Genomic DNA, 56,133 nt, shown 5'->3' with positions numbered 1-56,133 from the left:
AGGTAGACCACCGACGGCCGGTCCCGGAACCGCAGCCGGTCCACCGCGCCCAGGACCAGCGCCCAGTAGCCCGACCGGATCGGCGGGTCATCGGGACGCTCGGAGTAGACCCGGGCGTGCCGCCGGCCGAAGGCGTACGCCAGGTTCGCCGTTGCCTTTTGGAACTCCTCCGGTGTCTGGCCGCGGACCATGCGGATGGTCAGCACGTCGAGCGCCTGATCCGAGCGGACCCGCAGCAGCTCCGGCAGGACCGTGCGATGGTCGTACACCTTGGCCAGGCCGCAGAGGGTCATGGCCTCGCGCCAGGCCCGCCGGTAGACGAACAACTGACGAAACCGGCCGAGGATCGGACCGGCGCACCAGGTCCACCACGACGACTCGTGCCGCCACCGCCACAGCGCCGATATTGCGGCGGCCAGGACCACGGGCACGATCACGCCGGATCGGCCGAACTCTCGGTAGAGGCTCACCCCGGCCACGACCAGGCCGACGGCGACTGGGTGGCGAAGGCACCACCACAGGCCCCGCCACAGCCACCGCAGCACCAGGCCGAGCGCGATCAGCCAGACCGGCAGCTCCAGCCGGCGCGGGCGGATCACCATTAGGTCCCCGGCGGTGGTCATCACGACCGCGCCCCGCGGCCGGCGGATCATCGCGCACCCGCCACTGTGGGCCGCCGCAGGACGGCAGGCATACGCTTGGACATGTCACTACCTCTCTCGACAGAGCAGGGGAAAGAGACAGAGGGCGGGGCTGCCGTCCGCCAAGACCTGACAGCCCCGCCCCCACCAGATGCGGCTACTGCGCCGCCTTCGTGGCCACGCCCGCCGGGGCACGCATCCCGGTCGCCCGCAGCGAATACGCCATCCGACCGTTGTTGCCCACGTACGGCGTGACGGTCATGCCCTCGAACTCGACGGCCTCGAACAGGCCACCCGTCGGCGGCACAGGCTGGTAGTCCGCCGAGATCTTCACCGTCGTCTCCCGCGACCGCTTGCCCAGCTCCGGATCCAGGTCCATCACCCGGACCTGCCACACCCGCTGGCCGGTCAGCTTGTCTTTCGCCGGGCTGCGCCGGCCGGTCTTCTCGTCGTAGTCCTCGACCTCGCCCAGGGACTCGGGCACCAAGGCGCACCCCGCCGGGAACACGTCCTCACACCGCACCGCGAACCTCGTACCGCCGCGCAGAGCCATCGCTCAACCTCCAACTTGTTAACTTGTCTGCCAAGTTGCGTTCCAAGGTAGACGGCACTTGGCAGACAAGTCAACAACCACACGATGATTGATTGGCCGACCTGCAGGGGCCGCGCGCCCTACCAGTACGCCGACGTAGAAGCGTCGCTGAGCACCACCCGCCGTACCGCGACCGCAGCTCTGAGAACCCTCATTTTCGGACCAGCCAGTTGGCTGCCCAGCCCAGGGGACGCCTGGTCACTGAAGGGGTCGCACGGCTCTGACAACGACCGTTTTCAGCCCTGAGCGGCGGGCCGACCTGAGGCAGGCTTAAACGATCAGCCTGAGGTTCAGCCGAGGGCAGGGGTAAACAGTGATGGCCCCTCCGGAGCGAGCGGAGGGGCCATCAACCCGCCGGCCGCCTGATCCATTGACACAGCCACGCGGGGGTCTTTGAGCAGCTCAGAGTGGTCTTGAACCTCCAAGCTTGCCTCTGCGAGTATTCCATACCGCGAATGTTGAGTCTAGATAGATTAGAACCACAACGTTCCGGACTTGCGACGAGAACAAGAGTCACTAAATCTGCCGGCGATCTGACCCTTCGACTCCTGTCGACCGAACCGCATCCTCCGAATATAAATGATCGAATCTTAACCCTCGAAAGAAATCGCCCTATGGCTAGACCAGGGTCTACATCTGAATTCCATCACTATAATTCAGCCAGATTTAAATCCAATGCCGCAGGCCCCTCTCGCACACCTCTAGCGCTGTGAGCAGCGCAAACGTCGTTCGGACGATCCGCACAACGCTTTCAGTGAACGCGTTGGCGACGGCTTAGGCCGTTCCCGACTGTCGCTTCGCGGACACTATCCACCCTCAAGACGCGGGTTAGTCCTGAGTGGGCGAGACACTTTACGGGCAGCATGAATGTGGCTACTATGATCGGCAGCAGTGTCGTTCTTGAATGGGGTCGACGGGAGCGAGCCGTCATCTCAGAACGTCTGCACATGGAGGTCAAGCCGGCCGCCTGATTCAACACCACTCAAGGAGAAGTTCTGTGGTTCAGTTCAATGTGTCCCTGCGGGCACCACAGGTTGTGGTGATCCAGATCCTCGTCACGATCCTGTTGATCGTTGGGGTCGCGCCGCAACTGGTCTAGCGGGGATCCCAGCAGAGGGCGGAGCCTCCAGGGCTCCGCCCTCTGCTGATGGTCGAAAGGGATAAGCAGGACATACTCGGGGTACCAGGCCCGCATGGCAGCTGAGGAGCAGGCGAGTGCCGTTGACGAGGCCCATACCAGGCCGGACGGTTCGGACGACTCGACCGTTGAGGCACTGGGCGAGCTGAGTAAGGCCCTGGAGACGATCCACCGCGTGCGCGGACATCTCTACTCGGCGCATCAACTGGTCGGCGGCGCGGACCTGACTCTTGATCGGGTCGTCAGGCTCCTGCGCCACGCCGAACACGACGAGGTCGCTGATCGGGTCGAGCACGAGCTGTTGGGGCGCAACGTACTACCCGGCCGGTGGACGTTCCAGATCGTGGAGGAGTTCGACGACGGCTACTACGCCGCGTTCCAGGAGATCGAGCGGGAAGCGCGGGAGAAGCTAGCCGGCGGACGGCGGCACATCTTCGAGGCGGAAATGAAGGAGCGGCGGCGTACCCACGGGATGCCGGGGCACGAAGCTACGCCGTAGTGCTGCCGTCGAAGCCGTCCGGGATCATCGAGGCCAGGGCGTTGGCTCTGGCCTCGATGATTCTCATCCGTCCCTGGTACTCAGCCGGTTCCCGGTGTGCAGCCTGGCTGGTCACCTGGCCGGGCCACTTGCGGTAGAGCAGGCCGTATTCGCGGGTGAAGTAGCCCGCAGTGACCGCGTTGGCGGCGAGCAGGAGGCCGGTGTCCTCGGAGGCTGGCAGGGCCATCCAGCCACCCAGGGCGAAGACGAGATCCCGGCGCAAGCAGAGGGTCGCGGGGTGCACCGATGCCCGGTAGTCGTTGGCCTGCCAGAACGACAGAACCGAGCCGCGGTCGATGACCCCGCCGGCCGGGTCCTTGTCCCATCCGGCGGTCGACCCGTCGGGCAGCAGATCGAGTACCCGCGAGGTGGTCCAGCCGATCTGCGGGTGCGCGTCGAACGCGGCGATGTCCCGGGCGAGCGCACCGGGGGTCAACTGGTCGTCGGCGTCCAGCACCTTGATGAGTTCCCCGGAGACTCGGGCGAGCGCGAGGGTACGGGCAACACCAGGCCCACCGGGACGGCCGGTGCCCAGACTGATTCGGGGATCGTCGGGCATCGCGTCGACCAGGGCGCCGGTCTGCCCGTCCTCTTGGACGAGCCATTCCCAGTCCCAGCCATCAGGCATCTCCTGCTTGGCCAACGACTCGTAGGCGCCAGGCAGGTGCTCGATGCTGGGCGCGTGGACCGGGGTGATGACCGAGACGAGCTGCGTCAAGTTTTCCACCGCTGGAGTTTGTGGGAGTAGACAAGCTCGGTGCGGTCGCCCGGCATCACCACGTCGGCGACCTCGACGACCCGGCCTGTGGTGTCGGTCGAGGTCTTCCGCACGGTGAGCACGGAGACGCCCGGGTCGATGTCCAACAGCTCGGCCTCATCCGGCGACGGCGGACGCGCCCGGATCTCGTCGTCGATCCGGTCCAACTCGACGCCCAGCGTGTAGAGCTGATGTTGCGTGCCGCCCGGCCACGGTTCCTTGCCTGCGTCGAGAAGGTCCGGGTTCGCGGCCACCAGGTCGTACGGCAGGTAGGAGTACGACACGGTCAGTGGCGCGTTCTCGTGCCGAGAGGACGTCCAGTAGACCCGGCGCAGCAGCGACGTGCCCGGCTCGACCTGCAAGGCCGCCGCCATCTCTGCATCAGCCTCCACCCGCGAATATTCGGCGTGGAACTTCAGGTCATCGACGGTCAGGCCGGTGTCGTGCTCGGTGGCGCCAGTTTTCAGCCGCTCGTCCTCGTCGAGCAGGACGCGATCCTTCTCCCACTGGTACCGCTCGGTGTTGCGACGGCGTACCCGCTGGCGGGGTGCCCGCACGTAGGTGCCGCGCCCCTGCTCCGCGCGGACCAGACCCCATTCCCGGAGCTGCCGGATAGCGTTGCGGACGCTCGTGCGCGACAGGCCCGAGGTGTCGGCCAACTCGGTCTCGCTGGGCATCAGAGTGCCAGGGGCAAGTTCGCCGCTCACGATCTTCGCCCGCAACTCTTCCGCGAGTTGCAGGTAGCGAGGGCGCCAGTCCCGGCCTTGCACACCGGTCACCGTACCCCCTAGACGTTCCAACGTCTGCCAGGTGGTCCCGCCGGCGGGCCGCTCAGGAACCGGCGGTACGGCTACCGCTGCTCGCGGTGGCCGCGCAGGGCGCAGGCCAGGAGTACGAGGAACGGCTGAGCCCCGACGGGTGTCGGCGTTCACTGCGTTTCTCCGGCCCGCTCGCCGCCTTCTGCCGGTGTCAGCATCTCCAGTTGGGCGTATACCAGCTCGTCGATGAGCCGGTCCACCTGCGCGGGCGACAGGAGTACGGTCTGCGTCGCGCCGTATCGGGTCGCGTCGAGCTTCACGGCCAGGTCCCGGCGAGCGAACCGGTCGACGACCAGTTGGACGGTGACCCATCCGGTCCGCTCCCGCCCAATGGTGGAGAGAAGCCCGCGGTGCATCGGGTCGTTCGGTCCGCAGCCTCGACACCAGACCGGGCACACGAACGGCGCGATCGACGACGGCGACCGGCCCTCTGGAATGGCGGCGCCCTCACTCATCGCCGGCCCCCTGCTGCCCGGTGGCCTGTGCCAGCGATCCGCGAAGGTGCTCTACCAGTTGGGCTGCCTGCGGCACGGACAACTCCGCCCAGGCGTTTCCGGCCCTGCACGTCACGTGAACACCGACCATGGGACTGCCCAGTGCGTCACTGATGAGGTACGTGACGACGAGTCCTCCCGACCGACTGTCGCCAGACCGCTGCATCGGGCCGCGATGACGGCGGGCCATGTGCGTCATCACGGGCGGCACCAGGTAACCGCAGCGATCCGGGGCGCACCAGTCCGGGTGGCTTGTGACGGGAGCCGGCTTGTTCGGACGACTCATCGCGGCCACCGCCCGCCGTTGCCTCGGAAGAGCTGGGCTCGCGTCATCAGGGGTGCGTACCGGAGCGCAGGCAGTTCGCGGGTGACACCGGTCGACCACCGCGGCGAGGAGGTAGTAGATCCCGCGCGTGGACTCGACTGAACGTTGCTGGTGATACGCCGGGCAGATGGGCGCCTCTGAGGCCACCAGGACGAGAACCAACGGTGTCGACGATGAGAGCCGGACATCGCACCTCCACAGGTAGGCGGGGACCGGTGGCCAGCCACGGGGGAATGCGGCAGGCCACCGGCCCGGATGAAGGCGCGGCGCACCGTCCGACTCCGGACGGGTCGGGTATCGCCGAGCCAACTTGTACGCGCGGCTACCGCAACCGGTCCGACAGGACGCCGCGCATCAGGTGCGACCAGGGCCAGCGCGAGAACACCCCTGACGCGAGCCGTCACCTCAGCCGCACAAAAGAAACGTATCTACAAGTGGACGAGTTGTCCAGACGTCGAAACAGGTCACTTGGTTGGCAGTTGTCAAGACAAGTGCCAGGTACGGTGAGCCTGTGCCCACCCCGCACTACGGAACGCCCCGCTACCGCGTCATCGCCAACGAGCTGAAAGAGCGCATCGAAAGCGGCGTCATCCCGCCGGGTGCTCTCTTACCAGCCGAGAGCGTCCTCACCGCCGAGTTTCGGGTAAGCCGCGGCACGATTCGCCAAGCCGTAGCTGTGTTGCGCGAGGCGGGCTTGGTCGCTACCGAACACGGCCGCGGCACTTACGCAAGCCCTCGGCCACAGGGAAGCCGAGTAGCCAGGCCCTCCCGATCCGAGACCGGACACCGGGAAATCGCCGCAGACCCGGAACTTGCAGCCCTTTTCGCTGTAGAGGTTGGTGCAGCCCTACTCGAACAGCAGAGCATCAGCCGAACACATGAAGCCGTCGTTGCGGTCGTCAGAACCTACAGATTGCCTCGGCCGAGCCAGTAGAACCGTTCGCAGCTTCTATACGTCCTCAAGGTGGCACGCAACGGGCCGCGGGCGCCGCCGTCTGGGCGTGCGCCGGATGCCCGGCGGCTGGCGCGGAGAGCGGGCGCCGGGAGGGACCGCTGCAGAAGGACAGATCGTTGACCGGTGAACGGTGAGCCGACGGCCCGCCTGTGCGCGCAGCCACAAGTTCGCGGCGCAGGGAAGCGCACGCCGGCCGCGTCGGCGACCGGGCGACGGTCGCAGGGATGCGGTTAGGTCGCCGCCGGCGGGGCGCTCTGGCTCGGGGATGTTCAAGATCCGTCGGCGCGTTACATTCCGTGGGTGGTCAAGCGAGCCATCCGCTCACCATTGCCCCGGAGAAGCCGAGCAGACCGCCGCCCGACCCGCCAGCGTCGGTACGAGCCGTCAAGGTCCGCTTGACATGGCAGGCCGGGCGGCGGCCCGCTTCCAAGAGGGCGGGCCGATGACGGCGGGATGGAACTACGGCTCTCAAACGGCAACTGAAGGCGTCGGGTTAGCTGTCTGTCGCAACGGTGGTCCGGTCGTCGGGTGTCTCTGCGCGAGGTCGTGACTGGTGGCAGGGCCTCAATTAGGGTGCCCGTAGAGATTCGCGGAGAAGGGACCCTAGTGAGTCAGGGCATCAAAATCGGGGACCACCGACTGCCAACCGACGGTCAGGGCAAGATTCGGGCCGACGATGTCTGGCACCCCAGGATGCAGATCCGCTCGCGCCAGCGGGTCCGCGATCTCGCCGAGGTCTACACGCACGACCGCGAGGTCAACGCGATGCTCGATCTGGTGGCCGACATGTTCCCCAGCGCCGACGACCCGGAAAACATCGACCGGACCTTCTTGGAACCAGCCTGCGGCCACGGCAACTTCCTGGTCGAGGTCCTCCGACGCAAACTCGCGCATGTCACTACCGACCGCTACGGAACAGAGGAGGACTTCGAGTACCGAATTCTGCGGTGCTTCACTTCGACTTACGGCATCGACATCTTCGAGGCCAACGTGGTCGAAGCGCGCGATCGGATGCGCGGAGTCCTGGAAAACCACCTCGCCGGCCAGCCCGTCAGCATCGAACTCCTCGCAGCGGTGGACGCCGTGCTTGACACGAACATTCAGTGCGCAGACACCTTGGCCGATGCCCAAAAGATTCAACTAGTCGAGTACCAGTCTGTCGGCGACGGTTGCTTCCTGCGGGAGTGGTCGCTGCTACAGGAGAACGGCCAGCTGGATTTGTTTTCAGAAGCGTCTATAGAGCCCGTTCGGGACGCCCTCCCAATCAACTACACCGAGCTGGCAAAACACCCCGGGCCGGTCCACCGAGGGTCCGACAGCGAGCAGGGGAGCCACGATGCGTAAAGCGAGCACCGAACGGCACATCCCTGACATCCTGGACTGCCTAGCACAGCTGTCGAATAACGAAGTCCCTACACCACCCAGACTGGCCCGGGCCACGCTCGACATCCTCCCCGCCGAGGTGTGGGGCAAGCCCGACTATGTGTGGCTGGACCCGGTGTGCAAGTCCGGGATCTTCCTGCGCGAGATCGCCGTTCGCCTCCTCGAAGGCCTGTCGGATCAGATCCCCAACTTCGACATGCGCCGCGAACACATCTATCGAGAGATGCTATGGGGCACCGCCACCACCGAAATGACCGGGATGATCTCGCGTCGCTCGCTCTACTACTCACGCGATGCCTCGGGCGCAGCGTCGGTAATCAGATTTGGCAGCGCTGATGGGAATTTGCCCTTTATCCGGAGCAACCACACCCGCCCGAAACAAAAAAACAGAACGGCCGATGGGAGCTGCAGCATCTGCGGCGCCCCGCTTGAACTTGAACGCGGCGAGGGCCGCGAAAACTACGCTTACTCCTTCATCCACGGGACGTATCCGACCGAGGAGATGAGAAGAATGAAGTTCGATGTAATTGTTGGAAACCCGCCATATCAGATTGGGACAGAGGGTAGCAACCGAGACCGGCCTCTCTACCAATATTTTGTTGACCAGGCCATCGCCCTGAACCCACGCTACATCGCAATGATTACACCCTCGCGGTGGTTCGCAGGAGGTCTGGGCCTCGCAGAGTTCCGCAACGATCGCCTGAATGACCGTCGGATGCGCATGCTCGTCGACTACCCACGACTCTACGACGCTTTCCCCGGGGTCAAGATCCGCGGTGGCGTCTCGTACTTCCTCTGGGAACGGGAGTACAACGGCCCCTGCCGGGTGCAGACCATGTGGAATGGAAACCCCATCGGCGAGCCGGTTGAGCGCTGCCTAAACGAATGGGACGTGCTGGTACGCCGCAACGAGGCGGTCGGCATCCTGCGGAAGGTACAGGGCGCGGGCGGGGCGAGCCTCGCTTCCAAGGTTTCCTCACGTCTCCCATTCGGGTTTCAGACCAACGTGCATGGGGCGTCAACGCCAACCGGCCTCAAGAATCCCGTCGAGTTCTACGGCAGCAGGCGGCAGTCGTGGATGGCGCGCAGCGATATCAAGGTGAACGCCGCCGCGGTGCCCATGCACAAGGTACTAATGCATCGGGCATATGGCGAGGACGGCGAGCCGCCGTACAAGGTCACCGCCTACCCCACCCTGGTAGGTCCACAAACAGCATGCTCGGGTACCTACCTGGTCGTCGGAGCCTTCCCTACTGCGGAAGAGGCCGGAAACCTGGATGCGTACCTACGGACCCGCTTCGTCCGGTTCCTCATCCAACTCCGAATGAACACCCAGGACATCAAGAGTGACACCTTTACTTTCGTCCCCGACCTTCCGATGGACCGGATGTGGACCGACGCTGACCTATACGAGCGCTTTGGCCTAACCGAAGAAGAGATCGCCTTTATCGAGTCGCAAGTCAAGGAAATGCCCGCACATGACCCGGTCGAGCCACTGGCATGACGCTTCGCATCTACGCATACACGCATAATGGCAAGGACTCAGAAACCTGGGAGCGCACCGTCGGCCAGACCCGCACCACCGGGACCGGACTCATCAAGGTTGGGCAGACCACCAGTCGGACCGCCAGAGAGCGGATCAAACAACAGCTCGGAACGGCCTACCCGAACCTCGACGGCGTGACAATCCTCCTCGACGAGAAAGCGGCCCGCGACGACGGCAGCGCGTTTACCGACCACCATGTCCACGCCGCTCTTGTTACGGCAGGGATCAAGCGCCCCGGTGGCGAGTGGTTCGAAGCGACCCTCGACGAGGTTAAGGCCGCCATTCATTCGGTGCGCACCGGCTCCAACTTCGACGCCACCCGTACCGCAAAGTTTGCGATGCGCCCTGAGCAGCAGGAAGCGGTTGACGTTACCGCAGCGTACTTCCGCAAGAGCCGCGGCGATCGTCCCCCCAAGTTCCTCTGGAACGCCAAGATGCGCTTCGGTAAGACCTTCACGGCCTACCATCTGACCCGGGAGATGAGCTGGACGCGGCTGCTAGTCCTCACATATAAGCCTGCTGTACAGGCAGCCTGGCGTGATGACCTGCTGAGCCACGTCGATTTTGCAGGCTGGCACTTCGTTGACCGTGACACCCCGATCGAGCATGCCGACCAACTGCTCGACGGCGCTGCTCCTGTTGTCCGGTTCGCATCCTTCCAGGACCTCAACGGAAAGTCGCCAGACGGCCAAGTCAAGGCTCACAACGAGTCGATCCACCTAACCGACTGGGACTGCATCGTCATTGACGAGTACCACTTCGGTGCCTGGCGGGACAGCGCTCGATCCCTGTACGACCCCAGCGACTCAGCACTGGCCGATTTTGAAGAGCCGGACGAATGGGTCACCGAGGACGACCTCGGCCTCAACTCGCGGCACTACCTTTATTTGTCCGGTACACCCTTTCGGGCAATTACCAATGGTGAGTTCACCGAGGACCAAGTCTTCAACTGGACCTACGTCCACGAGCAGCGCGCGAAGGCCAATTGGGATCCCGCCGGCGGGGAAAACCCGTACCTCGAACTGCCGGCTATGGAGATGTACGCCTACAAGATCGCACCCGAAGCCGCCGAGTACGCCGAGGACGGCGAGTTCTCTTCATTCAACCTGTCCGAGTATTTCAAAGCCCATAAGGTCGACAAGTCCAGCCGTTGGACGGGGGCCGGCGCCTACGTATTCGAGGATCGCCAGCGGGTCCGGGAGTTTCTGGAGATGCTGCGAGGCAAGCTCACCGACCAGATGAAGGTGCAGGTCCTCGCAGGCCAGAAGCCGCCGTTCCCGTACGAGTACCCCGATTTTGCCCCAGCGGTCAGGCACTCGGTTTGGTATATGGCCGATGTTGCCTCCTGCTTCGCAATGCGCGACATGCTCGACGAGCATCCGTACTTCTCTGGGTACGAGGTGGTCGTCGCAGCGGGCAACGGCACCGGCCAGGGTGCAGCAGCTAAGCCGCCAGTCGAGGCTGCCATCGGCACAGCCACGAAGAAGAACAAGTCTGGGTCAATCACGCTGTCCTGTGGCAAGCTCATGACCGGGGTAACCGTCCGCGAATGGGGCGCAATCCTCATGCTACGTACCCTGAATGCCGCCGAGTCCTACTTCCAGGCTGCATTCCGTGTGCAGTCGCCCTGGGCGCACCGGGATGCCGAGGATAACCTCACGATCCACAAGCCCACCTGCTACGTGTTCGAGTTCGACCCCAACCGCGCGCTGGCACTCGTCGCCGACTACGGCACCCGCCTAGGGCGCGACGATGGGGTGACACCCCGCGAATCCATCGGCGAACTTCTGAGTTATCTCCCGATCTTCGCGTTCTCCGGCGGCGAGATGCACCGCCTCGACACTACCGAAGTCCTCGACTGGGCAACGGTTGGGATCGGCGCCACGGCACTTGCCGCCAGATGGAACTCGCCGCTTCTGGTTGAGGTCAACGAGCACACCATTTCCGCTGTACTCGCCGACCATGAGTTGATGGAGGCGCTCGATCAAGTCGAAGACTTCCGCGCCCTGATCAATCTCGGGGACCAGGTCGTAACCTCGACCAAAATGCTCAAGAAGGCCAAGCGCGAACAGGGCGGCCAACTCGACCCGGCGCAGCGCGAACAGCAGAAGGAGACGGCTCGGCTCCGCAAGGAGATCAGGGAGAAGTTGCAGAAATTCCTTGCGAAGATCCCAGTTTTTATGTACGTCACCGATTTCCGCGAGGAGGCGCTGAGGCATGTTATCGAGTCGCTTGACTCGGCGCTCTTCGAGAAGGTGACCGGGCTCACGATAGACGACTTCAAGAAGTTGAACCGGCTGAGGCTCTTCAATGAAGAGAACCTAAACGCGGCGATCTTTCAGTTCCGCATGTTCGAACAAGACAGTCTCCATTACGCCGATAGAGACCGGGAGGTACAACCCGAGGGCGACGTCGGGTTGTGGGACAGGACCATTAGCGGCGGCGAGTTTTCCGACGCTGTGCCGGGTCATCAGCGTGGGGCAAACCGCGAACTCAGCGCTTTTGAAGGCCGAACGACGGAGTTGCTCGTACCAGAGTAAGCACAGCATCAGCGCTAGCCAGAGGGGTTTAGTGTTGAACGGCTGGCGGCACAAGCCGTGGTTATCCGGGACCATAGGCGGTTATTATTGCCGATTTCCTCTATTCCGGATCAAGGCGCCGCGCGCCGCGGGCGGTGAGCCGGCCGGCGGCAAGCCGCCCCGGCTGCCTTCGGCGCCGGGGCGGTGAGCCACCGACTGCCGCCGGACCGCCGCCCCCAACTCCGCTGGTCTAGACGCAGCACGACCATGGCCAGGCGGTACGGAAGCCGGCGAGTCGACCTGATCGCGGACCAGGGCTTCCGACTGCCGCGCCAGTCCAACCCCAGGACTGGCTTGCCCTCGGCCTACCTCCCACGGCCAGCGAGATGCCAGCCCGGAGCCCTCAGCCGGTCGCTAAGCGCGCGGGGCCATGTCAGCCCGGCGAGCGGCCACCAAGCCAAGAGTCGCAGCCCCAGGAGAGCCCTGAGAGGCAAGATCGACCTGCCCACCATCTGCCCACAACCAGTCGTCACGGGTTGGACTCAGCCGGACTCGGCTAGATCAACGACAACGGCCCCCGATCAGCATCTCTGCTGGTCAGGGGCCGTGTCTGCACCTGGTGGCGGGTAGAGGATTCGAACCTCTGAAGCTTTCGCGACGGATTTACAGTCCGCTCCCATTGGCCGCTCGGGCAACCCGCCAGGGCACCCCACCGCGTCGTAACGCGGCGGCGGAAGCAAGGATAGCGGCTCACCCCGGCACCCCCGCAACCGGGTACGGTCAGGGGGTCGTGCCGCTGGTCGGCGGCCGACGGCAGGCCCAGACCGCCGGACAGCAGGAGCAGAAACATGGCAGCGAACCCGTCGTTCGACATCGTGAGCAAGGTTGACCGCCAGGAGGTCGACAACGCCCTTCGACAGGCGGAGAAGGAGCTTGCGACGCGGTTCGACTTCCGCGGCACCGGCGCCGAGATCTCCTGGTCCGGCGAGGAGGCGATCGGTCTTCAGGCGGAGACCGAGGAGCGTGTTCGTGCCGCGCTGGACGTGTTCAAGGAGAAGTTGGTCAAGCGGAACATTTCGCTGAAGTCGCTGGACGCCGGTGAGCCGCGCCCGTCGGGCAAGATCTTCAAGATCGACTGCAAGGTGATCCAGGGCATCGAGACGGACAAGGCCAAGGCGATCAGCAAGAAGATCCGCGACGAGGGCCCCAAGGGCGTGCAGGCGCAGATCCAGGGCGACCAGCTGCGGGTGACCGGCAAGAAGCGGGACGACCTCCAGGCGGTCATCGCGCTGCTCAAGGGCGAGGACTTCGGCGTAGCCCTCCAGTTCAACAACTACCGGTAGGTCGGGGACCACCAGCCTGTCAAACGGATCATCGCCTGGGCACGCATCGTCACTTCTAGTCGTCGTTGGTCGGCCGCGATCGGCCTACGACGGCCTGATGACGGGCCGGACCACACCGCGTCCCCGACGCGGCATCGGCGTGGGCTCCACTCTGGCAACGTTGCCTGGATGACCGCCCAGACACACTGGCAGGCGTGGCATGAGCCCTACGCCGATGAGAACTCCTCGCTGTCGCGTCGACTGCGCCTGGTTCAGCAGCACATTGCCTCGTGGCTTGAGCAGCGCTCCGACGAGCGGCTGACCGCGGTGAGCGTGTGCGCGGGCCAGGGCCATGACCTCATCGGCGTCCTCGCCTCGAGGCCGGATGCTCGGCGCGTACACGGGACCCTGCTTGAGTACGACGCGGGCAATGTGGCGGCTGCTCAGGCAGCCGCCGATCAGGCTGGGCTCTCCAACATCGTGATCAGACAGGCAGACGCAGGCCAGCTATCTTCGTACGCGGGGACGGTTCCCGCCGACCTGGTGCTCATGGTTGGGGTCTTCGGCAACATCTCGGACGCCGACGTGGAGCGAACCGTTGCCGCCCTACCCCAGATCTGCGCTGGGGGCGCCACCGTGATCTGGACCCGGGCGCGGCGCGACCCGGACCTGACCCCAGCCGTACGGGAGTGGTTTCGGGATGCCGGCTTCGTGGAGCAGGCGTTCCACGCTCCGGACGGCGTTCGATTCTCTGTCGGCGTTCACCGGTTCGAAAGCCGTCCGCAGCCCCTGGACCCTGCGGGAATCCTCTTCACGTTCCTGCATTGACGCCGGCTGGTCGCTGCCCGTCCCCTGCCAGCCAACCGCCCCTTCTAATTGAAGCGGAACCAAGAGCCGCTGTCCCCCTACCAGCGGCAGTGGTGCTCGCCCGCCTACTCAGAGGGCGGCTGGGGCTGCCACCGTTGATCGGTTGGGCGAGGAGGCCCTGCCAAGGTGGCAGCGAGATAGGCGTTGCGGCGTGCGACGAGGCGTTGCAGGTATGGCCGCAGGATGAGGCTTGCCACGAGGCGACCAACGGATCCCATCGGTGCGGTGAAGTCGATGACATCGCGCATGACGGTTGCCGAGGAGTTGGCCGGGTTCTTGGTGAATGTGTGCTCGTGGTGCCATCGGCCAAACGGTCCACTGACCTGCTCGTCCGTGAAGCCGTGCGGCCGCCGGTAGTCAGAGATCCGAACGGTCATCCGCCAGGGGAGGCCGAAGTGCCTCGCTTCCCACATGACGGCATCCCCGGCCTTCAACCGGCCGGACGTTACGCCGCCGACCGCCCGTTCGGCGCTAGCTCCCATGGACTCGGTATGCATGTCAACGTCAAGGCAGGCGTCGAAGACGGTTTCGGGGACCGCCTGAACGTCCGTGGTCAGCTCGATGCGCGGCACGCAGCCAACGTAAGCCCCAGGCCGCGACCACGGAGCAGCAGGATGACCGCTAAGCGGCAGATCGGGTCACCGACCGCCAGGCGTCGAAGGCCCAACCGAGGTCGGCCGGGTGTGTGTTGGTGAAAATCGTCTCCAGATAGGTTCGATCGACGAAGCTGTAACCGTAGAGGGTGGAATTGACGTCCCGCTCGTGGTGGTAGACCCAGGCGGCACGATGACCGATCCCGTCGCGGCCTCCCTCACCCAGCTTGCTCGTGGGGTTGGGCGGCAGTTCGGCGTCGAGCGAGGCGATGATGTCGGCCCCGTCGGCGCACCGCCAGGAAGTGCCTGGCACGACCAGCATCGTGCGGCCGGGCGCACACCAGATGGTGCCGCCGTCTTCGGCGCGCTCCGGCGTCCAGTCACCGTGGAGATCGATCGACCAACCGTCGCCCAGAGACCGCCGCACCCTCCAAGTCTGACGCTGGGGACTGCCAGCACGCTGGAAGGTGGGGTCGACGGCAGCAGTCCACCCGTTTCCTAGCAGGCCGGCAGTGGCGCCGAGGCACTCACATAGCCCGCCGGCAGCCACCTGTCTTCGGTGAGCTTCAGCCAAGCCGTCGAGCTGGTGGGCCGGTCGCCGTGCGGGGTGTCCCTGATCGTCCGCCCAGCCAACTCCACGCAACGGACGCCCACCTGCTCGCCCTCGACGTAGAGCCAAACCTCGGTATATTGCCCACCTTGATATGGGCTTTCGTAGGCCCTCACACCGACGTTCTGTCGCGTCTCGGTGTCCCAGGTATTGACGACTCGGGCCATCACCAGCGCGGCAACAGACCGTGGAAGTTGCGGTGCCGGCTCTTGGCCTCTGATGGTCAGATAGGTGCCGACACCCGTTCCCGCTACGCCGCAACTCCCGGCGACGAGGGCACCCACCAGCGCACTCACTGCGGATAGGCGAGCGGCCCGCATGGTGGCACGCCCCTGGATGCGGGCGGCCTCGATTGATGCATCCGCAGCAGACAGGGTTGCCCGTGCGGCCTCGTTCTTGGCCCGGCGTCTGGACACCGTTCCACTGTAGAGATCGGAAGCGAGCTGCCATCGGGGCGGCTGACGGCCCGCGTCGGGTCATCACACCGGCTCGACGCAGAGCGCCGCCTCAGTAGGCGACGCTGTACCAGTGCTCGGTCTCGCCGGGCAGCCGCACCAACCGCACCTTGGTGCCGCCCGGGTGGTCGAACATGCGCACCCCGTCGCCGAGCAGCACCGGGGCGAAGAACATGAGGACCTCGTCCAGCAGCCCGGCCTCGATGCACTGCTTGGCCACGTTCGCGCCGAGGATGTTGACGTACTTGTCCCCGGCGGCCTCCTTGGCCTGCGCGACGGCGGTGTGCAGGTCACCCACGAACGTGACGTCCGCGGGTGGCTCGGCCGGCGGTCGGTGGGTGAGGACGAACACCGGCCCGTGGTACTGGCCGCCGAACGCGCCTTCGCTGTCGGTGCCGCGGTTCGGGTCGTCGCCGCCGAAGGTGCCGTTGCCGGCCAGGATCGCGCCGACGCTGTGCAGTAGGCGCTCCGCGGTCGGGTTCTCGCCCCCGACGTAGTCCGTCAGCCATGACATGTCGCCACCTGGGCCGGCGATGTAGCCGTCGAGCGACGCCGTCGCCGAATAGAGAACCTTGGCCATGAGCCCAGGGTAGGCGGCGAAACACGGGTTCCTCGAAGTCGGGGTGTCCGCGGCGCAGGGACACCCCGACTTCAAGGAACCCGAGTGGATCGAGGACCGGCGCGGACGGGGAAAGAGCAGGTCAGGCGGGGACGGGCTGTTCGGCGCGTACCGCTGTGGTTTCCGCGCGGGCGATAGGCCCGGCGGGGAGCGCGGCGACCCCGGCCGCGACGGCGACCGCCGCTCCGGCGAACAGGAACGCCCAGCGGACGCCGCCGGCGTGGTCCACGATCAGGCCGGCCACCGAGCCACCGGCCGCGCTCGACGCGACCGCCACGGTGACGACCCAGGTGTACGCCTCGTTCAGCATGCCGGCGGGGGCGATCCGGCCGACCAGGGTGTTCTCCAGGGTCAGCGCGGGCGCGATGGTGGCTCCGCCGACGACGAGCGCGACTCCCAGGGCCAGCGGGGTGGGCATCACCGAGAACACCGCGAAGGTGCCGGCGAGGGCGGCAAGGAGCAGGGCGAACTGGCGGGTCATGTTCGGTGCCGGTTTGCGGACGCCGAACCAGACCCCGCCGGCGGCGCTGCCGAGCCCCCAGACCGCGAGGAGAAGGCCGGCAAGGCTCTCCGGGTCGTCGGTGGTGTGGCCGCTCGCGTACGCCGGGACGATCACCCCGGCGGCGCCGAACGCGATGCCCAGCCCGGCAACGCAGACCAGCAGGGCCGGGAATCCGGCGACCCGCAGCGGCCCGAGGCCTCTGGCGTGGTGCTCCTTGGCGTGCGGACGCCAGCCACGCATGACCCGGCCGAGGGCCACGGCGGTGGTGCCGACCAGGGTGACGACGGCTGCGCCGATCAGTGCGGCTGCCGCGTCGGCGACCAGGACGAAGCCGGCGACGAGCAGCGGGCCGAGCACGAAGACGATTTCGAAGAGCGTGGTCTCGGCGGCCAGTGCGGTGTTGCGCAGGGGGTACCGGCCGGAGGTGGGCCCGGTCAGGTCGTTCCAGGCGCCTCGGATGGCGGCGGTGAGCGGCGGGTACGTGGCACCGGCCACGCCGCTGGCGAGGTAGATGGCGGGTAGTGCGTCGTCGCCCGAGCGGCTGGCCAGCAGCAGGCCAGTGAGCGCCAGGGGGTGGGCCACGGCGGTGACCAGTAGGACGGGGCTGGGGCCGACCCGGTCGGCGATCCGCCCGGCTATCGGGCTGAGCGCGGCACCGGCGACGGCGTAGATCCCGCCTGCCACGGCGGCCAACGAGTATCGCCCGGTCACCTGCTCGACCACCAGGAGCAGCGCCAGCGGGGTCATGCCGATCCCGAGCCGCCCGATGATGCCGGTGACCAGCAGCATCGGCGCGCCGGGGATTCGCCAGACTCCCAGGTACTGACGCAGCGCGGTCACCGTGAACCTCCCGAGGATGTAATGAGCGTAAGCGGTTATGACCCTAACGCCGCCGTCCAGCCGGTAGAAACCGAGATACAGCACTCCGCCCGTACCCGGGGCGACCGGGTACGGGCGGAGGCGGTGAATCAGCGGGTCAGCGCTGGAACTGCACCGGCCCCGAGTTGCGGGCCATCTGCTCCAGCCGGGCGACCCGGTCCTCCATCTTCGGGTGCGTGGCGAACAGCGCCGCCACGCCACCGCCCCGGAACGGGTTGGCGATCATCAGGTGCGCGGTGCTGGTGAGCTGGCCCTGGGCCGGCAACGGCCGACGCCGGGCCACCGCATCGATCTTGCGCAGCGCGCTGGCCAGCGCGAGCGGGTCGCGGCTCAGCTCGGCGCCCGAGGCGTCCGCCTGGAACTCACGGCTCCGGCTGATCGCCAACTGGATCACGGTCGCCGCGATCGGGCCCAGGATCAGGGTCAGCAGCAGGACGGCCGGGTTCGGCCGGTCCTCGTCGTCCCCACCGCCGATCGGGATGAAGAAGGCGAGGTTCGCCAGCAGGGTGATGATGCTGGCCAGGCCCGCCGCCACGCTGGAGATCAGGATGTCCCGGTTGTAGACGTGGGACAGCTCGTGCCCGATCACGCCGCGCAGCTCGCGGTAGTCGAGGATCTCGGTGATGCCCTGGGTCACGCAGACCGCCGCGTGCTGCGGGTTTCGACCCGTGGCGAACGCGTTGGGCTGTGCGGTCGGGCTCACGTAGAGCCGGGGCATCGGCTGCCGGGCGTCGGCCGCCAGCTCCCGCACCATCCGGTACAGCTCGGGGAACTGTGCCTCGGTGACCGGTTGCGCCCCCATCGAGCGCAGCGCGAGCTTGTCGGAGTAGAAGTAGGAAACGCCGTTCATGACCAGCGAGACGACGACAGCGATGACCAGGCCACCACTGCCACCGAACCAGTAGCCCACCGCGAGGATCAGGGCGCTGAGCAGGCCAAGCAGCGCTGCGGTCTTCAGACGGTTGTGGTGCACGATCTCTCCTTCGGTGCACGGATCGCCGGGATCCGCTGACCGGTGCAACAACCCGGTACCCGCCAACCATCCGTTACAACGCTGAGAGTTGACTGAGACTGCGCCGCAGGTCAGGTCAGGTCAGCGGCCGGCCAGGTCGAGCACCAACTGCGGGGCGACGCCGAGCACCACGGCGGCCACCGTCGCCACCGCCAGCACCACGGCCACCACACCCACCACCGGTACGGCAGCGGCGCCGCCGCCACTCGGGGTGGCAGGAGATGTCGGCGCCCAGAGCGCGGCGGTCACCCGCAGGTAGTAGGCGAGCCCGATCACGGCGTTCAAGGCCACCACCAGCGCCAGCCAGGCCGCTCCACCATCCAGCAGCGCCCGGACCACTGTCACCTTCGCGAACAGGCCGGCGAGCCCCGGCGGCAGGCCGGCCAGGCCCACCAGCGCGAGACCGAGCGCCGCGGCCCGCCAGGGATGCCGGCGGGCCGCCCCGCGGAGGTCGTCCAGCGTGCCACCGTCCGCACCGGCCGGGCGCAGCGCGGTCACCCCGGCGAACGCGGCCAGCTCCAACACCACGAAGAAGACGGCGTACGCCACCGCGGCGGCGTACGCGGCGGAGCGGGCGTCGTCCGTGCGGCCGGCTGCCAGCGCCAACGCCCCCAGCGGGGCGAGGATGTAGCCGGCCTGCGCGACGGACGACCAGGCCAGCAGCCGGACGGTACGCCGCTGGCGCAGCGCGACCAGGTTGCCGACGGTCATGGTGAGCACCGCGAGCAGAGCGAGAACCGGGCCGGTCTGGTCCGCCGGCAGCGCCCGTTGCACCACGGCGAGCAGGGCGACCAGGCCGCCCAGTTTCGAGGCGGTGGACAGGTACGCGGCCACCGGCAGCGGCGCGCCGTCGTAGGTGGCCGGCGCCCAGGCGTGGAACGGCACCGCCGCCACCTTGAAGGCCAGCCCGACCAGCAGCACCGCCACCGCGGCGGTGGTCAGCGGCAGGTCCCGCAGCTCCGGCTGCTCGGCGAGCAACGTGCCGAGCCGGTCCAGGTGCAGCCCACCGGTCACCGCGTACAGCAGGGCCGCGCCGAGCAAGGTCAGCGTGGTCGCCACCACGCTGACCACGAAGAACGTCACCGCCGCCTCGGCGCTGGCGAGACTGCCCCGACGCAGGCCCACCAGCACGTACAGCGGCAGGGTCAGCGTCTCCAGGGCGACGATCAGGGTGATCAGGTCACCGGCCGCGCCGAGCACCACGCCGCCGGTCATCGAGCAGGCCAGCAGGAAGCAGTACTCCCCCACCGGCGACCGCCCGGCCCGCAGCGCGGGCACGGACAGCCCGAGCACCCCCAGGGTGAGCAGTGCCACCACCACGCCGACCAGGGCGGCACGGCCGCCGAAGATCCAGGAGCAGTCGACGCCGACGCAGAAGGTCCGCCGGTCACCACCCGTGCCGACCACCGCCGAACCGACGGCGGTGCCGAGCGCGCCCAGCGCGGCCACCACGATGGTGGCCCGTGGCCGGGCCAGGAGCAGGTCGGTGAGGAGCACGAGCACGGCGGTGCCGGCGGCCAGGTAGGCCGGCAGCAGCGCGACGCTGTCCACGCTCTGCACACCAGTCATGGTTTGACCACCCCGATCAGGGCGTCGACGGGGGCCTCGGCGACGCCGAGGACCAGCGCCGGGGCCAGCCCGATGGCCAACGCGAGCAGCACCAACGGCACCCACGCGGTCAGCTCCGCACCGGCCAGGCCGGGGCCGACCTGCCCGACGGCGGGGCTCGGACCGTTGTGGGTGACCTGGCGCAGCAACCGCAGGAAGTACGCGGCGGTGAGCGCCCCGCCGATCGCGGCCAGCACCCCGAGCGTGGTCCAGAGCGGGCCGCCCACCTGGACGGCGGCGATCACCGCGAACGCCTCGCCCCAGAAGCCGGCCAGCCCGGGCAGGCCCAGCGACGCGATCGCCGCGAACGCGAGCAGACCCGCCAACCGGGGCGCGGTCTCCCGCAGCCCGGACAACTCGGCGAGGGTGCCCGTGCCGGTACGGTCCTTCACCGCCCCGGCCAGGAAGAACAGCAGGCCGGTGATCACACCGTGCGCGACGTTGCCGATCAGCGCCGCCTGGATACCGGTGGCGGTCAGCGTGGCGACGCCCAGCAGCACGAAGCCCATGTGCCCCACGCTGGAGTACGCGATGAGCCGCTTCACCTCCGACTGGGCCAGGCAGACCAGCGAACCGACGAGGATCGCGGCCACGGCCAGCACCCCGAGCACCGGCGCCGCCCAGCGCGCGCCCTCCGGCGCCACCCCCACCGCGACCCGGATCAGGCCGTACGTGCCCATCTTGAGCAGCACCCCGGCCAGCACGACACTGCCCACCGTGGGTGCCTGGGTGTGCGCGTCGGGCAGCCAGGAGTGCAACGGCCACAGCGGGCTCTTCACCGCGAACGCCAGCGCCAGCAGGGTGAACGCGGCCAACTGGGTGCCCCGGGACATCCCGGCCCCACCGGTCAGCGTCACCAGGTCGGCGGTGCCGGCGGCGGCGACCACCACGTACACGCCGACCAGCAGCAGCACCGAGCCGAACAGGGTGTAGAGGGCGAACTTCCGAGCCGCCCGGCGGCGGTCCGCGCCACCCCAGCCGGCGATGATCGCGTACATCGGCAGCAGGACGACCTCGAAGAAGAGGAAGAACAGCACCAGGTCCAGGGCGAGGAAGGTGCCCAGGATGCCCACCTCGACCACCAGCAGCAGCGCGACCAGGGCCCGGCCGCTGCCGCCGCCGGGCACCCGCCACATCGTGTACGCGCAGCAGAGCAACGTGAGCAGCGCGGTCAACACCACCAGCGGCCAGGAGATGCCGTCGACACCGAGGTGGAAGCGCAACTCCAGACCGGGCACCCAGGGCAGGTCCAGTTGGTGCCACGGGCGCACCGCCGGGGCGCCGGCCGACCAGGCGACCCAGCCTCGACCGCCGAACACCAGCGGCACCGCGGCCAGCAGGGTCAGCGCCGCCGCGACCATGCCGACCAGCCGGGCCGCCCGGTCCCGGGGCGTCGCCGCCACCGCTACCGCGCCGAGCGCCGGCACCGCCAGGACGGCGACCAGCAACACCTGCCCGAAGGTCATAGGGTCACTCCGATCACGGCTGCGGCCAGGCCGATCAGCAGCGCGCCGGCCAGCACGCCGGCGGCGGCCCGGGGCAGCGCCGCCCGGTGCAGCACGGCCAACCCCGCCCCCAGCGCGGACGCAGCCCGGCCGCTGCCCTCGACCGCGCCGTCCACCACCACCTCGTCGGTCGTGCGCGCGGCGCGGGCAAGCGCCCGGACGGGGCGTACGACAACTGTGTGCTGGACGTCGTCGAGCCGGAACGCGCGGGCGAAGACCGGCCGCAGCGGACCCAGCGCGACCGCCGGGTCGGCGGTCGGGTCCCGACGCCAGCCCAGCGTGACCAGCACCGCGCCGACCAGCAGCAACGCGAGCGGCAGCAGCACCCCCGGCCCGAGGTGGACCAGACCGTCCTCGGAGCCGGCCACCGGCACGGTCGGGAAGCGCAGGCGGTCGGCGAACACCCCGACGAATCCGGCCAGACCGAGCAGCGCGGCCGGCACGGCCAGCAGCAGCACCGGCCAGCGCAGCACCGCCGGTGGGTCGTGCGGTCGGACCAGCGGCAGGCGGGGTGCGCCGAAGAAGGCGCGCAGCAGCAGGCGACCGGCGTACCAGGCGGTGATCGCCACGCCGAGCAGACCGGCCATCCACACCAGCCAGCCCACCCAGGACGGCGCCGGGCCGGTGCCCTCCAGCGCGGCGGCCTCGGCCACCGTCAATACGCCGTCCTTGCTCCAGAAGCCGGCGAACGGCGGCACCCCGGCCAGTGCGCCCAAGCCCACCACCGTGCACCAGAACGTGACCGGCATGCTCCGCCGCAGCCCGCCCATCTCCGACATCAGGGTGGTGCCGACCGCGTGGATCACCGCGCCGGCGGCGAGGAACAGCAACGCCTTGAACGCGGCATGGGTGAGCAGGTGGAACAGCGCCGCCGACGGGGAGCCGACGGCCAGCGCACCGGTCATGTAGCCCAGCTGGGACACCGTCGACCAGGCCAGCACACGCTTGATGTCGTCCTGCGCGGTGGCAGCGAGCGCGCCGAGCAGCAGGGTGATCGCGCCGACCACCCCGAGCACTGTCAGCGTCACCGGGGCGGCCGTGAACAGCGGGTAGAGGCGGGCCACGGCGTACACCCCGGCGGCGACCATCGTCGCGGCGTGGATCAACGCGGAGATCGGCGTGGGGCCGGCCATCGCGTCCGGCAGCCAGGTGTGCAGCGGGAACTGCGCGCTCTTACCGGCGACCCCGGCGAGCAGCAGCAGACCAGCGGCGGTCAACGTCGCGCCGGAGTGGTCGTGGGCGAGCACGTCGGAGATCCGGAAGCTGCCCGTCGACACGCCCAGCAACGCGATGCCGAGCAGGAACCCGACGTCACCGACCCGGGTCACCAGGAACGCCTTCATCGCCGCGGCGGGAGCGCCGGGCAGTCGGCGGTCGTGGGCGATCAGCAGGTACGAGCAGAGGCCCATCACCTCCCAACCGACCAGCAGCATGATCAGGTCCCCGGCGACCACCACCAGCAGCATGGCGCCGGTGAAGAGGCTGATCTGGGCGGCGTACGGCGGGTAGCGGTGGTCGACGTCGATGTCGTCGTGCGGACCGCGCCGCAGGTAGCCGATCGAGTAGACCTGCACGGCCAGGGCGACCGCGGTGACCGCCACCGCGACCAGCGCGGCGGCACCGTCCAGTCGTACGCCGAGGGTCACCATCAGACCGCCGACGTCGACCCAGGTGGTCGACGTCTCGGTAGGCCCGTCGACAGTCAGCAGCAGCGCGACGGCCAGCGCCAACGCTCCGGCCGCACCGGCCACGCCGAGGGTCACGGCCGCCGTCCGGGCCCGGCCACCGCCGGTCGTGTCGTCGTGGCGGGGGGCCGGCGGCAGCAACAGGCCGGCCAGGCCGGCGGCGAGCGGGACGGCGGGCAGCAACGCCCCGAGCAGCGCGGTCACCGGCTCGCCCCCGTGTCCAGGACGGCCGGCTCGCGCCCGTCGGCGGTCTGTGCCGGCTCGGTCAGTGGCACGTCATCGACCGCCACGGTGGCCCGCAGCCGGTAGAGCTGCAGCACGATCGCCAACCCCACGCCGATCTCGGCGGCGGCGAGGACGATGACGAACAGCGCGAAGACCTGCCCCGAGTGCGGCAGCACGGCGCGGGCGGTGGTGTCCGCGGTGACCAGGATCAGGTTGACCGCGTTGAGCATCAACTCGACCGACATCAGCACCAGCACCGCGTTGCGTCGGCGCAGTACGCCGTAGACGCCGAGGCCGAACAGCAGCGCGGCGGTGACGTACGGGATGACCGGCCTCACCGGCGCCCCCCGGGCTCGACGCCGACCCGGCCACCCGACGCGGGCGTGTCATCGCGTCGCGGGGCGGGTCGGCCGATGTCCGGCCGGGACAGCACGATCGCCCCCACCAGCGCGGACAGCAGCAGCACGGAGAGCACCTCGAACGGCAGCACCCAGGATTGGAAGATCTGCTCCCCCAGCCGCTCGGCGGTGCCGGTGGCGGGCAACGCGACGCTGCTCCAGCGGTACGCGTCGACGAGCAGCACGGTCAGCCCCAGCCCGGCACCGCCGCCGATCAGGGCGGCCGGCCAGCCGGGCCGGTCCAGGTCGTCGGAGGCCCCGATCGGAGCCCGGGTCAGCATCACCGCGAACAACAGCAGGACCACCACCGCGCCCACGTAGATCAACACCTGCACCCAGGCCACCAACTCGGCGCTGAGCACCAGGAAGTCACCGGCCAACGCGCCCAGACACACCACCAGATAGAGGCCAGCCCGGACCAGGTGTTTCGTGGTCACCACCAGCACACCGGCACCGACCGCCACCGCGCCGAGGGCGAGCAGCAGCACGTCCGCCCCGGTCACCGGAGCGCCTCTCCGGCCCGGGCGGTCACGACGCGGGGTCCTGGTCGGCTTCGGGGCGTACCGCTGGAGGAGCCGGACGGGCGGCGGCGGCGGCCTTGCGCGCGGCGGCGGTCTCCTCCTTGGCCGGCTCCCCGTTGGGGTCGTGCGCGGGCGGTGGCGGCACGGTGGCCATCCACTGACCGAGGTGGTCCTTGTCGTGCAGCAGGTCCTTGATGTCGTACTCGGCGTACTCGAACTCCGGCGACCAGTAGAGCGCGTCGAACGGGCAGACCTCGATGCAGATGCCGCAGTACATGCAGAGCGAGAAGTCGATGTCGAACTTGTCGAGCACGTTGCGCTGGCGGGGGCGGGCGGCGCCGGGCACCGCCACCTCCTCCTTGTGCGAGTCGATGTAGATGCACCAGTCCGGACACTCGCGCGCGCAGAGCATGCAGACCGTGCAGTTCTCCTCCGACAACGCGATCACACCCCGCGAGCGGGGCGGCAGGTCGGGGGCGACGTCCGGGTACTGCTGGGTGGTCGACCGGCTGGTCATCGTCTTGAGGGTGACCGCCAACCCCTTCACCAGGCCCGCGCCGGGCAGGCCGCCGCGTTCGCTGGCGCCACCGTGCTCGCTGGGGTCGCTCATGTCGACCATCCTGCCCTGTGGCCCCGGCGCGCGCGACCACCACCCACAGGTCCACGGCGGTACCCGATCAATCTACCGATCAGCCGGATCACGCCCCGGGCCCGTTGACGACGGTCGGGGGCAGCATCTCGACGCCGAGTTGTTGCAGCAACTGGAACAACTCGGTGCAGCTCCACACCTCGACGATCCGGCCCGCCGCGTCGAAGCGCAGAAACGTCGCTCCGGAGTAGCTGACCACCTGACCGGTCGGCGGCACCGGCCCGAACTGCCCGACGTGGGTGCCGGCCGCCCGCCAGTGCACCGCCACCCGCTCGTCGGCCGCCACCACGTCCACGATCTTGTAGCGCAGGTCCGGGAAGGCCGCCCGGCGCTCCCGGTGCCAGGCCAACGTCGCCTCCGGCCCGGTGCCGCCCAGCCCCGGGCACTCCTCGGCGACCAACTCGTACGCCGCCTCCTCCCGACGCGCGTTCCACACGTCGGCGATGAACCGCCAGGCCGCCGCCTCCACATCCGTCATGCCGGCGAGGGTATCCGGGCTCACCGCGTCGACAGGTCGGAGATCGGTAAGGATGGGAGCAGGGCAGCAACAAGACCGGGAGGCTGACGTGGGCGAGGAAACAGGCGGCAAGTACGTCGAGCCGGGTGGCGAGTTCACCCGCGACCAGCGGTACATCGCCACTCGGATCACCAAGGACGGGCGCGACGGGTACCCGGTGGAGCCGGGCCGGTACCGGCTGGTGGTCAGTCGGGCCTGCCCGTGGGCCAACCGTCTGATCATCGTGCGACGGCTGCTCGGCCTGGAGGACGCCCTCTCGATGGGGGTGGCCGGCCCGACCCACGACGCCCGGAGCTGGACCTTCGACCTCGACCCGGACGGGCGGGACCCGGTGCTCGGCATCGAGCGCATCCAGGAGGCGTACTTCAAGCGCTTCCCCGGCTACGAGCGCGGCATCACCGTGCCGGCGATCGTGGACGTGCCGACCGGGCAGGTGGTGACCAACGACTACGCGCAGATGAGCCTCGACCTGTCGACGCAGTGGGTCGCGTACCACCGCGACGGCGCCCCGCAGCTCTATCCCGAACACCTACGGGCGCAGATCGACGAGGTCAACGACGTGGTGTTCCGGGACGTCAACAACGGCGTCTACCGGTGTGGTTTCGCGGGCAGCCAGGAGGCGTACGACAAGGCGTACCACCAGCTCTTCGACCGGCTGGACTGGCTGACCGAGCGACTGACCGACCAGCGTTACCTGGTCGGCGACACCATCACCGAGGCGGACGTGCGGCTGTTCACCACGCTGGTCCGCTTCGACCCGGTCTACCACGGTCACTTCAAGTGCAACCGGCAGAAGTTGAGCGAGATGCCGGTGCTGTGGGCGTACGCCCGGGATCTGTTCCAGACCCCCGGTCTCGGCGACACCATCGACTTCGACCACATCAAGCGGCACTACTACGAGGTGCACCGCGACATCAACCCGACCGGGATCGTGCCGCTCGGGCCCGACCTGTCGAACTGGCTCACCCCGCACGGCCGGGAGGCGCTGGGTGGCCGCCCCTTCGGCGACGGCACTCCGCCCCCGCCGCCGGTCGAGCCGGTCGACCCGGCGCACACCCCGCTGGGCTGAGCGGCTCTGTTCCAACGCCACGCCGGCACGCCTTTCCCGGCGCCGAGGTTTCTGGGTGCCGAGGTGGCCGGCGACGCTTTCGAGCTGAACCGTTTGTGACATCAGGTGTCATCTCGGCCGCGGTGGCGCCGGCCGGCCACCGATTCGTTTACGACATCAGCTCGAAAGCGTCTCCCGGCACCAGCTCGAAGCGCCCGCGCGGACCCAGCTCGACCGCGTCGCGCGGGCGGATACTCCGCCGGCACCCGAGCCGACCCCGAGGGGCCCCGAGGGGCCCCGAGGGGCCGCTGTCTACAGGGCGATGCGGACGGCTGCCGTGAGGACCAGTTGTCCGAGGGACGCCGGCACCAGCACCAGCCAGCAGAGCCGTTGCAACTGGTCCTCGCGCAGGCGGGGGTAGGACACCCGAAGCCAGATGATCACGAACGACACGGCGAAGATCTTGAGTAGCGTCCAGAGCCAGCCGAGCTGGTCGTCGGCGAACGGGCCCTGCCACCCGCCGAGGAACAGCACGGTGGTCAGCGCGGCGATCACCACGATGCCGACGTACTCGGCGAGCAGGAAGAACGCGAACCGCAGCCCGGTGTATTCGGTCATGTAGCCGAAGACCAGCTCCGAGTCGGCCACCGGCATGTCGAACGGCGGTCGGCGGATCTCGGCCAGCCCGGCGACGAAGAAAATGATCATCGCGGGTGCCTGCCAGAGCAACCACCACGGCTGCCACGCCTCGACGATGCCGGAGAGGCTGAGCGTGCCCGCCGCCATCGCCACCGAAGCGGCGGCCAGCACCAACGGCAGTTCGTAACCGAGCAACTGGGCGGCCCCACGCAGCCCACCGAGCAGGCTGTACTTGTTGGCCGACGCCCACGCCGACATCAGCACCGCCACGACCCCGACACCCACCACGGCGAGCACGAAGAACAGGCCGATGTCCAACGGTTGCCCGACCAGGTCGTTCGGGCCGAGCGGAATGACCAGCAGCACCAGCAGGTAGGGCACCAACGCCACCGCCGGGGCCAGCCGGAACACCGCCCGGTCCGCCTCCCGCGGAGTCACGTCCTCCTTCTGCACGAACTTGACCCCGTCCGCGACCAACTGGGCCCAGCCGTGGAAGCCGCCCGCGTACATCGGGCCGAGCCGGCCCTGCATGTGCGCCATCACCTTGTGCTCGGCCTGGCCCACCAGCAGCGGCAGGGTGAGGAACGCGACCACCACGCCCCCCACCCGCAGCACCAGCTCCACCCAGAGCGGCATCAGGTCGTACCCCCATCGTGGTCGGGTCGGTCGTCGCCCGGACGGGCCCCCGGGGCGGGCCGCGCCGGACGCTCGCCGGCCGGCCTGGCCGGGGTGCCGCCGCGCGGGCCCTCCCCCACACCAGCCGCGCCGGCCGGGGTGGGCGTGGTGCCCCACTCGCCGGGAGCGGGAACGCCTGGCGGGCGGATCGGCCGACGTCCGCCGCCGGCCTCCGACTCGCCCGGTTCCTTCGCACCCGGCCAGGGCTTGGCCACCCGGGACGCGAGCACGAACTCCTTACGCAGCGGGTGGCCCTCGAACTCCGGGGGCAGCAGCAGCGGACGCAGCTCCCCGTGCCCGGCGAAGTCGATGCCGAACATCTCGTGTGTCTCCCGCTCGTGCCAGGCGGCACCCGGGTAGACGTCGACGACCGAGGCGACAGTTGGTTCACCGCGCGGCAACCGGGTACGCAGCAGCACACCGTGACGCAGCCGCGTCGACCAGAGGTGCGCCACCACGTCGAAGCCCTCCGCCAACTCGTCGACGGCGGAGAGCCAGTCGAAGAAGTCGCAGGCCAGCTCGGTGTCGTCGCGGGCGGCGCGCACAGCGGCCAGCCAACTCGCCGGTGGCACGTCGACGGTGGCACGGGCGAACCGTTGCCCGCCGGAGACCGACGGGGTCGCCTCGACCGGCGCGAGCAGCGCGACCAGCCGAGCGCCGACCTCTTCGGGAGTCATGCCGCTGATCCTAGTGCCGCCCGCGCCCGCGCCTGGCCGCCGCCGATGCCCGGCGATCTGCCGGCTTTGCGCGCGCCGCAGCCCTCGGCGGGGAAGGATGAGGGCGTGCGCGCTGTGACTGTGACACCCGGGGTGGCCAATTCGCTGTGCCTCGTCGAGGACCAACCGGAGCCGGCTGCCGAGGAGGGTGCGGTCCTGGTCGAGGCGCTCGCCGTCGGCATCTGCGGCACGGACCACGAGATCATCGCCGGAGACTACGGCGAGGCGCCGCCGGGGGCGGACCGCCTGATCATCGGGCACGAGTCGCTGGGCCGGGTGATCGAGGATTCAAGCGGCACCCTGCAACCCGGCGACCTGGTGGCGGGGATCGTCCGGCACCCCGACCCGGTCCCCTGCCCGAACTGCGCCGTCGGCGAGTGGGACATGTGCCGCAACGGTCAGTACACCGAACACGGCATCAAGGCGCTGCCCGGGTTCGCCCGCGACCGTTGGCGGATCGAACCACAGTTCGCGGTCGCTCTCGACCCGGCGCTGGCCCAGGTCGGCGTCCTGTTGGAGCCGACCAGCGTGGTGGCGAAGGCCTGGGACCACATCGAGCGGATCGGGCACCGGGCCGAGTGGCAGCCGCAGACCGTCCTGGTGACCGGGGCCGGCCCGATCGGGCTGCTGGCCGCATTGCTCGGCACCCAGCGTGGGCTCACCGTGCACGTGCTGGACCGGGCCACCGACGGGCCGAAGCCGGAGCTGGTCGCCGGGCTCGGCGCCACCTACCACGCGGTGCCGGTCAACGACCTGCCGTTCGAACCGGACGTGGTGATCGAGTGCACCGGCGCGCCCACGGTGGTCCTCGACGTCATGTGCAAGGCGGCACCGACCGGGATCGTCTGCCTGGCCGGGGTGTCCAGCGGCGGCCGGACCATCGACTTCGACGCCGGGGCGCTCAACCGGGCGCTGGTGCTGGAGAACAACGTGGTGTTCGGCTCGGTGAACGCCAACCGACGGCACTGGAGCATGGCCGCCCAGGCGCTCGCCCGCGCCGACCAGGTCTGGCTCGAGTCACTCCTCACCCGTCGGGTGCCGGTGAACCGGTACGCCGACGCGTACACCCCGGGGCCGGACGACATCAAGGTGGTGCTGGAGTTCGCGTCCTGAGTGACGCCTCGCCCGATCAGATCCCCGGCAGCCGACCGTTGCGGAACAGGTCGACGAAGAGCTGGTGGTCCTGTCGGGCGCGCACCCCGTAGGCGTGCGCGAAGTCCACCAGGTGGGCGACGAAACCCCGCTCGTCGGTGTCCACCGCCGCCACGATCGCCTCCTCGGTGGAGTAGTCCACCAGGTCGTGGCTGGACTCGTCGTCGGCGACCGAGTGCATCCGGGCCACCGCCCGACCGAGGTCGACGAGCACCCCGGTCAGCTCCTCCGGCTCGTTCACGTCGGACCAGTCCAGGTCTGCGGCGTACGGGGACACCTCGGCGACGAGCTGACCGGCCCCGTGCAGCTCGGTGAAGCCCAACCACGGGTCGGCGTGGGCCTGCAACGCCCGCTGCGACTCGGCGGTCCGGTGCCCCTGGTGCTGGAAGTATCCGCGAACCGACTCGTCGGTGACGTACCGCGCCACGGCCGGCACCTGCGCCTGCTTCATGTAGATGACGACGTCGTTCTCCAACGCCTGGGTGTGCCCCTCCAGCAGGAGGTTGTACGACGGCAGCCCGGCCGAGCCGATGCCCACCCCCTTGCGCAGCACCACGTCCTTGATCCGCGCCGCCACCGGCCGGAGCTGAGACGAGCCGACCGGCAGGGTGCCCAGGTAGTCGTGGAAGGCGGCGCTCACCACGTCCCGGGTGGTGTCGTCGATCTCGAAGACCCCGTCGCCGATGGAGAAGCGTCGCTCGTAGTTGTCGATCGTCGTCTGGGCGGCGAGCAGGTCGACACGGGTGTTGAGCCGGGCCTGCTGGAGCACCCGGCGCAGCACGCCGTCCGCGTTGTCCAGGGTGATCGACCCGATCGCGTCGTCACCGCCGGCGGCGATCGCCCGCAGCTCGGTCAGGTACGACCGGGCGAAGCCGGCCACGAGATCCCCGATCGCCGTGTCGGAGAGCGCCTTGCCGTAGCCGAGCAGCGCCACGCTGGCCGCGAGCCGCCGCAGATCCCAGGTGAACGGGCCGACGTACGCCTCGTCGAAGTCGTTGACGTTGAACACCAGTTGCCCGGAGGCGTTCATGTAGGTGCCGAAGTTCTCCGCGTGCAGGTCGCCGTGGATCCACACCCGGCTGGTCTGTTCGTCCAGGAACCGGTCGTCGGCGAAGTCGCCGAGCTGGTCGGCGTAGAACAGCGCGGCGCTGCCGCGGTAGAAGGCGAACGGCGAGGCCGCCATCTTGCGGAACTTGCGGCGGAAGGCGGCCGGGTCGATCGCCATCGACGCGCCGAACTCCTCGGTGAGCACGTCGACGATGTGGGCGGACCGCTGCTCCACTGAACTGCTCATGAACCGCAGGCTAGCCCGGCCCGGCCACCCCGAACCTCGGACAACCGACTTGTCCCTTTAGACGGGAAGGTCGAGGCGGGACAGCCCTGGGCCGCCTCGTCACCGATGCTGGACCGGCGCGAATCGATGGTTGTGCAACGGCAACCACAACCATGGGTTGACTGGCGTCAATCTAGGCAGCCGGCGCGATCGGCACCGGCCGCCATCACGGGAGGACCAGAAACACGTGTCCAACAAACGGGGACCCTACGACTCCGAACGCCGACCCGAGCGACAACACCGCCCAGACCACGCTGGCCGTCGCCGCCAACGACTGACCGGTTGCTCCTGGCCGCCGTCAGTTGGCGGCGGGCGGGCGCACCGGCGGAGCGGTGAGGGAGTCGACGGAGCGTGGGGCGGCGGCTTCGCGGGGCGGCGCGTCCAACGGCGCGGCCAGCACGTCGCGTTGCGGCACACCACCGATACCGGACTGCTCGGCGGCGATCTTCTCCTGTAGGCGCAGGATGCCGTGCAGCAGCGCCTCCGGCCGGGGCGGGCAGCCCGGCACGTAGACGTCGACCGGGATGAGCTGGTCCACACCCTTGGTCACGGAGTACGAATCCCAGTAGGGGCCACCGCAGTTGGAGCAGGCACCGAACGAGATGACGTACTTCGGCTCGGGCATCTGGTCGTAGAGCCGCTTGATCGCCGGAGCCATCTTGTCGGTCACGGTGCCGGAGACCACCATCAGGTCAGCCTGCCGGGGGCCGTGGGCGAACGGGATCACGCCGAGCCGGATGAAGTCGTGGCGACCCATGCTGGTGGCGATGAACTCGATCGCACAGCAGGCCAGGCCGAAGTTGAACACCCAGAGCGAGTAGCGGCGCCCCCAGTTCAACACGAACCGGATCGGCTCACCGAGCACTGCCGGTAGCTGCACGACCGCCCCCTTCTGTCCCCCACCGGACAGTCAACCACAGCGACTCCGAGCCTCGTTCCTGGCTTCGTACCGGGTGCGGCGCACCGCGCACAGCCGCCGACGACGAGAGGCACGGAATCAGTGTCAAAGCTGCCGCCGGACGACGGTTGACCTGCCGATCGGGCCCGGCCGACATTCCTGGCCGAGCCCGTCGCGGGCACCATCGTCCCGCCGGCACGTCACATTCAGGCCGTCGTCACCGTCGAGCTGGGTCCGCTCAGCTCCACGACGCCCGGGCCGGGGCCGATCTCACCCGGAGCACCCGGGCCCGGGCCGATCGCGAGGACCACACCCGGACCAGGGCCGATCTCACCCGGAGCACCCGGGCCCGGGCCGATCGCGAGGACCACACCCGGGCCAGGGCCGATCTCACCCGGAGCACCCGGGCCCGGGCCGATCGCGAGGACCACACCCGGGCCAGGGCCGATCTCACCCGGAGCACCCGGGCCGGGGCCGATCGCCGTGACGGCTGTCGCCGCGCCGCCCAGGCCGAGGGCCAGCCCGGCTGCCGCAGTCACTCCGGTGAGCAGGATCTTTCGCATCGTCATGGTCTCTCCCCGTGTCGTTTGGTTGATGACTTGACCGTACGGAAGCCACGAATACCACGAAACCTACTTATAGCGGCACTTGTCTATACATATGACCGTTGATGGATTGCCTCATCTGTGCGACGCGGGCGCGCGTGGCCGCAGACGTCAGGAACGCTCGCCGGTTCACCCGTAACCTGCCGAGGGTTCGTAACCGGGGCACGGGGCCGGTCGCCCACGTGGCGCTACGACTGGGTGTGCCCGCTCCGGTGCGCCCGGACGTGGACGGGTGGGCCCCGTGCGCAGGCGCCCGGGAGAGCAGCGAGCCGGTGGCCTGCAACCTGGGTCGGCTGGCGGCGGGGGCGGAGGTGCGGCTGGACCTGAGCTTCCGGGTGGGCGTGGGAACCACGGTGGGCACCGGGAAGGCCGACGTGGATGTCCGGCCGATGGACAGCGATTTCAACTTCCTGCCGGACGTCAACGACGCCGACAACCTGGTGCGGATGACCTACCGCTGACGATCCCTTCGCCGGCCGCGTCGTACGCCACGGGGGCCTACGGCGCGGCCGGCGCTCCGGTCACCAGGTGGGGCGTTGCAGCAGGCCGACGAACTCCACCAGCAGCCGTTCGCGCAACGCCGGCGGGGCGGCGTCGAGCAGTGTGTTCACCACCGCCAGCCGGTCCGGCGTCGACGCGCCACCGCCACCGAGTCCGAGCCCGGCGGCGAGTCCGGCGACAAGTTCGGGCGTGAGGGCGTCCGGGGTCAGCGACGTCGCCAGCGCCATCAGCTCGGGCGGGAGCGCGACCGGGCCGGCCGTCCGGGCGGCGGCCACCGCCTCGACCAGGTCGGGCCCGAACTCGGCGACTCGGGGCGCGACCGAGGCGGTCACCGTGAGGTGCACACTCGCCGGCAGGCCCGCGTACGACAGTTGGGGCTGGGTGTGCCAACCACGCGCGGTCAGCTCGTCGACCAGGACGAACAGGTCGGGGCCGCCCTCGGTGGCGGTGAAGCACACCACCGTCGACTCCGGCTCGGCCATCAGCCGCAACCCGTCGACGGCGCGGACCGCGTCGGCCAGGCCCGCGACCGCGTCCCGGGTGACGGTGGCGAGCCGCAGGTAACCGTCGTCGCCGAGGTGCCGCACCGTGGCGTACGCGGCGGCGATCGGCCCGCCCGAGCGGGTGGACGCGATCACCGGGTTGATCATCGTGTAGCCGGGCCAGTCCGCGTACGCGAAGTACTGCGGGGCGCGGAGCGCGGCGTCCCGGTGCAGCAGCACCGACACACCCTTCGGCGCGTACGCGTACTTGTGCAGGTCCACCGAGATGGACGTGACCCCGGGTACCGCGAAGTCGAACGCCGGCACCGGCTCACCGAGGCGGCGCAGGTACGGCAGGGTCCAGCCGCCGAAGCAGGCGTCCACGTGGCAGCGCACTCCGGCGTCGGCGGCCACCGCCGCGATCTCCGCGACCGGGTCCACCACCCCGTGCGCGTACGACGGCGCGGAGCAGGCGACCAGCACCGTCTCCGGGCGGATCGCGGCGGCCATCGCGGCCGGGTCGGGACGCAGCGTGTCCGGGGAGACCGGCACGACGTCCATCGCCACCCGCAGGTAGTGCGCCGCCTTGGCGAACGCGGCGTGGGCGCTCGACGGCACCACGATCCGGGGCTCGGCGATCTCCGGGTGCGCGTCCCGGGCCGTCTTGACCGCGAGGATCAGCGACTCGGTGCCGCCGCTGGTGACACTGCCGACGGCGTCCGGGGCGGTCGTGCCCGGGCCGGCGCCGAGCACCCGGCCGGCGGCGCCCACCAAGGCGTTCTCCATCGCCAGCAGGGACGGGAACGCGGTCGGGTCCAGCCCGTTGACGTGTGCGCTCTCCCGGTGCGCGGCGGCGGTCAGCTCGTCCAGGCCCGGCACCGCGGGGTCGTAGACGTACGCGAACAACTGCCCCCCGTGGGTCGGCCGGTCGCCGGCGCGCAACTGCCGAACCTCGTCGAGCGCAACCTCAGCCGCGACCCCGAGAGGCAACGCGACATCCGCCGGCGCCCCGTCGGCGGAAAATGCCCCGGCCCCCACCCTGGTCTCGTCGATCATGGAGTCATGGTGCCCTTCTCGTGACGGTCAACGGCTTCGTCCCCCACCACAACTCCATGATCGACGCGGTCGTCACGGATCGCGTCGGCCAGGATGGCCGGGGTTAGGGTGTAGCGGCGGAGCAGGAGGATCGGCGGGGCGATCAACAGGGCCGGGATCAGCGTGAAGCCGAGGAGGACGCCCAGCCGCGCCGTGTCGGACTGGGCCGCCGCCGAGCCGGTGTCGGAGGACACGTAGCCGGAGAGCTGGAGCACCAGGCCGTAGATACCCGGGCCCAGCGCCAGACCGAGAGTCTCCCCGGCCGTCCACAGGCCGGTGAAGACACCCGCCTGTCGTCGACCGGTACGCGCCGTGTCGTACGCGATGCAGTCCGGCAGCATCGCCAGCGCGAAGACCTGCTGCCCGGCGTACCCGACGCCGATCACCGCGACCACCAGGTAGACGGCGACCGTCGGCAGCACCGACGCGGCGACCAGGGCGAGCGCCCCGACGGCGAGGATCAGCGAGGCGGCGACCAGCGCGGTCCGCTTGCCCAGCCGGGCACCGACCCGGGCCCAGATCGGCATCACCAGCAGCGCTGGCCCGACGAAGCAGACGAAGAGCAGGGTCGGCCCATTCTTGTCGTCGCGCAGGATCTGCCCGGCGAAGTAGTTGACCCCGGCCAGGATCGTCGCCACTCCGGCGGACTGCACGACGAAACAGATCAGCAGCGCCCGGAAGGGGCGGTTGGCGGCGGCCACGGCGAGTTGGGCGCGCAGAGTCGGCTCGCTCCCGCTCACCGTGCCGATCGGCGCGGACCGGGTGCCGAGGAACGCCCCGAGGGCGCCGAGGGCGATCAGCGCCGCCACGAACAGCCCCATCCACCGGTGCCCGGCCACACCGTCGCCGCCAGCGCTCACCACCAGCGGGGCGACCGCACCGGAGACCAGGATGGCCAACGCCAGCACCGCGATCCGCCAGGTCATCAACCGGGTGCGCTCGGCGTAGTCGTCGGTCAACTCCGCCGGCATCGCCACGTACGGCACCTGGAAGAAGGCGAACGCGGTGGCGGTGGCGAGGAAGGCGAACGCCACGTACGCCGCGGCGGCCGGGCCGTTGCCGAACGGCGCGGCGAAGATCGACGCGAAGAGGACGGCGAGCGCGAGGCCGGCGATGAGCAGGTACGGACGGCGAGCGCCCCAGCGTGACCGGGTGCGGTCGGAGATCCGCCCGGCGACCGGGTTGACCAGCACGTCCCAGGCCTTGGGCAGCAGCACCAGCAGGGCGGCCAGTCCGGCGGCCACACCCAGCGTGTCGGTCAGGTACGGCAGCAGCAGCAGACCGGGCACGGTGCCGAACGCGCCGGTCGCCAGCGAGCCGAGCGCGTAGCCGGCGTGCACCGGGCGAGGCAGCGAGCCGGCGGCTGACGAGCCGGTGCCCGGCGGCGTTTTCATGGGCCCGAATGTTACTCACGTTATGCCGCAGGTCACATCCCCTCATCCGCCCGCCTGATGCGGACATCCGAACAGTCGGGTTGACGGCAGTCGGACCCGCAACCGCCTCCGCAGTCTCGGAGTGTTACCAGCGCCGACGGCAGACCAGCCCGGCGGTGACGGGGGAGGGGCAGTGACAGCAACGATGGGAGCCCGCGCCAACGAGCCACCGGCGGCACGGACGGCCGGTGCGACGGTCGAGGTGACGATCACCTTCGACGACTTCTACCACGCGCACTTCGGCAGCGTGACCGCCCAACTGTGCGCGTACACCGGGGATCTGGGACACGCGCAGGACCTGGCCCAGGAGGCGTTCTACCGGGCGCTGGCCCGCTGGGACCGCCTGGTCCGATACGACGACCCGGTGGCCTGGGTCCGCCGGGTCGCGTGGAACCTGGCCCGCAGCCGCTGGCGACGCCTGCGTACCGCCCGCAACCACCTGCTGCGGCAGCGGCCCACCGACGCGGAGGTGGCCGGGCCGAACCCCGACCGGGTGGCGATCGACGCGGCGCTGGCGCAACTGCCCGCCAACCACCGCCGAGCGGTCATCCTGCACTACCTGGCCGACCTGTCGGTGAGTCAGATCGCCGCTCAGGAAGGGGTGGCCGAGGGCACCGTCAAGTCCTGGTTGCACCGCGGCCGGACGGCACTGGCCGGCCTGCTCGACGAGAACACCGCGGGGGTGTGCGATGTCTGACTTCGACCCGCTCCTGCGCGAGCGGCTCTCCGCGTACCGCAACGACGTGGTCAGCCGGGTCACCGGCCCCGGCCCCGACCAGGCCCGACACCACCTGCGCCGACGCCGTCGGATGACGGCGGTGGCCGTGGCCGCTGCGGCGGTCGTCCTGGTGGTGGCGCCCGTCGTCGCCAACGCCGCGCTGCGCGGCGACCGGAACCCGCCGGTGCCGGCGGAGTCCGTCGAACCGACGGCCACGCCGACGTCGACACCGTCGACGCCGGCGCCCACACCGACCGGGTCACCGTCGACTGCCACCAGCACCCCGAACGCCCCGGACGGGCGGATCAGCCGGGCGCAACTGCTCGCCACCCGGGTCGACCTGCCGAGCTGGCCGTCGGGCATGGCGGAGGGCGGCTGCACCACTTCGAAGGTGCGGCTGAAGGACGACACGACGGACACCTACGTGTCGATGCTCGGCGACGACGAGTTCGAGCACGGCGACATCGACGGCGACGGTGCCGTCGAAACCATCGCCATCGTCGCCTGCCGGTACGGCGAGGCGTCGGCGAAGCAGGTGGTGGCCTTCGACCGGGACCCGGAAGGTCGGATCGTGACGGTGGGAAGGGTGGTCCGGACCGGCGACGGGTTCGACGACATCCTCGCGGTGGAGATCAACCGGAACGGGTCGGCCGAGGTGCGCGTGGCCGACATCGTCCCGTGCTGTGGCACACCGACCTACCTGCGGCGGGAGCAGGTGCGGACGTACCGGTGGGACGGGGAGCGGTTCAGTCAGACCGACGGTCCCACGACATTCGGCAAGGACCCCCGACTCACCGACCTGAGGTTGAGCATGACCCACGAACTGGTCGACGTCCCCGGTGCCGACACCCGGCGCGAACTCACCACCGTCTTCACCGTCACCAACGCGGGGCCGCTCGACGCGCCCCAGATCTCCTTCCGTGGCTTCGACTTCGAGCCGGCGGGCGGGGACTGGCCGAAGTGCGACCCGAAGCACGCTACCCAGACTGACGACCGGTCGTGCCTGCTACCCGGAGTACCGGCCGGTGGATCGCGGCGCTACACGTTCGTCCACCTGGTGCCGGGTACGCCCGGGCCCGACGCGCACATCCGGGGATTCTGGGTCTCCCACCACGATGACCAGGACCGCCAGTGGCCCGACCTGAAGGAGGACGACAACAGCGTCGATCTCCCGTTCAAACTCTGAACCACCTCGCGGTGCCCCGTCCCTGGCCCGGACGGGACACCGCGTCGCTGGCGGTCCGCGCCACCGACCACACCCCGCTCGACGCTGGTCACCGATCCTCGTCCGGCGACCAACTGGCCGCCATGTCCACCCCGCCAGGGCGCAGCGGCACCCCCTCGGCGCGCAGCCGGGCCCGCGCCTCCCGCTCGTGGCCCGGTGGCAGCCGACCAGCCGCCGTCACCACCCGGTGCCAGGGCACCGAGCCGCCATGGCGGGCCATGATGTTGCCCACCAGTCGCGCCGAGGTGCGACCCGATCGCTCGGCGAGCGCGTCGGCGACCGCGCCGTACGACATGACCCGGCCCTCCGGGATCCGCTCGACCAGGTCGAGCACCGCCTCGACGTACTCGTCAGGTGTCACAATCCGCCACCATATGGGAACGCCGCCGGGCGGTGCGGCCGTGACCACGCAGAATGGGCGGGTGCGCGACGCAGTCACGACGGCCCGGCGGGTCGTCGTCAAGATCGGATCCTCCTCGTTGACCACCGCCACCGGCGGTCTGGCCGACGAGCGCGTCGACACGCTGGTCGACACCCTCGGTCGGCTCACCGCCGAAGGCCGCGAGGTGGTGCTGGTGTCCTCCGGCGCGATCGCCGCCGGCCTCGCCCCCCTCGGCCTGATCCGACGCCCGCGCGACCTGGCCACCCAGCAAGCCGCCGCCAGCGTCGGGCAGGGCCTCCTGATCGGCCGGTACGCGGCCAGCTTCGCCCGGCACGGCCGCACGGTGGGGCAGGTGCTGCTCACCGTCGACGACGTGACCCGGCGGGCGCACTACCGCAACGCGTACCGGACGCTGCGCAAGCTGCTCGACCTGCGGGCGGTGCCGATCGTCAACGAGAACGACACGGTGGCCACCCAGGAGATCCGGTTCGGCGACAACGACCGGCTGGCCGCGCTGGTGGCCGCCCTGGTGCACGCCGACCTGCTGGTGCTCCTCTCCGACGTGGACGCGCTCTGGACCGGCGACCCCACCAAGCCGCAGTCGACCCGGATCACCGAGGTTCACGGCGACGCGGATCTCGCCGGGATCACCATCGGCGGGGCCGGCCGGTCCGGTGTCGGCACCGGCGGCATGGTCACCAAGGTCGAGGCCGCCCGGATCGCCACCGGTTTCGGCATCCCGGTGGTGCTCACCGCCGCCGACCTGGCCGGTCCGGCGTTGGCCGGCGAGCCCGTCGGCACGCTGTTCCACCCGCAGCGGCGACGCCCGACGGCCCGGCTGTTCTGGCTGGCCCACGCCACCTCACCCCGAGGGCGGCTGCACCTCGACCCGGGCGCGGTGGCCGCCGTCGTCGGGCGACGCAAGTCGCTGCTGCCGGCCGGCATCACCGCCGTGGACGGCACGTTCACCGCGGGCGACCCGGTGGACCTGGTGGACACCGCCGGTGCGTCGGTCGCCCGAGGGCTGGTCAACTACGACGCGGTGGAGTTGCCCGGGCTGCTCGGCCGTTCCACGTCCGAACTCGCCGCGGCGCTCGGCCCGGCGTACGAACGAGAGGTCGTCCACCGCGACGACCTGGTGCTGCTGTAAGCAAAGGCCCCCTATTAACGCCTGGTGTTGTACAAGGGCCCCTTCCTAACGCGAGGAGCAATCGATGAGCGTCGTCGAACAAGCCCGACGGGCCCAGGACGCCGCTGCGGAGTTGGCCGTCGCCACCCGTACGGTCAAGGACGCCGCGCTGGTGGCGATGGCCGACGCGCTGGTGGCGCGTACCCCGGAGATCCTGACCGCGAACGAGGCGGACCTGGCGGCCGGCCGCGACGCCGGGCTGAGCGCGTCCGTGTTGGACCGGCTCGCCCTCGACGCGGGACGGGTCGCCGGCATCGCCGACGCGCTGCGCCAGATGGCCGCGCTGCCCGACCCGGTGGGCGAGGTGGTTCGTGGTTCCACCCTGCCCAACGGGCTGGAGCTGCGTCAGATCCGGGTGCCGTTCGGGGTGGTCGGCATCATCTACGAGGCACGACCCAACGTGACCGTGGACGCCGCCGGGATCTGCCTCAAGTCGGGCAACGCGGCGCTGCTGCGCGGGTCGTCCTCGGCCGCACACTCCAACGCCGCGCTGGTCGCGGTGCTCCGCGACGCGGTCGCCGGGGCCGGGCTGCCGGCCGACGCGGTGCAGTTGCTCGACGCCGGCTCCCGCGACTCGGTCAAGGAACTGATGCGCGCCCGAGGGCTCGTCGACGTGCTCATCCCGCGCGGTGGCGCGTCGTTGATCCGCACCGTGGTCGAGGAGTCGACCGTCCCGGTGATCGAGACCGGGGTGGGCAACTGCCACGTCTACGTGGACGCCGCCGCCGACGTCGCGAAGGCCGTCGCGGTGACGCTGAACGCCAAGACGCAACGCCTCTCCACCTGCAACACCGCCGAGTCGCTGCTGGTGCACGCGGACGTCGCCGACGCGTTCCTGCCGCCGATGCTGGCCGCTCTCGCCGAGGCGGGGGTGACCGTGCACGGCTCCCCCGAGGTGGCCGCGTACTCCGCCGCCGTCGTCCCGGCCACCGAGGAGGACTACGCCACCGAGTACCTGTCCGCCGACATCTCGGTGGCGGTGGTCGACTCACTGGACGCGGCGGTCGCGCACATCCGCCGCTTCGGTACCGGGCACACCGAGGCGATCCTCACCGACTCGGCGAGCGCGGCCCGCGACTTCGTCGCCCGGGTGGACGCGGCGGCGGTGATGGTGAACGCGTCGACCCGGTTCACCGACGGCGGCGAGTTCGGCTTCGGCGCGGAGATCGGCATCTCCACCCAGAAGCTGCACGCCCGTGGCCCGATGGGTCTACCCGAGCTGACCAGCACGAAGTACGTGGTCACCGGAAACGGGCACCTGCGCTAGGGCTGGTGTCCGGCTCGCCCGGATGCCTCGATTTCTGAATCAGGCGCTCAGCCTGGGGTCACGCCCGCCGCGGCGGGCGTGGGCCGGGCGGCTCGGATCGCGGAGAGCGTGGCGTGCACGTCGAACTGGTGGCCGTCGTCGCTCTCCCAGCCGCCGTCGCTGCGCTGGGTCTCGGCCAGCCGGCGCAGGGCCCGCACCATGATCCAGTCCTGCGGGTCGATGCCGGCCCGGCGCAGCGTGGCCCCCAACCACGCCACATTCCCCGGAGACATCTTCGGCATCCGTTCGGCGAGCACCACCTGGATCCGCGCCGACTCCTGGAACATCTCCTGCCGGTGCAGCACCGCCGCGCTCAACCAGCCGGCGGCGAGGTACGACGGCCAACTGCCGTCCGGACGCAGCCGCGCGGCCAGTGAGTGGGCCGCCGCCTGCACCACCCCGGCGTACGCCCCACCGACCCGATGGTCGAGCGGGCCCGAGGCGCGCGCGTCCAGGCCGGCGACGGTGAGCCAGAAAGCGGCGTTGGCCGACACGAGGAACCCTGCTTCCGGGTCGCCCGGCCGGGCCCACTCCGGGGCCGAGTCGGCCAGCGACGCGTCCTCGTCCCAACCGCCGTCGGCCTGCTGCCGGGACGCCAGCCAGTCGAGCGCGCGACGAGCTGCGGGACGGCCGAGTGCTCCCAGGTCGTCCAACTCGGCGAGCCGGAAACAGGTGGCGTCGATCGAGGCCACCTCACCGCCCCAGGTGGCCGGCCAGCCACCGTCCGACGACTGGCCGACCTCTGCCGTCTCCAACAGGTTGGCGGGCACCGCGGTGCCGTTGCGCAGCCAGGAGAGGCGGGCGCGTTCCACCGCATCACCGTGCGCCACGACGAACCCGATCGCGGCTTCCAAGTCGACCACGGCGGGAACGCTACCTGCGCAGACGCGATCCCGCCTCGGGGAATCGGTTGGCCCGGCATGGCTGCGTCGCTCCGACCGCAGGGCCACCCGTCGTGGCTTGCGTCGATTTGCCATAGCGACGGGCGGCGGCCACCGGGGCCGCCGTTGCGGGCCGGGTGCGGCGGTCAGCCGCCCCGGCCCGGTCGATCAGTACGCCGGCAGCGACGGATCGATCTGCTTGATCCAGGAGAGCACGCCGCCCTGCACGTGTACGGCGTCCCGGAACCCGGCCGCCTTGAGCGCCGCGAGCGCCTCCGCCGAGCGGACGCCGGACTTGCAGTGCAGCACGATCTGCCGGTCCTGCGGCAGCTTCGCGAGTGCCTCGCCGGAGATGATGTCGCCCTTGGGGATCAGGGTGGCGCCGGGGATCCGGACGATCTCGTACTCGGCCGGCTCGCGCACGTCGACCAGGAAGATGTCCTTGCCGGCGTCCTGCCAGTCCTTGAGCTCCAGGGCCGTGATGGTCGAGTCGAGCGTCGCCTCCTGGGCCTCCTCGGAGACCGCGCCGCAGAAGTCCTCGTAGTCCTCCAGCAGGTCGGTGACCGTCGGGTTCTCGCCGCAGAGCGCGCAGTTCGGGTCCTTGCGAACCTTGATCTTGCGGTATTCCATCTCCAGGGCGTCGTAGACCATCAGGCGGCCGACCAGCGGCTCACCGATGCCGGTGAGCAGCTTGATCGCCTCGTTCACCTGGATCGAGCCGATCGACGCGCAGAGCACACCGAGCACGCCGCCCTCGGCGCAGGAGGGCACCATGCCGGGCGGCGGCGGCTCCGGGTAGAGGCAGCGGTAGCAGGGACCGTGCTCGGCCCAGAACACCGACGCCTGACCGTCGAAGCGGTAGATCGAGCCCCACACGTACGGCTTGCCGAGCAGCACCGCCGCGTCGTTGACCATGTAGCGGGTGGCGAAGTTGTCGGTGCCGTCGACGATCAGGTCGTACTGGGCGAAGATCTCGCGGACGTTCTCCCGGTCCAGGGCGGTGTTGTGGATCTCGACGTTGACCAGCGGGTTGATCTCGCGGATCGACGCGGCGGCGGACTCGGCCTTGGACCGGCCGATGTCGGACACACCGTGGATGACCTGGCGCTGGAGGTTCGACTCGTCGACGGTGTCGAAGTCGATGATGCCGAGCGTGCCGACCCCGGCCGCGGCGAGGTACAGCAGGGCGGGTGACCCGAGGCCACCGGCGCCGACACACAGCACCCGGGCGTTCTTCAGCCGCTTCTGCCCCGTCACCCCGACGTCCGGGATGATCAGGTGGCGTGAGTAGCGGCGGATCTCGTCAACGGTCAGCTCGGCGGCGGGCTCGACGAGCGGGGGCAACGACACGGTGGACTCCCCGGGATCGGCGGTGTGAACCGTGCCATTGTTGCTCGCCGGGGCCCTGTTCGGCCATGAGGGAGGACACGTGGTCCGCGATGCGGGAGCGGGAATAACCGACGATGCCGTCGATCAGGGGACGATGTCACCCGCGTAGCGACGGCCGTCGAGGTAGGGCCAGGCGTTGGCGACGCAGCCGTGCAGGCCGTACGTCTGCTGCTGCATCACCGGGGCGGGCTCCCCCGGCTCGGGACAGGCCTCGTGCTGCTCGCCGAACTCGTGGCCCACCTCGTGGTTGATCACGTAGGTGCGGTAGGTGTCCAGCGAGGCACCGTAGTCGGGGACCGCCTCCATCCAGCGGGCCAGGTTGATGATGACCTGGCCGGGCAGACGGCAGGAGGTGTAGCGCTCGGTGGTCAGCCCACCCTCGGCGCACATCCGCTCGGAGGTGACGGCTGTGGCCAGGTAGATGGTGAAGTCGGCGGCCCCGGCGTCGGCCACCCGCTGGACCCGCAGCTCGCCGGAGGCGATCCAGCTGCGTGGGTCGGCCAGCACCTCGTCCACTCGGGCGGCGAAGGCCTCCGCGTCCTGGCCGGTGCCGCGCTCGACGACGGCCCGGTACCGGCGCAGCGGACCGTCCGTACCGTGCACGGGTGTCTCGCCGTCGGCGACGGTGAACCGTCCCGCTCCGACCGACGGATAGCTGGTGGGCGCAGGGTGTGCCGCCCCACCGCCGCGCCCCGTGCCACCCTGGGTGGTGACGGCAGGAGTGACGGCCGCCGGCTCGCCGTCGCCCCTGGCCATCGGCACGCCGATGGCGGCGGTCAGCACCAGCAGGCCGAGCAGCAGGGTGCGGCGACGTCGCCGGTGCATCCGGGCCAGCGTGGGACGCATGGAAGCCGACCGCCCCGACGGGTCGGTCGGCTGGGGCGGGCCGTAACGGGACGACGGCGTCATGACGTCGAGCCTGCCAGATTATTCGGGCATTTCTCCGATTTTATAGCTATTGCCGCAAGACGCCTGATGGGGGGTACGAAGGCGGCGTGTCGGCCCGTCCCTCAGAGGGCGGGGCCGGTGTACCGACGCCCGTCGAGGTACGGCCACGGGTTGACCTGGCACCCGTTGAGGAAGAGCGTCTGCTGCATCATCACCGGCGCTGGCCGGCCGGCACCCGGGCAGCGCTCGTGCCGGTGCCCGAGCTGGTGACCCACCTCGTGGTTGACCACGTACGTCCGGTAGACCGCCAGCGGCACTTTGGCCGAGACGAAGTGCGGCACGGACAGCCGCCACCGATCCAGGTTGATGATCACCTGGCCGGGCGCACGGCAGGACGTGTAGGGCCGACCCCCGACCCGGATGTCCACTCCCCCGTCGGCACACATGCGACCCGCCGTGCGGGCGGTCGCCAGGTAGACGGTGAAGTCGCGAGGCGCGCCGCCCGGCACCTGTTGCAGCCGCAGCCTGCCGCTGTCGATCCAACTACCCGGCCCGGCGAGCGCCGTCTGGACCGCCAGCGCGAACTCCGCGGCATCCTCGTTGCTGCCCGACTCCACCGCGACCCGGTAGCGCCGCAGCTCACCCGCTCGCCCCAGCACAGGACCGGAGCGGGCGTCGTACCCGAAATCGCCGGTGCCGGCGCTCGGGACCGCACCGGGCATCCGCAGCACCGGGGGCGGGCTGGACGGGACCGCCGCGGAGGGCGACGGGCTGACCGACGGCGGCAGCGGCGCGGCCACCAGTGGCGGCAACGTGGAGATCTCGTCGGCGGCCAAACGTTCGGCGCCGGGGTGCCCGTCCGGCCCCTCCGCGATCACGGTCACCGCCGCGCCCACCGCCAGCACCACCGCCACCAGTTGGGCGAACAGGGCGAAGCGTCGCTGACGACGGGCCGGGAAGCGGGCTGAGCTGGGCATCGGGGCTCAGCCTGCCAGATCGGACCGCCCAGCGGAGTCCTCCGTTTCGGCGAGCAGGCCGACCACCGCTCGGGCCACCAGCCGGGGAACCTCCAACTGCGCCACATGACCCACACCGTCGAGCATCATCAACCGGCTGTCGCGGATGACCCGCGCGGTCTGCGGCGCGACCCGCACGTCGACCAGACGATCCTGTCGACCGCCCACCACCAGGGTCGGTGCGCGCACCGCCTCGGCGAGCCGCCACAGCGAACCCGGCCCCGGCAGGTACGCCCGCAGGAAGCTGGAGACCAGACCACGAAACGTCCGGACGTACGCGGCCGCGTAGTGCTCCGCCTCGTAGCGGACCCGGATCTCCTCCAGCGCCTCGGCCCGGCGCTGGTCGCAGATCCGGCTGAGATCGGCGACGCAGGCCTCCAGCACCTGCTGGGCCATCACCTCGGGAGAAAGCTCGGTGAGCCGTCGGGCGACCAACCGTTCGCCGCGCGGGATAGCGAGCACCGGCAGCATCCGCCCCTGCAACGAGCGACGGAAATCCAGGAACGGCAGGGCCGGGGAGATCAGAGTGAGCGTACGGACCAGGTCGGGCCGGAGCCCGGCCACCTGCACCGCGACCGCTCCGCCCAGCGAGTTGCCGAACAGGTGCACCGGACCCCGATCGGAGTGCTCGATCCAGCGGACGACGAGGTCCGCGAAGGCCGGAATCGTGTAGCGCGGCCCCGGCTCACTGCGGCCGAAACCGGGCAGGTCGATGGCCTGACCGTCCAGCCGGTCGGCGAGCAACCCGGCCAGGTCGGTCCAGTTCTGCGACGACCCGCCCAGCCCGTGCACGTACAGCGCCGGCTCCGCGCCGGCGGCGGTGGCCGGAGTTTCCCGTACGTACGTGACCAAGCCGTCGAGGCGGACCTCCCGGCCCGGCCACGGCGGGGGAACGCGGTCGTCGGGGAGCAGGTGGTCCGGCCAGAGGGTGGCGCGTCTCATCGTTCCAGTCTGCCCCGGACCACTCAGGACAGCAGCGCCTCCAACCGACGGTTCACCGCCGCGAGGGTCGCCCGGACCACCGCCTGCCGGGGATCACCGGCGACCAGAGCCGAGCCGGCGAGCTGCTCGACCCAGCCCTCACAGACGAGCAGCGCCACCACAGTGGCAACCTCACAATTGCCGAACGGCACCACCGCGGCGTGCTCGACGAAGCAGCGCCCCCGCTCGGCGTTGTCGGTGCCGCGCAGCAACTCGTCGACCGCGGCGGCCGCCGCCACCGCGCAGAGCCGCAGGACATAGCCGTCCACCGCCGGCCCGGTGGCGTACCCGGAGGCGCTCTCGCCCCCGGCCAGCAGCCGGACCTCCACGTTCGCGTCCAGGCCGAAGGTGCTGACCTGCACGTGGTCGATCACCACCCGTGGCCCCGGCGCGCCGCCCGTTTCCAACGGCCGGGACGGCGCCGACTCCGTCGTGGTCACCTGACCACCGGAGTACGACGTACCGAGCGTGGCCGGGCTGCCGGTGGCGGCACCAGTCGGGGCGGCCGAGACCGAGCCCGGCTCCTCGACGGTGGCGCGACCCCGGTGCGGCGCGTTCGACCGACGGCGGCGCGAGGTGTCCGTGCCCGGCCTCTGCTCCAGGCCCGCCGGCACGGCCTCCACCCGACCGCCGGACGGACGGGTGCCCGTCGTCGACTCGGCCGCCCGGATCTCACCGCTACGCGGATCGGCACCGGCATCGCGCGACGCTGTGGTCTGGGGATCCGGGGTACGTCGTTCGGCGACCCGAGGCTCGGCCACGCGACGGCGGACCGGCGGGGGCGGCGTGCTGGGCAGGCCGGGCACGTTCTGCGGAGCGGCGGCCAGCCCCATCCGATCCTGGAGCAGACGAGCCACCTGTCGGCTCACCTCGGCCGGGTCGGCGCCGTCGGCCAGGTCCAGTCGCAGGCTGTGCGCCCCGGCCGGGGTACGGCGCAGCGCGGCGTCGCGGACACCGGCCACCTCCCGGACGGCGTCCAGGATCGCGTTGACGTCGAACCCCTCGGGGCGCTCCCGCAGCGGGGCTGGCTCGTCGTCGCGGCGAAGGTGGGTGGCGATGCGGGCGAGTTCCGGGGTTTCGGCGGGGGGGTCCACAGCTGGCGGCTCCGGCACGACAGGCACGTCCGGCTCTGCGGGGACGCGCTGCGGCAGCACCACCGCTCTCGGGTCCGACTGCCGGTCGTCGTCGGCGGACGGCGTCGGGTCGGGTGCGGATCGGCGAGCCGCATAGGGGGAGGCCGGCTCGGGGCCGGGCCGGTCGCGAGGTTCGGGCCCGTTCATGGCGGACGGTGGCACCGACCCCGTCGAGGACGACGTGACATCGGTGGATGACGAGGCGTTCGTCGGCGCGGACGGGCGGTTGGGCTCGACCGGGCCGGGCGATTCGGGCGTGGCCGGGCGGAGCCGGAATGGCGCGGTCGGTCGGACCTCGGGCCGGGTCGGGCCCGGGGTCTCGTCGTCACCCGCACGTGCCAGCTTGGCCGACTGGATCGCCGCCCAGGACGGGCGCTCGACCGGAGTGGCGGGGATGCGCCCCTCGGACCAGTCCGGCCGCTCGTCCCGGGTCGGGTTCGCCGAGCCGGCCGGTGAACCACCGGCCCAGGAGGGGCGGTCCGTCACCAGCGGCGGGCCCGCCGGAGCCGGTGGCGGGTCGGCCAGCGTGGGAGGCGCTCCCGCTGGTGCCGGAGGTGGCGTGGCGGGGCTGGTGGCCCAGGACGGACGGGACGGCGGAGCACTGGTCGGCGCCGGATCGGCCCCACCAGCCCAGGACGGACGGGACGGCGGAGCACTGGTCGGCTCGGAATCGGCACCGCCAGCCCAGGACGGACGATCGGTCCGGGACGCGCGGGTCGCCCCGGACCCGGCCCAGGACGGTCGGTCGGCCGGCGGGCCGCCGGGGGGCGTCGGGCCACCGGCCCAGGTCGGGCGCTCCACGGCGGGCGGCGTCGCGCCCGGCGACGACACCGGCGGACCGCTGGTCGGGGACGGGTCCGAGTCGACGGACCGGGCGGGACGGTCGGCAGGTGGGACAGCGGACGGAGCAGCCCAGGAAGGGCGGTCGGTGGGCGGCACGCTGGCCGCTTCGGAGGAGCGTTCCGGCGCAGAGTCGGACGCGGCCTCACCCCGGGCGGGGTCGTACCCGCGCGGCGAATCGGCGCGGACCGGTTCGTACGGACGGGGTGACTCGGCCCGCACCGGCTCGTACGGCTGGACCGGATCGGCGGCCCAGCCGGATGCGGACTCGTCCCGGGCCGGCGGACCGGCCGGCTCGTCGCTCTGGCGGGACCAGGGCGGTGCCCAACCGCCGTCCCAGCTCGGAGGGTTCCAACTCGGCCCCGACCAGTCGGGCTCGACGGCCGGCGGCTCCCCAGCTCGGTGCGCGTCCCCAGCTCGGTGCGTTTCTCCCGGGCGAGGGCCTTCGGCGAAGCGGCCCGGCTCGGCGGCCCGGCCCGAGTCGGCGGCACGACCCGGATCGGCGGGCCGGCCCGGATCGGCGGCGTCGGGGTGCCCGGCTGGTCCCGGGGTGCGTCCAGGTGCTGCCGGATGCTCCGGGGTCAGCGGGTCTCGCCAGTCGCGTGGCGCAGCCGACGGGTCGTCGGCGGCGAGGCGTTCTCCGATCGGCGCGTGGAAGCCGGGCGGCACCTCGAAACCCGACGCGGAGGTGCCGACGGGCGGCACCTGGACGGCCGGCGGTGCCGAGGTGGGCAGCCCCGGCTCGGCCCAGCGGGCGCGGTGCGCGGCGGCCGGATCGGCGGTGGAACGTTGACCGGTGCCCGTGTCGGGCTCGCCGGTGGCCTGCTCGGCTGGCGGCACGGGACGTTGGGCGGGCACCACCAACCGGTCGCTGGCCGGCTCGGGCCGACCCTCGGCGGGCAGCCCGGGCGGTGCGCTCACCGGCGTGGGGCGTCCCACGGTCGGTTCGAGACCCGGGCGACGGACGCCGTTGGCGTCCTCCGGGTGGTGCACACCGTTGGCGTGGTGGCCGTTGACCCGGGCCGGCGGCTCCGGGTCGCCCGACGGCCCGGCCAGCGGCGACGGAAGGTCGCCGTGCCGCGTGGAGGAGGTGCGCCAGCCGGACGCCGGGTCGGGCTGCCAGCGCGGCGCCTGCTCCCGGGCGTCCTCGCGGTCGGTGGCTCGAGGCCACCCACCCGCCTGAGGCGCCCACCCACTGGCGGCACGGCTCGGGTCGTCGTGCTGACCCGCTCCGTCACCGTGTTCTCCCGGGGTGGCGGCTCCGGGTTGCCCTGTTTCACTCACCGCGCGCTCCTTGGTCGCCCCCGCTGAGGCTACCGTGTGCCGAGAGTGGCGATAAGTTACAGCGGCGGGCCATTTCCCCGACGGTGGTCAGTGACCTCGCCGGTCTGGGGGGAAAATGCCGGCTCGTACGGAGAACTCGGAGGATCCCATGACCGCTGCGGGGAATGGTGCACAGACCGCTGGCCGGCCCACCCGCCTGCCCCGCTCCGCGCGTCGTAAGCAGCTTCTCGCTGCGGCGCAGGAGGTGTTCGTCGCGCAGGGCTACCACGCCGCCGCGATGGACGACATCGCCGAGCGGGCCGGGGTGTCCAAGCCGGTGCTCTACCAACACTTTCCCGGGAAGATGGATCTCTACCTGGCCCTGCTGGACACGCACTGTGACGCCATCGTCGCCAAGGTGCACGACGCGATGCGCGGCACCAGCGACAACAAGGAACGGGTCAGCGCCTCGGTCCGCGCGTACTTCGACTTCGTCGACCACGAGAGCGAGGCGTTCCGGCTCGTCTTCGAGTCGGATCTGCGCAACGACCCGGCGGTGCGGCAACGGGTCGAGCGGGTCGAGCAGGGCTGCATCGCGGCGATCACCGACACCATCATCTCGGACACCGGTGTGAGCCGGGCACACGCCGAGCTGCTCGCCTCCGGGCTGGTCGGCGCCGCCGAGACGGCCGCGCAGTTCTGGCTGGCCGGTGGCCGGCAGGTGCCGAAGGCCGAGGCCGAGGCGTTGGTGGCCGCGCTGTCGTGGCGGGGCATCGCGAGCTTCCCGCTGCAAGGTGAGTCAGCCTGACCGTCGACCCCGTGATCGGATAGCCTTCGCAGGGCGGTTCTTTCGCCCCAGTTGAGGAGGCACAGTGGAGGTCAAGATCGGCGTGCAGTACGCGCCGCGCGAGCTGGTAGTGGACAGCGCGCAGTCGCCGGCCGAGATCGAGCAGATCGTGACCGACGCCTTCGCCGGTAACGGCGGCACGCTCTCCCTGACCGACGAGAAGGGCCGGCGGGTCATCGTTCCGGTCGAGAAGGTCGCCTACGTCGAGATCGCCGAGGCGTCTCCCCGAGCGGTCGGCTTCACCGTCCGCTGACCGGTCCGGCCATCGCGGCAGGTCGGCGTCCGGCCACCTGCCGCAGGCCGGCACCGGCCCCGACCGCCGCCGGCCGGGTTCCCGACCGCCGCCGGCCGGACCCGACTGGCCGGTAGGTCAGTTGTTCAGCCCGGCGGCGGCCATCCGCGCGGTGTGCGCGGCGGTGAGCCTGCCGAACAGCCCGGGCACGTCGACCCGGTCGCCCCGCGCGATCAGCGCGGTGAGTGTGGCCCGCTCGGCGGCGACACGGCTCGCCTGGGACAGCGCCTCGCCGACCAGCCGCCGCGCCCACATGGACAGCCGCCCGGCCACCCGGGGGTCGTCGGCGACTGCGGCTCGGATCTCGGCCGCCGCGAATTCGGCGTAACGGGAGTCGTGCAGGACGTCGAGCACCAGCGCCCGGTCCGGTTCCGCCAGCGCGTCGGCGATCTCCCGGATGAAGTCGTCGGTGATGGCGTCGCCGACGTACGCCTTGGTCACCACCTCCGCCCAGTCCCGGGGATCGGTCGAGTCGTGGTACGCCTGCAGCGGCTCGACGTAGGGGGTCATCGCGTCCTGCGGCGGCACGCCCAGCGCGGTGAGTCGGTCGGCGAGACGCCGGTAGTTGGCGATCTCGGCAGCCGCCATCTCGTCCAGCGCGGCACGTCGGCGCAGGTCAGGGGCGAGCCGGGCATCACCGGCCATCCGTTCGAAGGCGAGCAGCTCTCCGAAGGCGACCAGTCCCAGCAGGTCGGCGACGGCGGGACCGGGGGTGGTCGGCGTGGACACGAGCGCAGGCTACCCCGTAGGAGAACGCTCGGCTTGACGTGACATAGGTCACATTTACTTGCCCCGCGTGGCGAGTGGCCGGATGGGAATCGGGACGGGGGCATGCCTGTTCAGGTAGCATGGAGCAGTTGCCGTGGGCGCCGATCTGATCGAAGCTCAGCCCGCGGCGCGCGTGCGGCCCGGTCCGGCTCGGCAGTCTGCCGCCGACCGTGTGGCCCGCGTCATACCGAACGCGCCCTGAGGACATGACGGGCGCACCCACGAGAGGGCACCCCCACATCCACATGAGCGACCTGACTCAAGATTTGCTGGACGGCCAGGAACTGGCCCCCACCGCCCCGGTTCGGCCGGAGGCCCCCACGTTCGCCGCACTCGGCGCCCGCGCCGAGACCGTCGAGGCGCTGGCCTCGGCCGGCATCACCCGCGCCTTCGCCATCCAGGAGTACGCGATCCCGATCGCCCTGCGCGGCGTCGACCTGATCGGCCAGGCTCCCACCGGCACCGGTAAGACCCTCGGCTTCGGCGTACCCCTGTTGGATCGGGTCTTCGCGCCGGGCGAGGGAAGCGACGGCGTCCCCCAGGCGCTGGTCGTCGTCCCCACCCGCGAGCTCGGCATCCAGGTCGCCAAGGACCTGGCCGCCGCCGGCCGGACGCGCGGCGTCCGGGTGCTGCCGATCTACGGCGGCGTGGCGTACGAGCCGCAGATCGACGCGCTGCGCAAGGGCGTGGAGATCCTGGTCGGCACCCCCGGCCGGTTGATGGACCTGCAGAAGCAGAAGCACCTCCGTCTGGACCGGGTGCACGCGCTCGTCCTCGACGAGGCCGACCGGATGCTCGACCTGGGCTTCCTCGACGACGTCGAGAAGATCCTCGCGATGCTTCCGGAAGACCGGCAGACGATGCTCTTCTCGGCCACCATGCCGGACCCGATCGTCACCCTGTCCCGGCGCTTCCTGCGCCAGCCGATGACGATCCACGCCGGGCACACCGCCGAGACCGGCCCGTCGCCGCAGACCCAGCAGTTGGTCTACCGCACCCACTCGATGAACAAGGTCGAGGTGGTGGCGCGCATCCTCCAGGCGGAGGGGCGTGGGCTGACCATGATCTTCACCCGCACCAAGCGGGCTGCCGACCGGGTCGCCGAGGACCTCGACTTCCGTGGGTTCGCGGTCGCGGCGGTGCACGGTGACCTCGGCCAGGGTGCTCGCGAGCGGGCGCTGCGCGCCTTCCGCGCCGGCAAGATCGACATTCTGGTCGCCACCGACGTGGCGGCCCGAGGGCTGGACGTCACCGGCGTCACCCACGTGATCAACTACGACTGCCCCGAAGACCAGGACACCTACACCCACCGGATCGGTCGTACCGGCCGGGCCGGCGCGACGGGTGTGGCGGTGACCTTCGTCGACTGGGACGACATGCCGCGCTGGCGGATCATCGACAAGACCCTCGGTCTGGAGATGCCGGAGCCGCCGGAGACCTACCACACGTCGCCACACCTCTACACCGACCTGCACATCTCGACCGAGGTCAGCGGCACGCTGCCCACGGCCGAGCGCACCCGGGCCGGGCTGTCCGCCGAGATCGAGGAGGACCTGGGCGGGACGACGCGCTCCCGCCGGGGCGACAGCGGTGGCCGGGGTTCCCGACGCGGTGAGAGCCGTGGCGAGGGGCGGGGCGAGGGGCGGGGCGAGCGCCGTGGTCGGGGCGACAGCCGCCGCGACCGCTCCGACGCCGGCACCCCGGCCGTCGCCGAGGCAGCCGCGGGCGACCCCGCCGAGGAGGGCACCCGTACCCCCCGCCGCCGGCGTCGCCGCCGGGCCGGCGAGGTGGTCGCGGGCGAGGCGACCGCGGTGATCGCCGCCGAGACCGGCGCCTCCGAGCCCGCCGCCGCGTCCGACGGCGAGCCGTCGAAGCCCCGTCGCCGCCGGCGTCGCCGTGGTGGCGGCTCCGGTGCGGGTACGCCGGCCGAGGCGACCGCCGACTGACCAGCAGCCACACCTGACATCCCCCGCACCGCCGCGCGCGGTACGGGGGATGTTCCCTTCCCACCCCACCTGCCGAAGATGGAACGATGCCGGAACCACTGGACGCCGCCCTGACCGAGGTCCGGGCGCTGCTACTCGACCCCGCGTTGACCCGGGCGGTCGCCGCGGGACGTCGCCGCGGGCGCCGCCCCACCGTTGAGCGGGCCGAGCTGCGGCCGGTGACGCTCAAGGCCGGGCCCCGGATGCAGATCACCACGTCCGACGGCGCTCGCCCGTACACCCGCAACCTCGCGCCCGGCGCGGAGGCCGCCGTGGCGGTCGACGAACTGCTCGCCGAGCCGTTCGGCAACTGGCACGTGGAGACGGCCGACGCGACCCTCCAACTGCGGGTGACCAAGTCCGGCGAGGCGCAGGTGCACCGGGCCGCGACGTCCCGTCCGGTGGCCACGCCCACCGGAAATGACCGGGCGAAGGAATACCTGCTCGACCCCGGCGACCCGATCTTCGCCGAGATCGGCGGCTCGGCGGCGAAACGCCGCCAGGTGGACGCGTTCCTGCGGGCCCTGGCCGCGACCCTGCCCGACGACCTGACCGGTCCGCTGCGGGTGGTCGACCTGGGTTGCGGCAACGCCTACCTGACGTTCGCCGCGTACCGCTACCTGACGGGTCGAGGGCTGGACGTCCAACTGATCGGCGTGGACGTCCGGGAGGACCAGCGGCAGCGCAATACCGAGCTGGCGCAGCGGTTGGGCTGGGCCGACCAGGTCGGCTTCGTGGCCGGCACCATCGCCGACGCCGTCGTCGACCCCGCGCCCGACCTGGTGTTGGCGCTGCACGCCTGCGACACCGCCACCGACGAGGCGTTGGCCCGCGCGGTGCGCTGGGAGGCCCGCTGGGTACTGGCCGCGCCGTGCTGCCACCACGACCTGGCGAAGCAGCTCCGCGCCCACCCGGCCCCGTCCCCGTACGAGCTGCTGACCCGGCAGGGCATCCTGCGGGAGCGCTTCGCCGACGTGCTCACCGACGCGCTGCGCGCCGGGTTGCTACGGGTGCACGGCTACCGGGCCGAGGTGGTGGAGTTCGTGGACTCCCAGCACACGCCGCGCAACCTGCTGATCCGTGCCCGGCGTACCGGGGGCGAGCCCACCGAACCGCAGCGCGCGGAGTACCGCGAGCTGGTCGACCAGTGGCGGGTCACACCTCGGCTGGAGACCCTGCTCTCCGCCGAGCAGGTGGGCAGGGCCTAACGGCGGCGGTCGCTGCGCTTCCGGGCACCGTTGCGCTCGGTGGCACCGCCGTCGAGGACCGACACCCGGTCGATGCCGGACCGAGGGCCAACCCGGTCGCCGTCTGCCGGGGAGGTCGGGAACGGAACGACCTTGCCTGAACTCTCGGCGTTGCCGGCTGCGGCAAAGGCGTTCCAGGAGATGTCCACCAGCAGCTTCTTGATTTCGGCGTGCCGGATGGCCGCGCTGTGCTGCAACGCCATCCGGGCACCCAGCACGACGCCGACCAGCGTCGTGGTGATCGCGCCGGTGGCCGCCAGCACCTGGAGACCGGTCGCGGAACTGGTGCGGAGCACCAGGATCAGTACCCAGATCCAGAACCCGGCAGCGAAGACGCCGGCCTTGGCGACGAAGAAGAGGCTCACCGCACCGGGCTGGTACGGCTGGGGGCGGCTCGATTCGGCCATGGTGCTCCTCGGCGGTGGTGCGTTCGGACGCGGCAGGCGGAGGACGCCACGCCGGGACGGGCACCGAGCCTAGTGGAACAACGATGATGATCGCTCGATGCAAATTTCGGTCCGCAACATGCTGCCGGAGAAAAAGTCTCATCCACGGGACAGTTTGTGCGGTCAGTCAGTTGTTTCCGCCGTCGGGCGTACTACCCTCGGAAGGCGCATCGTCCCGGTGCTCCGGCGGGAGGGAAAGACACACAGGGATGGCATCAGCCGACGTATCACCGCAGATGGCCTTCGCCCGCTTCGTCCGGCGCGCCATCGATGACGCCCGCGACGAACGCGGCTGGACCGTAACTGATCTTGCCTCACACACGGGCGTTGGTCGCTCCACCGTGTTCCGCTGGCTCGCGGGTGACTGGCAGGACTATCCCGAGCTGGCCAAGGTGCGCGGCTTCTGCGCCGCACTGGACCTGCCGGTCGCGGCAGCCTTCCGCGCGCTCGGGTTGCCCGACGCCGGCCCCACGCCCCGGCGACGTCACGACGACGGCCCCGTCGAGGCGGACGTCCGCGCCATCCTGGACCGGCTGGCCGACCCCACGGTCCCCGCCGAGGAGAAGCACCACATCCGCGACCTGCTCCGCTACCTGGCCCGCCGCCCCATCCGCCGCGCCGGCTAACCCGCCGCGCCGCACGCCCCACGCGCCCCACTCGCGCAAGATCGTCACGACATCGGGGATGTTGCTGCTTCAGACTGGCGGGATGCAGCAACATCGCCGATGTTGTGCGGAAGGCAAGAGCTTCATGATCAACGGGGGCCGGGGCGAGGGGCCGGGACCGGGCTGGGGTCGGGGGCCGGGCTTTAGGGGATGGTCAGGGTGAATTCGGCGGTGTGGACGGTGGGGCCTACCTGGAAGTCGAGGTAGAGGCGGTAGCGGCCCGGGCCCGGGGTGGTCAGCCAGAACTTGATCTGACCGTCCACGAGTTCCGGCTCCGGGTGCACGTGCAGGTAGCCGAGGTCGCCCTCGCGCAACGCCACCAGGTGCCCGTACGCCCCGAGGTAACGCTCCAGCGGGGCGGCCCCGCCCACGCCGTCGACCCGGAAGGTCAGTGGCACTGTCGTCCCGGCCTGTGGGGTGCC

The 56,133-nt window shown here is 70.5% G+C and carries 54 protein-coding genes and 1 tRNA gene (2 of these 55 only partly in view); 19 read left to right on the top strand and 36 right to left on the bottom strand.

Going from position 1 to position 56,133, the window contains the following annotated elements:
- Positions 1–623, bottom strand: partial view of an FtsK/SpoIIIE domain-containing protein gene (locus ABGB10_RS14660; RefSeq protein ID WP_347661466.1) — the start only. 973 nt of this gene lie to the left of the window's left edge; only the first 623 of its 1,596 coding nucleotides appear in the window; its start codon is at positions 621–623; the stop codon falls past the left edge of the window.
- Between the two features lie 175 nt (positions 624–798).
- On the bottom strand, positions 799–1,194 hold the full coding sequence (locus ABGB10_RS14655; RefSeq protein WP_347661414.1) for a transcriptional regulator: 396 nt from the start codon (positions 1,192–1,194) through the stop codon (positions 799–801).
- Between the two features lie 1,232 nt (positions 1,195–2,426).
- Here ABGB10_RS14655 and ABGB10_RS14650 point away from each other — a divergent pair.
- On the top strand, positions 2,427–2,870 hold the full coding sequence (locus ABGB10_RS14650) for a hypothetical protein (protein ID WP_347661413.1): 444 nt from the start codon (positions 2,427–2,429) through the stop codon (positions 2,868–2,870).
- Here ABGB10_RS14650 and ABGB10_RS14645 read toward each other — a convergent pair.
- The 3 genes from ABGB10_RS14645 to ABGB10_RS14635 form a co-directional block, all read right to left on the bottom strand.
- On the bottom strand, positions 2,860–3,636 hold the full coding sequence (locus ABGB10_RS14645; RefSeq protein ID WP_347661412.1) for a glycosyltransferase: 777 nt from the start codon (positions 3,634–3,636) through the stop codon (positions 2,860–2,862). The genes ABGB10_RS14650 and ABGB10_RS14645 overlap by 11 nt on opposite strands.
- A complete protein-coding gene (locus ABGB10_RS14640; RefSeq protein WP_328848945.1) occupies positions 3,624–4,445 on the bottom strand; it encodes a GntR family transcriptional regulator in 822 nt (273 codons plus the stop codon). Before ABGB10_RS14640 ends, ABGB10_RS14645 begins: the two co-directional genes overlap by 13 nt.
- 149 nt (positions 4,446–4,594) lie before the next feature.
- Complete coding sequence (locus ABGB10_RS14635; protein ID WP_347661411.1) at positions 4,595–4,939, bottom strand: precorrin-4 C11-methyltransferase; 345 nt, start codon at positions 4,937–4,939, stop codon at positions 4,595–4,597.
- A gap of 875 nt (positions 4,940–5,814) precedes the next feature.
- Here ABGB10_RS14635 and ABGB10_RS14630 point away from each other — a divergent pair.
- From ABGB10_RS14630 to ABGB10_RS14615, 4 genes are all read left to right on the top strand, one after another.
- Positions 5,815–6,237 (top strand): GntR family transcriptional regulator, encoded by a 423-nt coding sequence (locus tag ABGB10_RS14630; protein ID WP_347661410.1) that lies wholly within the window; start codon positions 5,815–5,817, stop codon positions 6,235–6,237.
- A 549-nt stretch (positions 6,238–6,786) separates the two neighbouring features.
- Positions 6,787–7,602 (top strand): hypothetical protein, encoded by an 816-nt coding sequence (locus ABGB10_RS14625; RefSeq protein WP_347661409.1) that lies wholly within the window; start codon positions 6,787–6,789, stop codon positions 7,600–7,602.
- A complete protein-coding gene (locus ABGB10_RS14620; protein ID WP_347661408.1) occupies positions 7,595–9,145 on the top strand; it encodes an Eco57I restriction-modification methylase domain-containing protein in 1,551 nt (516 codons plus the stop codon). Before ABGB10_RS14625 ends, ABGB10_RS14620 begins: the two co-directional genes overlap by 8 nt.
- Positions 9,142–11,727, top strand: coding sequence for a GIY-YIG nuclease family protein (locus tag ABGB10_RS14615; protein ID WP_238687846.1), 2,586 nt, complete (start codon positions 9,142–9,144; stop codon positions 11,725–11,727). Before ABGB10_RS14620 ends, ABGB10_RS14615 begins: the two co-directional genes overlap by 4 nt.
- Positions 11,728–12,323: 596 nt before the next feature.
- Here ABGB10_RS14615 and ABGB10_RS14610 read toward each other — a convergent pair.
- A tRNA-Tyr gene (locus ABGB10_RS14610) sits at positions 12,324–12,407 on the bottom strand.
- Positions 12,408–12,554: 147 nt separating this feature from the next.
- Between ABGB10_RS14610 and ABGB10_RS14605 the strand changes: the two genes are divergently transcribed.
- Positions 12,555–13,049 (top strand): YajQ family cyclic di-GMP-binding protein, encoded by a 495-nt coding sequence (locus ABGB10_RS14605; protein WP_088987555.1) that lies wholly within the window; start codon positions 12,555–12,557, stop codon positions 13,047–13,049.
- A gap of 168 nt (positions 13,050–13,217) precedes the next feature.
- Positions 13,218–13,856 (top strand): class I SAM-dependent methyltransferase, encoded by a 639-nt coding sequence (locus tag ABGB10_RS14600; RefSeq protein ID WP_347661407.1) that lies wholly within the window; start codon positions 13,218–13,220, stop codon positions 13,854–13,856.
- A 104-nt stretch (positions 13,857–13,960) separates the two neighbouring features.
- On the opposite strand, the gene ABGB10_RS14595 is transcribed toward ABGB10_RS14600, so the two are convergent.
- The 13 genes from ABGB10_RS14595 to ABGB10_RS14535 all read right to left on the bottom strand — a co-directional run bounded on the left by ABGB10_RS14595 (position 13,961) and on the right by ABGB10_RS14535 (position 25,634).
- Positions 13,961–14,467 (bottom strand): SRPBCC family protein, encoded by a 507-nt coding sequence (locus tag ABGB10_RS14595; protein WP_347661406.1) that lies wholly within the window; start codon positions 14,465–14,467, stop codon positions 13,961–13,963.
- 49 nt (positions 14,468–14,516) lie between these two features.
- Positions 14,517–14,915, bottom strand: coding sequence for a hypothetical protein (locus ABGB10_RS14590; RefSeq protein WP_347661405.1), 399 nt, complete (start codon positions 14,913–14,915; stop codon positions 14,517–14,519).
- A 71-nt stretch (positions 14,916–14,986) separates the two neighbouring features.
- Positions 14,987–15,514, bottom strand: a complete 528-nt coding sequence (locus tag ABGB10_RS14585; protein ID WP_347661404.1) for a hypothetical protein — start codon at positions 15,512–15,514, stop codon at positions 14,987–14,989.
- Positions 15,515–15,605: 91 nt separating this feature from the next.
- A complete protein-coding gene (locus ABGB10_RS14580; RefSeq protein WP_347661403.1) occupies positions 15,606–16,133 on the bottom strand; it encodes a dihydrofolate reductase family protein in 528 nt (175 codons plus the stop codon).
- A 121-nt stretch (positions 16,134–16,254) separates the two neighbouring features.
- The gene (locus ABGB10_RS14575; RefSeq protein WP_347661402.1) at positions 16,255–17,514 is read right to left on the bottom strand and encodes an MFS transporter; all 1,260 of its coding nucleotides are present in this window, start codon (positions 17,512–17,514) and stop codon (positions 16,255–16,257) included.
- A gap of 136 nt (positions 17,515–17,650) precedes the next feature.
- Positions 17,651–18,526: a zinc metalloprotease HtpX gene (gene htpX, locus ABGB10_RS14570; protein WP_347661401.1), complete on the bottom strand. Its 876-nt coding sequence runs from the start codon at positions 18,524–18,526 to the stop codon at positions 17,651–17,653.
- A 120-nt stretch (positions 18,527–18,646) separates the two neighbouring features.
- A complete protein-coding gene (locus ABGB10_RS14565; RefSeq protein WP_347661400.1) occupies positions 18,647–20,134 on the bottom strand; it encodes a proton-conducting transporter membrane subunit in 1,488 nt (495 codons plus the stop codon).
- A complete protein-coding gene (locus ABGB10_RS14560) occupies positions 20,131–21,639 on the bottom strand; it encodes an NADH-quinone oxidoreductase subunit M (protein ID WP_347661399.1) in 1,509 nt (502 codons plus the stop codon). The genes ABGB10_RS14565 and ABGB10_RS14560 overlap by 4 nt, the downstream gene beginning before the upstream one ends.
- A complete protein-coding gene (locus ABGB10_RS14555) occupies positions 21,636–23,567 on the bottom strand; it encodes an NADH-quinone oxidoreductase subunit L (protein WP_347661398.1) in 1,932 nt (643 codons plus the stop codon). The genes ABGB10_RS14560 and ABGB10_RS14555 overlap by 4 nt, the downstream gene beginning before the upstream one ends.
- Complete coding sequence (nuoK, locus tag ABGB10_RS14550) at positions 23,564–23,926, bottom strand: NADH-quinone oxidoreductase subunit NuoK (protein WP_347661397.1); 363 nt, start codon at positions 23,924–23,926, stop codon at positions 23,564–23,566. Before nuoK ends, ABGB10_RS14555 begins: the two co-directional genes overlap by 4 nt.
- Positions 23,923–24,489, bottom strand: coding sequence for an NADH-quinone oxidoreductase subunit J (locus ABGB10_RS14545; protein ID WP_347661396.1), 567 nt, complete (start codon positions 24,487–24,489; stop codon positions 23,923–23,925). The genes nuoK and ABGB10_RS14545 overlap by 4 nt, the downstream gene beginning before the upstream one ends.
- Positions 24,490–24,514: 25 nt before the next feature.
- The gene (locus ABGB10_RS14540) at positions 24,515–25,126 is read right to left on the bottom strand and encodes an NADH-quinone oxidoreductase subunit I (RefSeq protein ID WP_347661395.1); all 612 of its coding nucleotides are present in this window, start codon (positions 25,124–25,126) and stop codon (positions 24,515–24,517) included.
- A gap of 79 nt (positions 25,127–25,205) precedes the next feature.
- On the bottom strand, positions 25,206–25,634 hold the full coding sequence (locus tag ABGB10_RS14535) for an ester cyclase (protein ID WP_347661394.1): 429 nt from the start codon (positions 25,632–25,634) through the stop codon (positions 25,206–25,208).
- A gap of 52 nt (positions 25,635–25,686) precedes the next feature.
- Here ABGB10_RS14535 and ABGB10_RS14530 point away from each other — a divergent pair, with 52 nt between their 5' ends.
- On the top strand, positions 25,687–26,742 hold the full coding sequence (locus ABGB10_RS14530; protein ID WP_347661393.1) for a glutathione S-transferase C-terminal domain-containing protein: 1,056 nt from the start codon (positions 25,687–25,689) through the stop codon (positions 26,740–26,742).
- A 291-nt stretch (positions 26,743–27,033) separates the two neighbouring features.
- On the opposite strand, the gene ABGB10_RS14525 is transcribed toward ABGB10_RS14530, so the two are convergent.
- Together ABGB10_RS14525 and ABGB10_RS14520 are read right to left on the bottom strand one after the other, a co-directional pair.
- Positions 27,034–27,996, bottom strand: coding sequence for a complex I subunit 1 family protein (locus ABGB10_RS14525; protein ID WP_278141774.1), 963 nt, complete (start codon positions 27,994–27,996; stop codon positions 27,034–27,036).
- Entirely contained in the window at positions 27,996–28,712 is a 717-nt protein-coding gene (locus ABGB10_RS14520) for an NADH-quinone oxidoreductase subunit C (protein ID WP_347661392.1), read from the bottom strand. The genes ABGB10_RS14525 and ABGB10_RS14520 overlap by 1 nt, the downstream gene beginning before the upstream one ends.
- Positions 28,713–28,817: 105 nt before the next feature.
- Here ABGB10_RS14520 and ABGB10_RS14515 point away from each other — a divergent pair, with 105 nt between their 5' ends.
- Positions 28,818–29,864, top strand: coding sequence for a glucose 1-dehydrogenase (locus ABGB10_RS14515; RefSeq protein WP_347661391.1), 1,047 nt, complete (start codon positions 28,818–28,820; stop codon positions 29,862–29,864).
- Between the two features lie 16 nt (positions 29,865–29,880).
- On the opposite strand, the gene ABGB10_RS14510 is transcribed toward ABGB10_RS14515, so the two are convergent.
- The 3 genes from ABGB10_RS14510 to ABGB10_RS14500 all read right to left on the bottom strand — a co-directional run bounded on the left by ABGB10_RS14510 (position 29,881) and on the right by ABGB10_RS14500 (position 32,703).
- Positions 29,881–31,197 carry a DUF2252 domain-containing protein gene (locus tag ABGB10_RS14510; protein WP_347661390.1) on the bottom strand — a complete coding sequence of 439 codons (1,317 nt, stop codon included), beginning with the start codon at positions 31,195–31,197 and terminating at the stop codon, positions 29,881–29,883.
- Positions 31,198–31,534: 337 nt separating this feature from the next.
- Entirely contained in the window at positions 31,535–32,116 is a 582-nt protein-coding gene (locus ABGB10_RS14505) for an NADH-quinone oxidoreductase subunit B (RefSeq protein ID WP_196929437.1), read from the bottom strand.
- 224 nt (positions 32,117–32,340) lie between these two features.
- A complete protein-coding gene (locus tag ABGB10_RS14500) occupies positions 32,341–32,703 on the bottom strand; it encodes a hypothetical protein (protein WP_347661389.1) in 363 nt (120 codons plus the stop codon).
- A gap of 218 nt (positions 32,704–32,921) precedes the next feature.
- On the opposite strand from ABGB10_RS14500, the gene ABGB10_RS14495 reads away from it, so the two are divergent.
- Positions 32,922–33,200, top strand: coding sequence for a hypothetical protein (locus tag ABGB10_RS14495; protein WP_347661388.1), 279 nt, complete (start codon positions 32,922–32,924; stop codon positions 33,198–33,200).
- 60 nt (positions 33,201–33,260) lie between these two features.
- Here ABGB10_RS14495 and ABGB10_RS14490 read toward each other — a convergent pair whose 3' ends face one another.
- On the bottom strand, positions 33,261–34,778 hold the full coding sequence (locus ABGB10_RS14490; RefSeq protein WP_347661387.1) for an aminotransferase class V-fold PLP-dependent enzyme: 1,518 nt from the start codon (positions 34,776–34,778) through the stop codon (positions 33,261–33,263).
- Positions 34,775–36,211: an MFS transporter gene (locus tag ABGB10_RS14485; protein ID WP_347661386.1), complete on the bottom strand. Its 1,437-nt coding sequence runs from the start codon at positions 36,209–36,211 to the stop codon at positions 34,775–34,777. Before ABGB10_RS14485 ends, ABGB10_RS14490 begins: the two co-directional genes overlap by 4 nt.
- Positions 36,212–36,383: 172 nt before the next feature.
- Between ABGB10_RS14485 and ABGB10_RS14480 the strand changes: the two genes are divergently transcribed.
- Together ABGB10_RS14480 and ABGB10_RS14475 are read left to right on the top strand one after the other, a co-directional pair.
- Entirely contained in the window at positions 36,384–36,947 is a 564-nt protein-coding gene (locus tag ABGB10_RS14480; protein ID WP_347661385.1) for a SigE family RNA polymerase sigma factor, read from the top strand.
- Positions 36,940–38,154 (top strand): hypothetical protein, encoded by a 1,215-nt coding sequence (locus tag ABGB10_RS14475; protein ID WP_347661384.1) that lies wholly within the window; start codon positions 36,940–36,942, stop codon positions 38,152–38,154. Before ABGB10_RS14480 ends, ABGB10_RS14475 begins: the two co-directional genes overlap by 8 nt.
- Positions 38,155–38,242: 88 nt before the next feature.
- Here ABGB10_RS14475 and ABGB10_RS14470 read toward each other — a convergent pair whose 3' ends face one another.
- Entirely contained in the window at positions 38,243–38,554 is a 312-nt protein-coding gene (locus ABGB10_RS14470; protein ID WP_347661383.1) for an MGMT family protein, read from the bottom strand.
- Between the two features lie 13 nt (positions 38,555–38,567).
- Between ABGB10_RS14470 and proB the strand changes: the two genes are divergently transcribed.
- Together proB and ABGB10_RS14460 are read left to right on the top strand one after the other, a co-directional pair.
- Positions 38,568–39,725 carry a glutamate 5-kinase gene (gene proB / locus ABGB10_RS14465; RefSeq protein ID WP_347661382.1) on the top strand — a complete coding sequence of 386 codons (1,158 nt, stop codon included), beginning with the start codon at positions 38,568–38,570 and terminating at the stop codon, positions 39,723–39,725.
- Between the two features lie 64 nt (positions 39,726–39,789).
- Positions 39,790–41,031 (top strand): glutamate-5-semialdehyde dehydrogenase, encoded by a 1,242-nt coding sequence (locus ABGB10_RS14460; protein WP_347661381.1) that lies wholly within the window; start codon positions 39,790–39,792, stop codon positions 41,029–41,031.
- 47 nt (positions 41,032–41,078) lie between these two features.
- Here ABGB10_RS14460 and ABGB10_RS14455 read toward each other — a convergent pair whose 3' ends face one another.
- The 6 genes from ABGB10_RS14455 to ABGB10_RS14430 form a co-directional block, all read right to left on the bottom strand.
- Complete coding sequence (locus ABGB10_RS14455; protein ID WP_347661380.1) at positions 41,079–41,933, bottom strand: prenyltransferase/squalene oxidase repeat-containing protein; 855 nt, start codon at positions 41,931–41,933, stop codon at positions 41,079–41,081.
- A gap of 186 nt (positions 41,934–42,119) precedes the next feature.
- A complete protein-coding gene (gene moeZ, locus ABGB10_RS14450) occupies positions 42,120–43,301 on the bottom strand; it encodes an adenylyltransferase/sulfurtransferase MoeZ (protein ID WP_347661379.1) in 1,182 nt (393 codons plus the stop codon).
- 123 nt (positions 43,302–43,424) lie between these two features.
- Positions 43,425–44,249: a DUF3152 domain-containing protein gene (locus ABGB10_RS14445; RefSeq protein ID WP_347661378.1), complete on the bottom strand. Its 825-nt coding sequence runs from the start codon at positions 44,247–44,249 to the stop codon at positions 43,425–43,427.
- A gap of 101 nt (positions 44,250–44,350) precedes the next feature.
- Positions 44,351–45,205, bottom strand: a complete 855-nt coding sequence (locus ABGB10_RS14440; RefSeq protein ID WP_347661377.1) for a DUF3152 domain-containing protein — start codon at positions 45,203–45,205, stop codon at positions 44,351–44,353.
- A 6-nt stretch (positions 45,206–45,211) separates the two neighbouring features.
- Entirely contained in the window at positions 45,212–46,186 is a 975-nt protein-coding gene (locus ABGB10_RS14435; RefSeq protein ID WP_347661376.1) for an alpha/beta hydrolase, read from the bottom strand.
- Between the two features lie 23 nt (positions 46,187–46,209).
- Entirely contained in the window at positions 46,210–49,482 is a 3,273-nt protein-coding gene (locus ABGB10_RS14430; RefSeq protein WP_347661375.1) for a hypothetical protein, read from the bottom strand.
- A gap of 148 nt (positions 49,483–49,630) precedes the next feature.
- Here ABGB10_RS14430 and ABGB10_RS14425 point away from each other — a divergent pair, with 148 nt between their 5' ends.
- Both ABGB10_RS14425 and ABGB10_RS14420 read left to right on the top strand, forming a co-directional pair.
- Positions 49,631–50,269 carry a TetR/AcrR family transcriptional regulator gene (locus tag ABGB10_RS14425; RefSeq protein ID WP_203152031.1) on the top strand — a complete coding sequence of 213 codons (639 nt, stop codon included), beginning with the start codon at positions 49,631–49,633 and terminating at the stop codon, positions 50,267–50,269.
- 64 nt (positions 50,270–50,333) lie between these two features.
- The gene (locus tag ABGB10_RS14420) at positions 50,334–50,561 is read left to right on the top strand and encodes a DUF3107 domain-containing protein (protein WP_179781071.1); all 228 of its coding nucleotides are present in this window, start codon (positions 50,334–50,336) and stop codon (positions 50,559–50,561) included.
- Positions 50,562–50,678: 117 nt separating this feature from the next.
- Here the strand turns inward: ABGB10_RS14420 and ABGB10_RS14415 are convergent, their stop codons facing one another.
- Positions 50,679–51,329: a ferritin-like fold-containing protein gene (locus ABGB10_RS14415; RefSeq protein WP_347661374.1), complete on the bottom strand. Its 651-nt coding sequence runs from the start codon at positions 51,327–51,329 to the stop codon at positions 50,679–50,681.
- Between the two features lie 284 nt (positions 51,330–51,613).
- Between ABGB10_RS14415 and ABGB10_RS14410 the strand changes: the two genes are divergently transcribed.
- Both ABGB10_RS14410 and ABGB10_RS14405 read left to right on the top strand, forming a co-directional pair.
- Entirely contained in the window at positions 51,614–53,314 is a 1,701-nt protein-coding gene (locus ABGB10_RS14410) for a DEAD/DEAH box helicase (RefSeq protein ID WP_347661373.1), read from the top strand.
- A gap of 86 nt (positions 53,315–53,400) precedes the next feature.
- Complete coding sequence (locus ABGB10_RS14405) at positions 53,401–54,561, top strand: SAM-dependent methyltransferase (protein WP_347661372.1); 1,161 nt, start codon at positions 53,401–53,403, stop codon at positions 54,559–54,561.
- On the opposite strand, the gene ABGB10_RS14400 is transcribed toward ABGB10_RS14405, so the two are convergent.
- Positions 54,558–55,007 (bottom strand): hypothetical protein, encoded by a 450-nt coding sequence (locus tag ABGB10_RS14400; protein WP_347661371.1) that lies wholly within the window; start codon positions 55,005–55,007, stop codon positions 54,558–54,560. The two genes, ABGB10_RS14405 and ABGB10_RS14400, sit on opposite strands and share 4 nt — an antisense overlap.
- A 248-nt stretch (positions 55,008–55,255) precedes the next feature.
- Here ABGB10_RS14400 and ABGB10_RS14395 point away from each other — a divergent pair, with 248 nt between their 5' ends.
- A complete protein-coding gene (locus ABGB10_RS14395) occupies positions 55,256–55,672 on the top strand; it encodes a helix-turn-helix domain-containing protein (protein ID WP_088987517.1) in 417 nt (138 codons plus the stop codon).
- Positions 55,673–55,854: 182 nt separating this feature from the next.
- Here ABGB10_RS14395 and ABGB10_RS14390 read toward each other — a convergent pair whose 3' ends face one another.
- A protein-coding gene (locus ABGB10_RS14390; protein WP_347661370.1) for a hypothetical protein crosses the window boundary here: on the bottom strand, positions 55,855–56,133 show its 3' portion. Its footprint extends 648 nt past the window's final position; only the last 279 of its 927 coding nucleotides appear in the window; the start codon falls outside the window, past its right edge; the stop codon is at positions 55,855–55,857.

The sequence above is a fragment of the Micromonospora sp. B9E7 genome (genome assembly GCF_039871815.1).
Classification (GTDB): domain Bacteria; phylum Actinomycetota; class Actinomycetes; order Mycobacteriales; family Micromonosporaceae; genus Micromonospora.
The sequence above is the reverse complement of the archived record's forward strand: the minus strand, read 5'-3'. Positions and strand labels throughout refer to the sequence as shown.

What these genes read in the sequence shown, in the direction of transcription:
- ABGB10_RS14655 (WP_347661414.1), bottom strand. Translation starts at nt 1,194, where the DNA reads ATGGCTCTGCGCGGCGGTACGAGGTTCGCGGTGCGGTGTGAGGACGTG.
- ABGB10_RS14650 (WP_347661413.1), top strand. Translation starts at nt 2,427, where the DNA reads ATGGCAGCTGAGGAGCAGGCGAGTGCCGTTGACGAGGCCCATACCAGG.
- ABGB10_RS14635 (WP_347661411.1), bottom strand. Translation starts at nt 4,939, where the DNA reads ATGAGTGAGGGCGCCGCCATTCCAGAGGGCCGGTCGCCGTCGTCGATC.
- ABGB10_RS14620 (WP_347661408.1), top strand. Translation starts at nt 7,595, where the DNA reads ATGCGTAAAGCGAGCACCGAACGGCACATCCCTGACATCCTGGACTGC.
- ABGB10_RS14615 (WP_238687846.1), top strand. Translation starts at nt 9,142, where the DNA reads ATGACGCTTCGCATCTACGCATACACGCATAATGGCAAGGACTCAGAA.
- ABGB10_RS14605 (WP_088987555.1), top strand. Translation starts at nt 12,555, where the DNA reads ATGGCAGCGAACCCGTCGTTCGACATCGTGAGCAAGGTTGACCGCCAG.
- ABGB10_RS14600 (WP_347661407.1), top strand. Translation starts at nt 13,218, where the DNA reads ATGACCGCCCAGACACACTGGCAGGCGTGGCATGAGCCCTACGCCGAT.
- ABGB10_RS14580 (WP_347661403.1), bottom strand. Translation starts at nt 16,133, where the DNA reads ATGGCCAAGGTTCTCTATTCGGCGACGGCGTCGCTCGACGGCTACATC.
- ABGB10_RS14565 (WP_347661400.1), bottom strand. Translation starts at nt 20,134, where the DNA reads ATGACTGGTGTGCAGAGCGTGGACAGCGTCGCGCTGCTGCCGGCCTAC.
- ABGB10_RS14560 (WP_347661399.1), bottom strand. Translation starts at nt 21,639, where the DNA reads ATGACCTTCGGGCAGGTGTTGCTGGTCGCCGTCCTGGCGGTGCCGGCG.
- ABGB10_RS14540 (WP_347661395.1), bottom strand. Translation starts at nt 25,126, where the DNA reads ATGGTCGACATGAGCGACCCCAGCGAGCACGGTGGCGCCAGCGAACGC.
- ABGB10_RS14535 (WP_347661394.1), bottom strand. Translation starts at nt 25,634, where the DNA reads ATGACGGATGTGGAGGCGGCGGCCTGGCGGTTCATCGCCGACGTGTGG.
- ABGB10_RS14530 (WP_347661393.1), top strand. Translation starts at nt 25,687, where the DNA reads ATGGGAGCAGGGCAGCAACAAGACCGGGAGGCTGACGTGGGCGAGGAA.
- ABGB10_RS14525 (WP_278141774.1), bottom strand. Translation starts at nt 27,996, where the DNA reads ATGCCGCTCTGGGTGGAGCTGGTGCTGCGGGTGGGGGGCGTGGTGGTC.
- ABGB10_RS14520 (WP_347661392.1), bottom strand. Translation starts at nt 28,712, where the DNA reads ATGACTCCCGAAGAGGTCGGCGCTCGGCTGGTCGCGCTGCTCGCGCCG.
- ABGB10_RS14510 (WP_347661390.1), bottom strand. Translation starts at nt 31,197, where the DNA reads ATGAGCAGTTCAGTGGAGCAGCGGTCCGCCCACATCGTCGACGTGCTC.
- ABGB10_RS14500 (WP_347661389.1), bottom strand. Translation starts at nt 32,703, where the DNA reads ATGACGATGCGAAAGATCCTGCTCACCGGAGTGACTGCGGCAGCCGGG.
- ABGB10_RS14490 (WP_347661387.1), bottom strand. Translation starts at nt 34,778, where the DNA reads ATGATCGACGAGACCAGGGTGGGGGCCGGGGCATTTTCCGCCGACGGG.
- ABGB10_RS14485 (WP_347661386.1), bottom strand. Translation starts at nt 36,211, where the DNA reads ATGAAAACGCCGCCGGGCACCGGCTCGTCAGCCGCCGGCTCGCTGCCT.
- ABGB10_RS14475 (WP_347661384.1), top strand. Translation starts at nt 36,940, where the DNA reads ATGTCTGACTTCGACCCGCTCCTGCGCGAGCGGCTCTCCGCGTACCGC.
- proB (WP_347661382.1), top strand. Translation starts at nt 38,568, where the DNA reads ATGGGAACGCCGCCGGGCGGTGCGGCCGTGACCACGCAGAATGGGCGG.
- ABGB10_RS14460 (WP_347661381.1), top strand. Translation starts at nt 39,790, where the DNA reads ATGAGCGTCGTCGAACAAGCCCGACGGGCCCAGGACGCCGCTGCGGAG.
- ABGB10_RS14445 (WP_347661378.1), bottom strand. Translation starts at nt 44,249, where the DNA reads ATGACGCCGTCGTCCCGTTACGGCCCGCCCCAGCCGACCGACCCGTCG.
- ABGB10_RS14440 (WP_347661377.1), bottom strand. Translation starts at nt 45,205, where the DNA reads ATGCCCAGCTCAGCCCGCTTCCCGGCCCGTCGTCAGCGACGCTTCGCC.
- ABGB10_RS14435 (WP_347661376.1), bottom strand. Translation starts at nt 46,186, where the DNA reads ATGAGACGCGCCACCCTCTGGCCGGACCACCTGCTCCCCGACGACCGC.
- ABGB10_RS14425 (WP_203152031.1), top strand. Translation starts at nt 49,631, where the DNA reads ATGACCGCTGCGGGGAATGGTGCACAGACCGCTGGCCGGCCCACCCGC.
- ABGB10_RS14410 (WP_347661373.1), top strand. Translation starts at nt 51,614, where the DNA reads ATGAGCGACCTGACTCAAGATTTGCTGGACGGCCAGGAACTGGCCCCC.
- ABGB10_RS14405 (WP_347661372.1), top strand. Translation starts at nt 53,401, where the DNA reads ATGCCGGAACCACTGGACGCCGCCCTGACCGAGGTCCGGGCGCTGCTA.
- ABGB10_RS14400 (WP_347661371.1), bottom strand. Translation starts at nt 55,007, where the DNA reads ATGGCCGAATCGAGCCGCCCCCAGCCGTACCAGCCCGGTGCGGTGAGC.
- ABGB10_RS14395 (WP_088987517.1), top strand. Translation starts at nt 55,256, where the DNA reads ATGGCATCAGCCGACGTATCACCGCAGATGGCCTTCGCCCGCTTCGTC.